Here is a 57,671-nt window from a genome sequence, read left to right as displayed (position 1 = left end):
GCGTGCACCGCACCGGCCACCGCGACGTCCTCCCCGGTGATCAGCTCGACGAGCCGGCGGGTGGACCACTGGTCCAGGTCGGTGAGATCGGGACGGGAGCGCTCGGTGGCGAGCGCGCCCAGGTTCTCGGCCGGCAGATCCTCGGCCGGCGGGTCCGCGGCCGGCAGGTCCCCGGTCGGCAGCTCCCCGGTCACCGGGCGTCTCCGGTCGTCTGCACGAGCAGGGCGTGGTGCGGCACGGTCGGGTCCTCCAGGATCAGACGGGCACCGTCGAGGGCGTCACCGAGCGGGCGGGTACGGGACAGCGAACGGGCGGCGAGCGCCGTGTCGAGGTGCCCGGTCAGGGCCCCACCGGCGGCGAGGAGGCCGCCACCGCACGCGACCGCGCAGGTACCGGCGCCGGGGGTGCCGCGGTGCCGGTCCCGGCGCGGTCCGCCGGAGGGTGCAGCGCCGCTCGGGCTCCGGGTGGGCGCCCCGCCGACCCGCGCCTCCTCCGATCCGCCGGTCCGGTCCCCCGCGAGCCGGTCCCGCGCTGCGGCTGCGGCGTCGGCGAGGGCCGTGGCGGCCCGGGCGACGATCGTCGTGGCGACCGGGTTGCCGTCGTCGGCGGCCGCCAGGACGTCGGGGGCGAAGGCCGCGATCTCCCGGGGCGGGTTGTCCGAGCCGTGGACGCGGCCGGGCAGCCCCTCCGGATCGCCGTAGCGTTCGCGCAGCAGCGCGAGCAGCGCCGCGGATCCGCCGGGCCGCCCGTCGTGCGACCGCAGCGCCGCAGCCAGGCCGGCCCGGCCGATGGCGTAGCCGCCGCCGTCGTCGCCGAGCAGGTGGCCCCAGCCGTCCACCCGGGCGCACCGACCGCCGTCGTCGATCCCCAGCGCCACCGTCCCGGTGCCCGCGGCCAGCACCACACCGGGCGCACCGCCCAGCGCGCCCGCGTGCCAGGTCGTCATGTCGCTGGTCAGCAGCACCCGCACGGCCGGGCCGAACCGGGCGCGCAGGCCGTCGGCCAGCGCGGAGGCCCGCTGCGGGGCGGACGCCAGCCCGGCCAGTCCCGCACCGACGGCGTCCGGTGCGGGCCAGCCGCCGGTGGCACCGGCGACGGCGGTGAGGGCGCGGGCGACCCCGTCGCGGTCGGCCACCCCGGCCGCCCCGGCCCACGCGCCGGTCGCGACCCGCACACCGTGCTCCACCAGCGCCGCGCGGCAGCCGGTCTTGCCGACGTCGAGCGTCAGCAGCCGGGTCACGGCGTCACCGCCGGGACCGCGACCGGCGCGATCTCGGTCTCGATGCGGTAGCGGTCGCCGCGGTAGACCGCCCGGACGAACTCGAGCACCCGTCCGCCGCTGTCCCGGGTGACCCGTTCGAACAGCAGCGCGGGGCTGTGCACCGGCACCCCGAGCAGCGTGGACTCGGGCCCGTCGGTGACGGTCGGCTCGATGGACTGCCGGCCGCCCGCCACGGCGTGGCCGTGCCGGGCCAGCAACTCGTAGTACGACGACGCGGCCAGCGCCTCCTCGTCCAGCCCGGGCACGAGGTCGGCCGGGACGTGCAGGGTCTCCAGGGCCATCGGCTCGGCATCGGCGAGGCGCAGGCGCAGCGCCCGGACGACGGTCGCGTCCGGCGAGACCTCCAGCCTGCGCCCCAGCCGGGGACCGGCCGGACCACTCTCGAACTCCACGATCCGGGTGGCCGGCTCCAGGCCGCGGGCCCGCATGTCGGCGGAGAACGACGTGGCGGTGAGCGCGTGCGCGATCCGCGGCCCGACGGCGAACACGCCCGCGCCCTGCCTGCGACGCAGGCGACCGGCCGCGACCAGCTCGTCGACGGCCCGGCGCAGCGTGGTGCGCGAGACGCCGACCTCGCGGGCGAGCTCGCGCTCGGGCGGCAGGGGCTCACCCGCCGCCATCGCGTCCACCCGCTCGCGCAGCTCGTCGTGCAGCCGCCGGTACTTCATCGTCCCTCCCAAAAGATGGACCAGTGGTACAGTTTTGCCCGGCGAAATGCAAGGGTGGCGCCGGACCACTGGTCCGCTGCCGGACGCACCGACTGGTCCGGTCCACCTGCGGTGCCCGCCCGACGACGGCCGTCCGACCGCGAGGAGTCCTGTGTCCGACAGCCCCGGCTGCCTGATGGCCGCCGAGATCGCCGAGCAACCCGCGGTCTGGGACGCGCTGCTGGCCGCCACCGGCCCCGACGGAGGGTCCGGTGTGGACCGTGCCGCGGCGCTGGTCCGCGCCCGCCGGCCACGGTTCGTGCTGTTCGCCGCGCGCGGGTCCAGCAGCCACGCCGCGCTGTACGCCAAGTACCTGACCGAGATCCGGCTCGGCGTGCCGGTCGGCACGGTGTCGCCCTCGACGGTCACGGCGTACGCCGCGCGCCCGGACCTGCGGGACGTGGTGCTGGTCGCGGTCAGCCAGTCAGGTGGGTCCCCGGACCTGCGGCGCTGCGTCGAGGTCGCCGGCTCGCAGGGCGCGCTGACGATCGCGGTCACCAACGACGCCGGCTCCCCGCTGGCCGGCGCTGCGGACGCGCACGTCGACGTCCTCGCCGGGCCGGAGCGGTCGGTGGCCGCGACCAAGACCTACACCGCTCAGCTCCTGGCGCTGTACCTGCTGATCACGGCGGTGCCGGGTGACGACCCCGCCCCGGCCCGGGCGCTGCCCGGCCTGGGGGCCGAGGTGCTCGCCGGCGCGGACGCGGTCACCGAGCTCGCCACGCGCTACCGGTTCGCCCAGCGGATGGTCACCACGGGACGGGGCTACTCGTACCCGACGGCCCGCGAGGCCGCGTTGAAGCTGATGGAGACCGCGTACGTCTCGGCCCAGTCGTTCTCCGGGGCGGACCTGCTGCACGGGCCACTCGCGCTGGTCGACGCGCTCGTGCCGGTGCTCGCGGTGGTCTCCCCCGGCGCCGGCGGCGCGGCGATGGCGCCGGTACTGGACGCGCTCGCCGCCCGGCACGCCGACGTCCTGCAGATCGGGGGTGACGGCCCGGGGATCACGCTCCCGGCGGCCCCCGCCGAGGAGTTCGGACCGCTGCTGGAGATCCTTCCGCTGCAGCTGCTGGCCCGGGAGATGGCGGTGGCCCGCAGCATCGACCCGGACGCGCCGCGGGGGCTGCACAAGATCACGGAGACGCTGTGAACGGGCTGGTCGCCGCCGACCTCGTCGTGACCGGCACCGGCACACCGGCCGGGCCGGGCTGGGTCGAGTTCGCCGGCGGCCGGGTCACCGGCACCGGCACCGGGAACCCGCCGCGCGAGCCGGACCGGCTGGCTGCCGTCGTCGTGCCCGGGTTCGTGGACGTCCACTGTCACGGCGGGGGCGGCGCCTCGTTCGGCGCCGCCCCCGACGCCTCGGCCCGGGCCGCCGCGTTCCACGCCGCACACGGCAGCACGACGGTGCTCGCCTCCCTGGTCACCCGCTCGCCGGACGACCTGGCCGGCGCAGTGCGGGCGCTGGGTCCGCTGGTCGACGACGGGGTGGTCGCCGGGGTGCATCTGGAGGGGCCGTGGCTGGCCGCGTCGCGGTGCGGCGCCCACGACCCCGGGCTGCTCCGCGATCCGGACCCGGCCGAGATCGACCCGCTGCTCCGGACCGGGACGATCGCCATGGTGACGCTCGCGCCGGAACTGCCGGGCGGGCTCGACGCGATCAGCCGGGTCGCCGCGTCCGGCGCGGTCGCCGCGGTCGGCCACACCGCTGCCGGGTACGACCTCACCCGCCGCGCGCTCGACGCCGGCGCCCGCGCAGGCACCCACCTGTTCAACGCGATGGGCCCGGTGCACCACCGCGACCCCGGCCCGGTCGCGGCGCTGCTCGCGGACCCGCGGACCGTCGTCGAGCTGATCACCGACGGCGTGCACGTGCACCCGGCGCTGTGGGACATCGTCGGCCGGGCCGCGGCGGACCGGGTCGCGGCGGTCACCGATGCGATGGCGGCGGCCGGGATGCCGGACGGCGGCTACCGGCTCGGTGATCTCGATGTGCAGGTGACCGACGGTGTCGCCCGGCTGCCCGACGGGACGATCGCCGGGTCCACCGCCACGGCCGACGTCCTGTTCCGCAACGTGATCGCCGCCCACCCGGGCTCGCGTCCGGAGGCGCTCGACCGGGCCGTGGCCTGGACCTCGACGACCCCGGCGGCGCTGCTGGGCCGGGAGGACATCGGCCGGCTGCAGCCCGGCTCCCGAGCCGATGTGGTGCTGCTCGACGCCGACCTCGGGATCGAGACCGTCCTGCGCGCCGGGGTCGTCGTACCTCCCGGCGGCCCGGCATCCGGTTGACCAGTGTGGACGTGCCGACATCGGGGCGGCCGGAACCTCGTCCGGGTCCGACCGCGGACGCGGGGTCGTCGCCGGTGTCGATGAGGCTCACCTCGGCGGGCGTCGGCTCGGCGGCGGGCCTCCTGCCGCGGGGTGCTCTCCCGCACGGGACCGGCACGCACCGTTGATCACTACTCCTGCCGGGGAGCACAGCCGGGCAGCCCCTCTCGTTCCTAAGCGTTCCGAACTGGCCCCGGGACACACCTCGGAGGCCAGCCCGGGTCGCCGTCGCGGTACGCGACCGGGCCGTCGGTGACGGGGCCGCAGTTCGTCGGGGTCAGAACGGAGGCGGGTCCTCATCCAGGCCGTTACCGGCCGCGGCCTCGGTGTCCGGCACACCGTTCTTCTTCAGCACACCGTTGCGGCGTGTGCCTTCGGAGGGCAGTGCGTCGTCGCGTTCGGGCGGGCCGCGGTCCGGAGGGTGCAGGTCGGGCTGTTCGCCCTCGGCGTAGACCGGCCCCGGTGCAGGCTCGTCGAAGCGCGGGTCGTCCGCGCGTGGCACCGGTGTGATCGGTGGCGGCAGGATCGGCTCCGGCTCGACCCGGTACCGGCGCTTCAACGGGCTGGTCCAGACGAACCGCCCCGGCTCCGGCTGTTCGAGGCGCCAGTGGCCCTCGGTCTTCAACAGGTGGTCGTGGCGGCACAGCGGCCCCAACCCGGCCCGCACGGTCGGGCCGCCGTGGTGGTGGTCGATCGTGTGGTCCTGGTCGCAGCGCCGCGACGACGTCCGGCAGCCCGGTCCGACACAGGTGCGATCACGCACCTCGGTATGGCGACGCAGCGCCGCGTGCGGGAACCGGGCATCGGGGCGGTTGTCGAGGGCGGCGTCGGGGTCGTTCTGTGCGGTGTGGTGCCGGTACTGCTCGGCGATGTCGGTGATCACTTTCGCCCACCCGCCGTGCTCGGCGGCCTCGGCAGCCAGGGTAGCGAGTTGATCTTTCGGGATGTGGAGTTCGACGATCCCGCCGGGTGGCCCGTTGCGGTTGCGCGGGACGGGGCGGTGTCGGGTGATGCCTTCGGCGAGCAGGTGACCGTGGTCGTCGACGACGACCCAGCGCCATTGGGCGCGGTGCTGGCGGGCGACGAGGCGTCGCGCGGCGCTGGCGGGGACCGGTCCCCAGCCGGGGAGTTCGCCGGCGCGCTGGTCGAGGCCGAGCAGGGTGCTCAAGGGGACGCGGACCTCGGTCCCGACACCAGCGGGCCTCCCGACACCGGCGGTCTTCCCGGCCCCGGCGCGGTTGCTGCGTGGTGGCGGGACGGTGATCGGTGTTGCGGGGTCGGGTCCCGGGGGTGGTGTGGGTGCGCCACCGCCGTTCGGGCCGCCGAGCCTGGGGCCGGAGGGGCCCGGTCCCGGTCCCGGTCCCGGTCCGGGGCCGCCGGGTCCGGGGCCGCCCGGTCCCTGGTCATCGGAGTCAGGATCCTCCGAGTCCGAGTCCGAGTCCGAGTCGGAGTCCCGGGCCGAGTCCGGGTTCGACTCGGAGCCGGCGCCGCTCGAGCCCGAGTTCGCGCCGGAGCCATCGGAGCCGGAAGTTTCGGGTCCGCGGCCGCCGGGTCCCGGGCCACCGGTATCGGGGCTGCCTGCGCCGGGCTCACCGGATCCGGGGCCACCCGAGTCAGGGGCATCCGCGTTCGGCGTGGCGGGCTCGACACCGTCAGCAACGGGGCTGTGCGTGCCGGAGTCGCCCGGGGCGGGGGCATCCGAGTCGCGGGTGGCGGGTGCACCGGTAGCGGCGCTGTCGCACGCCGAGCCGTTCGGTGTGAGCCCACCTGTGTCGGGGCCGCCGGGCGCGGGTCCGTCCGGCGTCGGTGTAGCCGGGGCAGGTGCATCGGGCTCGGGAGCGCCGGGCGCCGGGCGGTCGGTTGTGGAGCCGCCGGGGGCGGCGCTGTCGGCGGCGGGACTGCCGGAGCCGGTGCCGCAGGGGGTGGCGCTGTCGGCGGCGGCGCTGCCGGCGGCCGGGCTACCGGCCGCGGGCTTGTCGACCTCGCTGCCCGCAGTGGGCCCGTCGGCGTGCCCGGCGAAACGCGCCATCAACGCCCGCAGGATCCCCGCCCGATCCAGGCCGTGCAGCGACCCGTCGAGCAGACCGAGGACGAGGTCGGCGCGGATCTGGTCGATCGATCCCGGATGCCCGTCCCGTCGGGCCGCCTTCGCCAGCGCGTCGAGGCGTTCCCACGCGGCGGCCGCCTCCTCAGCAGGCAAGCCCTCGGCGGAGATGACGGCGGTGCCGGTCTCGGTCAGATACGCCACCACCAGCCGATCCCGGATCGCCTTGCGGTAACGCCGCTCGTAGTAGGCCGGATCGAGTTCCAGGATCAGCCGCTTGATCCGCTCCCCGATCTGCCCGGTCGTCAACTTCGGTGCCTGCGGCAACACGGCCTCACAGATCGCGGCGCGCTGCGCCTCCGGGAGGTCGGCGAGGTGCTGGGCGAACACCCGCGCCTTCGTCCGATCGATCCGGCCCTGACACAGGGAGGCCTGCACCTGCGGAAGATCAGACACCAGGGTGACCGCGAGGCCCATCTCGTACTCGGCAGCACGACGGTTCCACGCCAGCGCGAACCGGATCTCATCCGACCCGTACTGGTCGGGGAGCGCCCCGCGGCGGATCTCCATATTCCCGGCGAAGGGGCGGCGGTGCACGACCTCGGAGATCGCGGCGAACATGTGCGCCTGCTGATGCGACAGCTGCCGGGAGTGGGCGAGCATCACCTCGTCGATGTCGTCGTTGCACACCCGCGCCAGATCGATCCCGGCCAGGACAGCGCCCAGGCCGGGGCCCGGCGGCATCGCCGCCAGCCCCTCCGGGATCGCCTGCCCCAACTCCATAGTTCGAACATACGCTCGACCCCCGACAATGTCGGTGCCCCGACCGGCCAGGAGCGACCGAAAGACACTTCAGTGCGCCCGACGAGCGTGAAATCACCCGTTCGGCCGCAACCCTGAGCAGGTACGGCAGCGCGAACAACAACGACACCGCGACCCGGAAGACGCGCCCAGCGGGCCGCCGGGCATAGGAACGGGAGCCGGCCGGTGACCACGACCCCGCTGCGAACCGAGCCCCGGAGCCGAACCGGAACTCCCGGCGCGAAGACTGACAGCCAGGGCAGCTCGAACGCGGCGTCCCCCGCTGGCTCCCGAGACCCTCAGGCCCGCTTGTAGCCAGGATGTACCCCCGGCGTCATCCCCTGCCGCTCCGCGATCCGACCGAGCAACGACTGCAGGACCCCTCGCTCGGCGTCGTCGAGTCCCTCCAGCAGGTCGTTCTCGTGCGCCCGGGCCGCCTCCGCGATCCGGCCGTACATCTCCTCCCCCGTCGCCGTGAGGTGCAGGGCGTGCAACCTGCGGTCGTCGGGATTGCGGCGTCGTTCCAGCAGTCCCCGCTCGGCCAGTCCGTCGACCAGGGCGACCAACCTGCTGGCGGGCATCCCGAGACGCCCGGCGAGCGCCTGCTGCGAGCGCCCTGGCTCCGTCGCGACGGCACGCAGCAGCCCGGTCTGCGGCAGGGTCAGGTCGAGCTCGGCGACCCGCTCCCCGAACCGGGTCGCAGCGTGCGCACCGAGCTGGGCCAGCAGGAACGCGGATCCGCCCCGCGAAGTCGAGATCACCACGGAACCGTATCACTTGACAAACGGTGTACACAGATAATCGTTCAGTTTTGTAATGAATTGAGGAGGGCACGATGTCTGTCACCGTCGACGTCCGGGGCGGGCCGCCGCTGGTGGTCCCCGCCGCCGCATTCGCCCTGCTCACCGTCGCCGGCGCGGTCCTTGGCCGGGCCGGACCGCGCCCGGACACCGCGCCGGCCGCGGTGCTCGCCTACGACCTCGCCCATCCGCTCGCCCTCGGGATCGGCGCCGCGTTGCTGTTCGGGTCGGCGTTCCCACTCGTCGTGTACGCGGCCACGGCCGTCCGCCGGATCGAGCTGCTCGGGATCGGCGCGCCGGGGCCGCTGATGGGATTCGCCGGCGCGGTCCTTGCCGGGACGGCGCTGTCGGTCAGCGCCCTCGCCTCCTGGACGGCCGCGCAGACCGCACCACTCGGTGACGCCGGGCTGGCCCGGATGCTGGCGTGGGTCTGGTTCGGCGCCGGTGGTGTCGGGTTCGTGGCACCGCTCGGGCTCCTGGTCCTGGGGATCTCCGTGCCCGCGCTGGTCGGGCGGCTGGTCCCCCGGTGGCTCGCGGTCGCCGGGCTCGTGATCGGCGTCCTGGCCCTGCTCAGCACGTTCGCCCTGGCCACCGACCTGCTGTACCCGCTGATCCCGGTCGGGCGTTTCGGCGGCCTGCTGACGCTGCTGGCCTTCGCCGTCGCCCTGCCGACGGGCCGGGACGCGCGGGTGGACCGGTGAGCCGGCCGTTCCGGTTCGGCGTGGTCGCGGCGGCCCACGGTCCCGGGGACGCCTGGACCGCCCGGGCGCGACGGGTGACCGAGCTCGGCTACTCGACCCTGCTGACCCCGGACAACCTGCACACCCACGCACCGCTGCATGCGCTGGCCGTCGCCGCCACCGCCGTTCCGGATCTGCGGGTCTGCCCGTTCGTCCTGGCCGGACCGCTGCGGTCGCCGCAGACCACGGCGTGGGAGGCGCACTCGCTCGCCGTGCTCACCGGTGGGCGGTTCGAGCTGGGTATCGGGACCGGGCGCCCGGACGCCCGTGCTGAGGCGGCGGCGCTCGGCATGCCGTGGGGCACCGCAGCCGACCGGCTGGCCGGGATCCGGGCGGCGATCGCCGCGCTGCGCGAGCGCGACGGCGACGGGCCGGCGACCCCGGTCGTCATGGCGGCGTCCGGACCTCGGGCGCTCGCCGTCGCGGCCGCAGACGCCGACACGGTGTTCCTGGCCGCCCGCCCGACGGCCGGTCGCTCCGAGGCCGCCCGGATGACCGCCGACCTGCGATCGGCCGGCCGGGAACCGGAGGTCGGGATGAACCTGTTCGTCGTCGGGGACGAGATCCCACCGGATGCTCTGCGCTGGGCGGGGCCGGACGCCGCAGCGACGATGGACGAACCGGACACCCTCGCTCGCCTGCGCGGGACGCCCGCGCAGATGGCCGCGGAGCTGTGTCGTCGCCGCGACGAGTTCGGGATCAGCTACTTCGCGGTCGCCGAGAACTTCGCCGAGACCCTGGCCCCGGTCGTCGAACGGCTGAGCGGGCAGTGAGCCGGCGTCACCACCATTCGACGTCCAACTTGGACTCGATGTCGCGGACGTGCAGGCGTGCGCACCCGGGGCACAGCCATCCGTCCCGGCCGCGCTCGTCCCGCTCGGCCACCCAGCCGGCCACACACGCCGCACCCGGGCTCGGCGGGCGCGGCGTCCCACAGAGCCGGCAGGCCGGGGTCCCCTCGGTCACCTCCGTGATGGTGCCCCGCCGCGGCGGGCCCGTCGAGACCATGGGGAACACGTCGCCGACGGCACACTTCCCGGCGTCCCAGCGGTCGCCTAGGGTCCCCGACCGTGCACCGTCAACGGGGGTTGCTGTACGCCGTTCTGCTCATCGTGGCTCTGCTGGCCGGGTGTAGCACACAGGACCAGGAGGCGTCACCCACGCTGGCGCGAATAGCAGAGTCCGGGGAGCTCCGGGTGTGCTCGACGGGCGACTACCGGCCCCTGACCTACCGGGAGCCGGACGGCGGCTGGTCCGGCATCGACGTCGACATGGCCGGTGATCTGGCGGGCGAGCTGGGTGCACGCCCGACGATGGTGGAGACGACCTGGTCCGGACTGCTCGACGACGTCGTCGCCGGGAAGTGCGACATCGCCGTCGGCGGCGTGTCGATCACCGAGGACCGGGCGCAGCGGGCGGCGTTCACGATCCCGTACCTGCGCGACGGCAAGACGCCGGTGGTCCGCTGTCCGGACGTCGAGCGGTACCGGACCGTCGCCGACATCGACCGCCCGGGTGTCCGGGCCGTGGTGAACCCCGGCGGGACCAACGAGCGGTTCGTCCGGGAGCACCTGCACGAGGCGACGATCGTGCCGCACCCGGACAACAACACGATCTTCGACGTGGTCGCCGACGGTGGTGCCGACCTCATGGTCACCGACGCGATCGAGACCCGCTGGCAGGCGGCCCAGCGGCCCGGGGAGCTCTGCTCGGTGCACCCGGAGGATCCGTTCACCGACTCCGAGAAGGCCTACCTGACCCAGGCCGGGGACCCGGCCTTCACCGAGCGGGTGAACACCTGGCTCCGGACGGCGCGGACCGACGGCACCTGGGATGGGTTCGCGGAGCCCTGGCTCGGCTGATCCCACCGGCGGGAGCCGCTCCGGGAACCGGTTCTTGTCGGTGGCCCGTGCCACGGTTGCGGCATGCGGATCGTGGTGACGACACCGACCGGCAACGTCGGCTCCCGGGTGCTGCGCCTGCTGGTGCAGGCCGGGGTGCGCCCGGTCGCCCTGCTGCGCGACCCGGCACGGCTGCCGCCCGACCTGTCCGGCCTGGTGGAGACGGTGCGGGCCGACCAGACCGACGACGACGCGGTGCTGCGTGCGACCGCCGGAGCCGACCGGCTGTACTGGGTGAACCCGCCAGCGCCGTCCGGGGCGGACCCGCTCGCCCACCAGGCGGTGTGCGCCCGGGTGGTGTCCGGCGCGGTGCGCGCGAACGACATCGCCGCGACCGTGTTCCAGAGCAGCGGCGGCGCCGAGAAGCGCGGTGGGGCCGGCGACATCGACGGCCTGGCCGCGACCGAGACGGCGCTCGACGCGACCGGCGCGGCGGTGCTGCACCTGCGCTGCGGCTATTTCATGACGAACCTGCTGATGTCGGCCGACGACGTGCGCGGCGGGAGCCTTCCCACGCCGTGGCCGCTGGAGCACCCGCTGCCCTGGGTGGATCCGCGTGACATCGGCGACGTGGCCGCGGCCAGGTTGCTCGGCCCGGCCTGGGACGGGCGCGCCGTGCAGGCGGTGCACGGCCCGGAGGACCTGACGTTCACGCAGGTCGCGGCGGTACTGGGCGAGCTCGCCGACCGGCCGGTGCGCGCGGTGCACGTGCCCGACGCGGACTTCCGTGCGGCCCTGGCCGGCGCCGGGCTGAGCCCGCCCGAGGTCGACGCGATCGCCGGGATGGCGGCCGGGCTGACCGACGGCCACGTCCCCGAACAGCCCCGGGACGCGACGACCACCACCCCGACCACCCTCCGGTCCTGGGCGGCCGAACACCTGTACCGGTCACCGGGCCCGCACCGATGAGCCCCGGCACCGGCGGCTCAGCCGTGGCGCTTGCGCAGGTAGTCCGACACGACCTCGGCGCCCAGGCCGTCCAGGTCGGGGTGCACCACGCGACCGCCCGCGCGGCGGGCCAACCGGTCGGTGAACGCGGCCAGCCCGGGATCGTCGCCGAGCACGAAGAACGTGAACCGCGCGTCCATCCCGATCAACCGGTCCAGCCCGTCGACGGTCGCACGGAGCGTGTGCGGGCTGGGCGGGTAGTCGAAGAACGCCTCGCCGTCGCGTTCCAGGTGCGCGGTCGGTTCGCCGTCGGTCACGACGAGCACGACCGGGGTCGCATCCGGCTGCCGGGCCAGCCGCTCGCGGGCCAGCAGCAGGGCGTGGTGCAGGTTGGTGCCCTGCATGTACACGCCCTCCATCCCGACGAGCTCGCCGAGCTCCACGGTCTGCGCGTGCCGGCCGAACGTGATCAGCGACAGGTCGTCGCCCCGGAACCGGGTCGAGATCAGCTGGTGCAGGGCCAGCGCGGTGCGCTTCATCGGCACCCACCGGCCCTCGGCGACCATCGACCAGGAGGTGTCGACCAGCAGCGCGACCGCGGCCCGGGTGCGCTGCTCGGTCTCGACGATCTCGACGTCGGACACGTCCAGGGAACGCTCGTCACCACCCGCCCGGCGCAGCTGCGCGTTCAGCAGCGTGCGGGGCACCGACCAGGCCTCGGTGTCGCCGAACGCCCAGGGCCGGGTCGCCCCGGTCGCCTCCCCCGCCGCACCGGCCCGGCGGGTCTCGCGCTGTCCCTGCCGACCGGCGACCCGGTCGGCGACGTCGCGCAGTACCGACTGCCCCAGCGTGCGCAGAGCCTTCGGCGAGAGCAGCAGCGACCCGTCCGGGGCACGCCGGAACAGGTCCTGGCGCTGCAGCTCGCGTTCGAGCTCGGCGAGGGTGCGGGCGTCGGCGGCGGCCTCGGGACCGAGTGCCTCGGTGAGCGCGTCGAGGTCGATGTCCTCCATCCGCGCACCCGGGTAGCCCTGCGAGAGCTGCTCGGCGAGCGCGTCGAGCCGGCCCAGCTCCTCCAGCGCGCGCGTCGCCTCGCCCATCCCCATCGGGTTGTCACCGCTGAACCGGCCCTGCCCGGTCCAGTCCTCCCCCGGTCGCAGCCCCTGCAGCTGCGCGTCCAGCCGGGACAGCGACTGCGCCAGGCGCGGGTCGCCGAACGCCTGCTGGGCCAGCTCGGCGAGCTCGGCACGCTGCTCGGCCGACATCGAGTTCAGCATCCGCTGGGCGGCCGCGGACCGGGCGGCCAGCGCATCGATCAGCTCCTCGGTGTTCTGCGGGTTCTCCGGGAAGTGGTCGCCGTGGCGGCGCATGAACTCGGCGAACCGCTCGGTCGTGTCCTCGCCGCGGGCGTGGTGGTCCAGGAGGTCGTTGAGGTCGTCGAGCATCTGGTTGATCCGCTCGACGTCCTCCGGCGTGGCGCCCTCCATGGCCTGTTTCATGCCCTGGAACCGCTGGTCGAGCAGTTCCCGGCCGAGCAGGTCGCGGATCTCGTCGTAGGCCTCGCGGGCGTCGGACGAGCGCCAGTCGTACTCCCCCAGCTCCCGCACGGCGCCGCCGGTGTCGTCCGGCAGCGCGTCGAGCTGCATCTCCCGGAACCGGGCGTCGTCGGAGTCCTCGTTGCCCAGCGACTGCCGCTCGGCGTCGAGCGCACGCTGCAGCAGCTCGCGGACCTGCTGCAACGTCCCGTCGATCCGGTTGTCGCGCTGCAGCTCGCGCCGGCGCTCCCAGACCCGGCGGGTCAGGTCGTCGAGCCCTCGGCGGCCGTCGAGGCCCTGCCGCATCAGTTCCTGCAGCGCCTGCCGGGGCGAGGAGCCCTCCATGACGTCGCGCCCGATCCGGTCCATTGCGGAGCGGATGTCGTACGGCGGGGCGAGCGGGTCGGGCCCACCGCTGTAGGGCCCGTACGCGTAGCGCCGCCGGCGGTAGTGCCCGCGCCCGGCCCGGCCCTCAGCCATAGGACACCGTGTCCCCGTCGTCGGACTCGTCCTTGGCGAGCTTGCGGGTCAGGAACAGGTATTCCAGGGCCAGCTCCGCCGCCGATGCCATCGGGCCCGGGTCCTCGGTCCCGGCGGCACCCAGCTTGTCCGCGATCGCGGTCAGCGCCGCCACCTGCGGCAGGGCCGCGACGACGTCGCGGGCCGCGATCCGCTCACCGGTGCGGACCGGCCGGGTGGAGACCTCGGAGGCCATCTCGTCCAGGTCGACCCCGCGCAGCGCGAACCGGGCGGTGTCGGCGGTGGCCCGGCGCAGCAGGTGCTCCAGCACGTCGTCCTCGCGGCCCTCCTCGCCCGCGGCGAACTCCAGCTTCCCGCGCAGCACCGTGGGAACCGACTCGAGGTCGACCGGGCGGGCGTAGGCGCGGTCCTCGCCGACCAGCGCCGCCCGGCGGAGCGCCGCCGCGGCGACGGTCTCCGCCGCGGCGACCGAGAACCGGGCCGAGACCCCGGAGCCCTGGTCGATCGCCGAGGACTCCCGCAGGTGACGGGTGAACCGGGCGACGACCTCCAGCAGGTGCCGCGGGACCTCGGCGGCGAGCTCGGCCTCCTGCCCGATCAGATCGATCTCGGCGGCGAGCTCGAGCGGGTAGTGGGTGCGGACCTCGGCACCGAACCGGTCCTTGAGCGGGGTGATGATCCGCCCGCGGTTGGTGTAGTCCTCCGGGTTGGCGCTGGCGACCAGCAGGACGTCGAGCGGGAGCCGCAGCGTGTAGCCGCGGACCTGGATGTCGCGCTCCTCCATCACGTTGAGCAGCGCGACCTGGATCCGCTCGGCCAGGTCGGGCAGCTCGTTGATCGCGACGATCCCGCGGTGCGCCCGCGGGACCAGACCGAAGTGGATGGTCTCCGGGTCGCCCAGGGACCGGCCCTCGGCGACCTTGACCGGGTCGACGTCACCGATGAGGTCGGCGACCGCCGTGTCCGGCGTGGCGAGCTTCTCGGTGTAGCGCAGCGAGCGGTGCACCCAGGTCACGGGCAGGTCGTCGCCGAGCTCGGCGGCGCGCCGGACCGAGGCAGGCGCGATCGGCTCGTAGGGGTGCTCACCGATCTCGGAGCCCTCGATGACGGGCGCCCACTCGTCGAGCAGCCCGGCCAGCGCGCGGAGCAGCCGGGTCTTGCCCTGGCCGCGCTCGCCGAGCAGGACCACGTCGTGGCCGGCGATCAGGGCCCGCTCGAGCTGCGGGATCACGGTGTCGGAGAAGCCGAGGATCCCGGGCCAGGGATCACGGCCCTCGCGCAGCGCGGCGAGCAGGTTGTCACGGATCTCGTGCTTCACGCCCCGGAGCTCGTGGCCCGATGCCCGGAGCGCGCCGACGGTACGGGGAAGGTCAGGTGTGACGGGCACGATCCCCACGCTACGCCCGGTCGCCGCTCGCGGCCCAAGATCACGGATGCGGGCCGACCCGGCGGCAGCGGTGACGACGGCCACGCTGCGGCCGGCGACCGCTCAACTTACTGTTTGGCTGTACAGATAGTTTGTGGAGGAGCCGATGGGGAGCACCCGCGACGGACGCCGGCAACGCGGCGCCGACACCCGGCGGACGCTGGTGCAGGCGGCCGTCGACGTCGTCACCACCAGTGGCTTCGACCGGCTGACCCTGCGCGAGGTGGCGGGGCGGGCCGGGGTGTCGCCCGCCTCGGCGACCTATCACTTCGGCACCGTGGCCGACCTGCTCGCCGCCGTCGTCGAGGAGCTCGAGCTGCGGTCGACCCAGCGGCTGACCGACCTGACACGGCGCAGCCGGGCGGGCGAGCTCAGCCTGCTCGACGCCTGCACCACCTACCTGGTCGACCTGCTCGGGCCGGGGCGGCGGGCGTATCTGACGATGCTCGAACTCCGGATCCGGGCCGCGCGCGACCCGGATCGGGTCGCACCGCCCGCCGGGCAGGACGCCGTCGTCGTCGACCTCATCCAGGACCACGTCGGCAACCGGGAGCGGGCCGCGGAGCTGTTCTCCGCGGTCGTCGGCCTGGCCACCCTCGGCGCACTCGACCCGGCCCCGCCGGACCCGGCGCGGATCCGGGCCCGGATGGCCCGCCTGCTCGCCGGGTTCGGCCTGCCCACCGAGCCGGCAGAGCGCAGCACCGGCGAGGCCGCAGACGCCACAGAACGCGGGACGACCGCAGGAGGAGAACACCCGTGAGCACTTCCTGGCCCACCGGCCGCGTCGCCGCCGCCGACCTCGCCGCCCGGTTCGGCACCGAGACGGCCGAGCTGGCCGGGCGGGCCCTGCGCACCGGCGACCCGCTCGCCGACGCCGTCGTCGCCGAGATCCGCTCGGGCGGGCGCGAGGTCCGGGCCCGGCTCGACCTCGGCATCCGCCACGGGCTGGCCTCGCTCGACGACCCGCCGCCCGCGGTCGCGGCCCTGCTGTCCTCCGCCGAGTCGCTGCCCGCGGGCACCGACCCGGCCCTGCTCGACTCCGGCGCCCGGCCGACGTTCACCTCACCGACACCGGTGCACACGCTCTCGCTCTCGGCCGGTGCGCTGCTGCGCACCTACGTGTCCCCCTCGATCGCGGTGCTGCTCGGTACCACCGGCCGGCTCGTCGAGGGTGCGGAACGGCGGCTCACCGACACCGGCCGATGGCTGCTGTCCGCGACCCTGCCCGGCGGGCTGCGCCCCGGTGGCCCCGGCTACATCGCCACGCTGCAGGTCCGGATGCTGCACGCACACATGCGCGAGCTCGCCCGCACCCGCGGCTACGACGAGGCGGTGCACGGTGTCGCGATCAACCAGATCGACCTGGCCCGCACCTGGCTGGACTTCACGCTCGTGTCGATGCGGGCCGAGGAGACGATCGGGTTCGGCCTGACCCCGGCCGAGGTCGGCGAGGTCTACGCCTACTGGCACGTGCTGGCCCACCAGCTCGGGATCGATCCGGAGCTGGTCGGCGGGGTCACCGGGCACGCCGCCGCCGAGCGGCTCGACGCCCTGGTCACCGCCGTCACCGGGCCGCTGGCACCCGAGTCCCGCCGGCTCGCCGCGGCGCAGGTCGACGCGATCGCCGCACTGCTCGTCGAGTCGCTGCGGCTCCCGCGCCCGGCGGGGCGGGTGCTGCTGCAGGTACTGGGGCGGCGCTTCCACGGCCCGGCGACCGGCGACGCGCTGGGACTGCGCCGGTGCGCACCGCTCGACGCCGGCATCGGAGCCGCCGCGCACGTGATCCGGTGGCGCCGGGCCCGGATGCGGCGCGACCCGGACGCGCTCGAGGCGGCCCGGGTCCGCAACGTCGCCGCCACCCGGGCGCTGCTCGCCGACGACGCCGACGGCCCGGCCCTGTTCCAGAGCCACCGGCCGGACACGCCGGACCCGGTTCACCGCTGACCGGCTCGGGCTGCGCTCCCCGGCCGGTCAGTGGACGAGGAGCAGCGCCAGCGGCACGACGACGAGGGCGAGCGCGACCAGCCGGACCAGCCAGCGCACCACGACCGGCAGCGGCGCCGGCGGTGCGGTGATCCGGTCGATCCGGGCCTCGAGGGCGTCGGTGAACGACGACAGCGCCGCCGCCGGTGCCGACCCGCCGACCTCCTTGAGCGCGGTGGCCAGCTCGGTCGGGTCGCAGAGCTTGCGGGCGACGTCGTCGGCCCGCATCTCGATCAGCCGGGCGACGGCCAGCTGGGCGCAGACCATCCCCCGCACGAACGGCGCCGTCGCGCCCCACGCGACGAACGGGAGCACGACGAGGTCGTGCCGCTCGCGCAGGTGGGCCCGCTCGTGGGCGAGGACGGCGACGACCCCGGCGGTGTCGAGCGTGTCCAGCACCCCGGCCGAGACCACCAGCCGCGAGCTGCGCCCCGGCAGGCAGTAGGCCACCGGCACCGGATGGTCGAGCACCCGGGTTCCGGACGCGTGTGGCCACGGGGTCGCGAGCACGTCGAGCAGGTCGCGGTGCCGGCGGCGGGCACGCAGCGTCCGCATCGTGGTGATCACCAGGACCGACAGCAGCCGGATCAGCACGCCCAGCGCGATCAGCAGCGCGCCCACGTGCAGCGGGTCCATCACCGGCGGCCAGACGCCGTTCGCGACCGAGACCGCGAACGCCGCGGTCGCGGACGGGAGGCTGTCGCCCATCGGGGACAGCCCGTAGGCCAGGCCGGCGCCGAACAGCGAGATGCCGCCGCCGAGCCCGACGGCCTGCCACAGCAACAGGGCGACGACCGGGTCGCGTCCCGGCCAGCGGGCCGCGGCGAGCATGCGACTGGCCGGCTCGGCGAGTGCCACACCGAGCAGCCCGAGTCCCAGCGCGGTCAGCTCCATCGCTTCACATCGTGGCCGAACCGGCCCGGCGTCGCCGCACGACCCCTCCAATCCACCCGTGCGCGGCTATCGCGGTCAGAGCCGCGGTAACCACTCACGGGTCAGCCGAGCAGGTCGCGCAGCCGGGAGCGTTCCTCGTCGGACATGGTGCCCAGGAAGCGGGCCAGGGCCGCACCGCGGTCGGAGGCGTCGTCGAGGGCGTCGCTCATGAGCTCCGCGACGTGGTCCTCGCGGCTGGCGACCGGGCGGTAGTGGTGGGCGCGACCGTCGCGGATGCGGTGCACCAGCTGCTTGCGCTCCAACCGGCCCAGTACGGTCAGCACCGTCGTCGTTGCCAGGTCGCGGTCGGCGAGCTGGTCCTGCACCTCGCGCGCGGTCATGTCCCGGTCGGTCTCCCACAGGACGTTCATGACCGCCCGCTCCAGCTCCCCCAGACTCGTCACGCCGCTCATCCTACGCGATCCTTTCTACAAAACGTAGAAGCCTCGCGGGAGAAGCGTCACAGAACCTGCACCTGGTCGCCGACCTGCAGGGTGTCGAACCAGAGCTTGGCGTTCGCCTCGTCCAGTTTGACGCAGCCCGCGGACGGCGTGTCCATCGCCCCCTGGTGGAAGGCGACGCCCCCGGCGGCGAAGAACACCGAGTAGGGCATCTGGGTGTAGCTCTCCCGGCTGGTCCACTGCTCGGCCTTCCACTGCACCCCGAACACCCCACGCGGGGTGGGGTCGGAGGGGGCGCCGGGGCTCATCGGCACCGGCCCGGCGACGACCCGGCCGTTCTCGAGCAGCCAGGTCCGGCTGGTGGCCAGGTCGACGCAGGCGCGCGCGGACGACGTGCACGGGGTGCCCTCGACGAGGGGGCCGCTCGCGACCTGCGGGGCGGTGGTCCCCGACGGCGGTTCGCCCTGCTCGGGAGGTTGTGCGACCGCGACACCCGCGGTGACCGCACCGACCAGGGCCAGCGCACCGGCCAGCATCCCGACCCGTCGCGTTGCTCGCCGCATCGACCCACCTCCCTACCCACCGCGGTCGCCCGCACCCGGACAGTAGCTGAAGCCGATCTTGAACCGGTCGGAGGGTGAGCCGGAGGACGGTGCCCGACGGGAAGGTCCCGGCGGGCCGGGAGGATCAGTGGGCCGGGAGGATCAGCGGCCCTGGAAGACCGGGGTGCGCTTCTCCGCACGGGCCGCGCGGCCCTCCGCGATGTCCTCGGCGCGCCAGCAGGCGGCGAACTCCTCCTGCAACGCACCGACGACGTCGTCGCCGGTGTGCCCACCGCGGCCGTAGGTGTTCGCGGCGCGCTTGTTGTAGGCCAGGGTCAGCGGCGCCATCGTCGCGATGTCGGTGGCCAGGGCGACGGCGGCGTCACGGTCCCCGAGGGTGTCGGCGAGCCCGCGGGCGTGCGCGGTCGGTGCGTCGACCGTGGCGCACGCCAGCAACAGGCTCCGCGCGGTGCCGCCACCGGCGATCTGGACCAGCCGCTCGATCGTCCACGGGTCGACGGCGAGCCCGAGCCGCGCGGTCGGCAGCCCGAACACCGCCTCCGGTGCGGCGACCCGCAGGTCACAGGCCAGCGACAGCTGCAGGCCGGCGCCGATCGCCGGGCCGGTGACCGCCGCGACCACCGGCATCGGCAGATCGGCGACCGCGTGCAGGGCGGTGTAGAGCGCGTCGAGGAAGTCCGCGCCGTAGACCTCGCCGAAGTCGGCCCCGGAGCAGAACGCCGGACCGTTGCCGGCCACGACCACGGCCCGGGCCCCGTCGGCCCGGACGGACGCGGCGGCCTCCACCAACTCCCGGCAGGTGGCGATGTCGAGGGCGTTGCGGCGCTCGGGACGGTTCAGCTCGATCAGACCGACCCCGTCGGTGGTGCTCACGGTGATCACCGTCGGAGCCTAACCCCCGTCGCGGACGGCCTTCTGGGCCCCGGCCCGGCGCTCGGACTCGGGCTGCTCGTTCCAGGTCCCGCCGCAGAGCTCGCGGGCCAGGCCGACGGCGAGCTGGTCGACCCGGCGCAGCAGCCGCGCGGCCGCCAGCCGCCGCAGCCGGTGCCCGGGCGGTGTCCCCGCGGCGGCGTTGCGCACCGACGGGTGGGTCGGCGCCGGCCAGCCCGCGGTGTCGGTGACGCCGGCGTCCGGGGGCCCGGCGACCGGGCCGGGCCGGACGCCCGTTCCCCGGCCCGCGGGAGCAGCCGGGCCTGCGTGATCGGCCCCGTTCGCGCGGGCCGGGCGGTCGGCAGGAGCGGTCCGGTCTGCGGGAGCAGCCGGGTCCGCGGGAACGGCCCCGTCCGACCGGTCGGCCGCAGCGCCCCGGCCTGCGAGAGCGGCCCCGTTCGCGCGGGCCGCCCGGTCGGCATCAGCGGCGCGGCCTGCGGGAGCGGCCCGACCTGCGGGATCGGCACCGTCCGCGCGGCCCGGCCGGTCGGCAGCAGCTCCCTCCGCGAGCGCAGCCCGATCGGCAGGAGCGCTCCGGTCGGCGGCCGATGCCCCCTGGTCCCACGCCTGCTCCCCCGGCTGCGCCGCGGCGTCGGTCTCGGCGGCGTCGATCAGGTCCTCGGCCGAGGCGACGCCGTAGTCGGCGGGCACGGCACCGGGTCCGTGCTCGCGCCGCTCCGCGGGCCCCCAGCCGTCGTTGAGGATCCGGCGCAGGCCCTCGACGTTCTCCCGCACCCGCACCGACGCCGGGTCCAGGGTCCCCGCCCAGCCGGGGACGTGGGCCACGGCCGCCTGCGCGGCCAGCAGCCGGGTGTAGTGGTCCAGCGCGCCGACGACCCGGACCGTGTGGTGCACCCCGCGCCGCATCGGGCGGCGGGCGATCGGGTGCTCCAGCGGCCGGGCCCGCTGCCGGACCGTCGCGACCTTCTCGCCCACCTCGCGGGCCTTTTCCAGCGGGTCCTCGATGCCCGTCCGGCCCAGCGCGGCGTCGACCGAGGTATGCAGCGAGACGTCGACCGCGACGAGCGCCTCGTCGAGGGCGTCGGCGAAGGCGGTGCGCGAGCGGGTCGGCAGGATCAGGTAGGCGGCGAGCATGCCGAGCGCCCCGCCGGCGATGGTCTCCTCCACCCGCAGCAGCATCGTCTCGAAGCTGAACTGCCCGATCACCCCGTAGAGCAGCGCGAGCACCGCGGTGATCCAGAACGCCATCATCGTCTGCGAGATCCGCACCAGGTACAGCGCGAGGAACACGCACACGAACAGCAGCACCAGGCTGGCGAGCACGTTCCCCGCGACCAGCACCGCGAGCAGCATCCCGGCGATCACCCCGCCCGCGGTACCGACGGCCCGGGCCCAGCCACGGCTGAGCACGTCACCGCGGCTGGCGGTGCCGGCGAACACGACGAACGCCGCGATCACCGCCCAGTACCAGCGGTCCGGCGAGATCATCTCCCCGACGACGATCGCGAGGCTGCTCGCGACACCCACCTGCACCGCCTGGCGGGTGTGCAGCTTCAGGCCCTCCTGCTTGTCCTCCTCGGGCCGGTCGGGTCCGGCCTCGGCCGGTTCCTCGTCGGCCTCGCGGCGCTCGGCGATCCGCCGGTGGGCCTCCTCGACGGTGGTCTGCATCGCGTCGGCCAGCCGGAGCACGGCGAACCCGATCCGCTGCTCCCGGGCGTCGGCGCCGCGACCTCCGGACCGGGCGACGATGTCGGCGACCGCGTCGCGCGCCGACTGGTAGAGACCGGCCGCGATCGCACCCGGGGTGCCCACCGCGGTCGCCGCGGCCAGCGCCCGGATGCCCGCGCCGAGCGCGTCCCGGTCGTCGGGGGTGATCGTGTCGTGGTGCTCGACCGACCGGCGCACCGACATCGCGACGCGTTCGGCGGCCAGCTCCGAGTCGACGATCCACTGCCGCAGGCCGGCGATCTCGCTCTCCGCCTCCTCCGGCCCGCCCGGGCGCAGACCCCCGGGCAGCACGGCGGGCCGGCGGGTCGCCGGGTCGTCGTCGGCGTCGTCGAGGCGGTCGGCCACCAGCAGTGCCGTCTCGTTCAGCCGGGCCTGCGCCCGCAGCAGCGGGCCCAGGTCCGGCGTCGCGGGCCCGCCGTGCGCGTCCACCACGTCCGACGCGGCGAGCAGCACGGCGTGCAGCCGGGCCTGGAACGCGCGCACCAGCATCTCCAGCACCGTCTCGACCCGGCGCACGAGGACCACGCAGCGCAGCACGAACGTGCTCCCGATGCCGATCACCACCGCGGCCAGCAGCAGCGGCAGCAGCGCCGGACCGGCCTGCAGGAACTGCACGAGGAAGTACGGCGAGAACGCGGCCATGCCCAGGGCGCTGCCCCGCGGGCCGAACCGCCGCACCGCCACGGCCACCACCATGACCAGCACGAACACGGCGTCCGCGGCGATCCGGTGCCCGGACAGCAGCGAGCTCAGGGTCGCCGACCCGGCCGCGGGCAGCAGCATGAGCGCGGTGGTGATCCGGCGACGGGACAGCTGGGGCTCGTTGACGGCCAGGTTGCTGATCATCGCCAGGACGACGGAGAACAGCACGATCGTGACCGGGGCGCCGGTCAGCGCGCGCAGCCCGGTGGCCAGCAGGGCCGCCGACATCATCGCGGCGGTCGCGACCGTGGCCATGTGCAGCCGGATGCGTCCCGGGTCCACCGCGGCGGCCCGCGACCGCACCTCGGCCCACCAGCCGGTCACTCGCTCCCCCACCACGCCGGTCACGGCCGCGAGTCTGGCACGCACGCCACGTTGCGGGCCCGGGCCCGCAACGGGCGCGGGGCGTGTCGGCGGGGGGTCAGTTGCCTGCCGGCGCGGCCTCGGCCCGGGCCGGCTGCGACGACGGCGCCGCCACCGGCACCCCGAGCACCGCGCCGGTGGCCGCGGCCATGGCGCGCATGCCCTGCGCGTTCGGGTGCACCGGCGCGGCCGGCGCCGTCGGGACCAGGCCCTCGACCCACTTCTGCCCGGGCAGCGTGCAGATGTCGTGGCCGATGGTCGGCGTGTAGGTGTCGACGTAGTCCACACCGGCCTCGGCCGCCTCGGCGGCGAGCATCCCGTTCAGCTGCTTCTCGACCTCGCGCAGGTACGCGGTGTCCCCAGCGCTGAACGGCGCGACCGGGTAGCAGCCCGGGCCCTCGTCGGGCAGGATCGTCGGGTACCCGACGACGGCCACCCGCGCGGCCGGCGACCGGTCCCGGATCGCGGAGAGCGTGTCGGCCACCTTCGACGAGGCGTCCTCGATCCGCTCGGTCAGCTCGTCGTCGCCGCCGTCGGTGTAGAAGTCCCGGCAGGCCGCACCCAGCAGGTCGGCCGAGGACCGGGTCGCGCACTCCTGGATGATCTCGCCGAACCCGATGTCGTTGCCGCCGATGGTGACCGTGACCAGCGACTCCGTCCCGTCGAGGGCGTCGAGCTGGGGCGCGTTCGGCCCGAGGTCGACCTGCTGCGGCGCGGTCATGTCCTCGGTCGTCGCACCGCTGCAGGAGACGTCGGTGAAGTCGCCGAACCCGGCCGAGCGGGCGAGCACCGCCGGGTAGTTGTCGTTCGACCGCAGGCAGCCGGCCGGGAGCCCGGTCTGCAGCGGCACCAGCGGTCCGGCCGCGTAGGAGTCGCCGAGCGCGACGTAGCGCCCGGCCGCGGTGGTGTCGAGGTTGCGCGCCGACAGTGTGGTCCCGGTGAACGTGGTCGGCGCCTCCGCCTGTGCGGGCGCGAGCGCGCCCATACCCGCCGAGGTCAGAACGGTCATGGTGGCCACGGCCAGCCAGCGGGAGGGGCGGGGACGGCGCACGGGCTCTGGGACCTCCGGTCGGGGCGGCCGGTGACCAGCTCACCGGCCCTGCCCCGCCCAACGATCATCATCACCCGCGGTTACGCCCCGGTTCAGCCGGTTAGCCGGCGCAGCGACAGCGGCGCCACCAGCCGGTGCCGCAGGGACACCTCGTCCCACATCTGCGGCCGGTGCGGCATCGCGGCCAGCCGGGAGGCGGCGACCTCACCGGGGTCGTCCATCGGCTCGCGGACCCCGGCCAGGAACGCCCACTCGTGCTCCTCGCACCCGATGTAGACACCGCGGCCACCGGTCTCGCCGAACACCGAGGTGAACCGCTGCCAGGCCGCCTTGAGCGTCGCGTCGCGCCACACCGCGGGGCTGCCCGCCTGGAACACCAGCACGCCGCCCTCGGTGAGCCGGTCGGCGCAGGACCGGACGAAGTCCTCCTCGTAGAGCCGGTTGATCTGGGCCTCCGGCTCGTCGGGGCGCTCGTCGGGCAGGTCGACGATGATCAGGTCCCAGTGCTCGGTGCTGTCCAGCACGTACTGCCCGCCGTCGGCGTAGTGCAGCCTCACCGGGCCGTCCCCGCGCTCGGCCGCCGCGAGGCTCTGCGGGGTGTAGCCGTAGGGCAGGTACTCGGCGCAGATCCGCACGGCCTCGGTGTCGATGTCGACGTGGTCGACGTGCGTCGCGCCGGCGGCGACCGCCATCTCCGAGGCGACGCCCTCCGAGGACCCGACGATCAGGACCCGCTCCAGCCGGCGGGCCAGCAGCGCGCCCGGCCAGACCAGCGCCTCGTGGTAGGTGAGCTGGGTGTGCTCGGTGGACTGACGCTCGTCGTCGCAGAACAGGGTGACGCCGTGCGCGGTGTCGGCGACGACCACCTTCTGGAACCCGGTGTGGGCCACGTGGTGCACGCGGCCGAGCCGCCAGCGCCGGCTCAGGTCCTCCGAGATCGGCTCGGTGACCGTACGCGGGGCGCCACCGCGGTCGACGACCTGCAGGGCGGTGTCGGTGGCCCCGACCCGCTCGGCGAGGTTGCGCACGGCCGCGACCGGGTCCGCGCTGTCCCCGCAGGTGAACACGTCGACGTGCATGCCACCGTGCTCCGGCCAGGTGTGGATCGAGGCGTGCGACTCGGCCAGCACCGCGACCACCGTCGCGCCCTGCGGCTCGAACCGCTCGGTGACGACCTGCCGGACCTGCGCACCGGACTCGGTCAGCGCCGCGGCCAGGTCGGTCCGCAACCGTTGGTCGTCGTCCAGGATGGCGGCGTCGATGCCGCCGAGCTCGGCGAGGACGTGCCTGCCGACCGGGGAGGACGTGCTCGGCAGCGCCGGCGAGTCCGGCCCGGTGAGCCCGAAGCCCGGATGGAGCTCCCCGGCGCCCTCGGACGGCACGGGCGGGTTCAGCGAGGTGGAGGATGACACGTCCGGACACGGTAAACGTCCCGTGAGGTGCTTGTCGTGCCGCATACCCGACGTCGTGGCGCGCCTCATGCCGGGTCGGCGACGACGACGTCCAGCGGGCCGAAGCCGTTGAACCCGACCGAGGCGTAGCTCGAGGTGTAGGCGCCGGTGTGGAGCAGGTCGAGCACGTCGCCCGCGGCGAGGTCGCACGGCAGGGCGACGGGCGTCCGCCGGTAGATCACGTCGTCGCCGTCGCAGGTCGGCCCGGCCAGCACGACGGGCGCCGGCGCGCCGGTGCGGCCGGGGGCCCGGACGGGGTAGCCGATCGCCTCCCCCTCGGTCTCGGCGAGACCCTGGTAGCGGCCGACGTCGAGGTAGACCCAGCGGCGGTGGTCGATCCCGGGGCGCCGCGACACCCGCAGCACCCCCGTCCGCAGCACCCCGGCCGGCCCGGCCAGCGCGCGTCCGGGCTCGAGCAGCAGGTCGGCACCGTCGACGTGCCCGGCCGCCACCGCACCGGCGACGGCGTCGCGGACGGCCGCGGCGAACTCCCCGGGCCCGGCGACCGCGGACCGGTAGGCCACCGGCCAGCCCCCGCCCAGGTCCAGCTCCGGCCGGGCGAGCCCGGCGCGCCCGGCCACCCGCAGGGCGACGGCGACCGCCGCGGCGTAGGTCTGCGGCCGGGTCTGCTGGGACCCGGCGTGGAAGGTGACGCCCGCCGGGTCCAGGCCGTGGCACGCCGCCCGGCGCAGCAGGGACACCGCCACCTCCGGCAGGGCCCCGAACTTGCCGTGGAACGGGGTGGCGGAACCGGTGTCGTCGACCGAGAGCCGCACCTGCACCCGCGCGCCGGGGACCTCGGCGGCCAGCGCGTCGACGTCCTCGGCGCTGTCGGTGACGAACCGGCGCACCCCGGCCGCGGCCGCCCGCGCCGCCGCCCCGGGCCCGCGCACCGGGTTGCCGTGCTGCAGCGACGCCGGATCGGCCCCGGCGGCCAGGCACAGGGTGATCTCCTGCTGGGAGGCGACGTCGAACCCGGCGCCCTCCTCGACCAGGGCGCGCAGCACCGCCTGCTCCGGGCACGCCTTGACCGCGTAGAGGATCCGCGCGTCACCGAACGCGGCGGCCAGTTCCCGGTAGCGCTCCCGCACGACCTGCGGGTCCAGTGCGAGGAAGGGTGTCGGGCGGTCCTCGGCGAGGACCTTCTCCAGTCCGGGTGAGAGCACACACCGATGCTCCCCCATGATCCTGATCTACGGTGGGGCGGTGACCGCACCGAAGCCGCAACGCCGCGCCCGGAAGATCGCGATGACCCCGGAGGAGGTCGCCGCGTTCCTGGACGCGGAGCGCACCTGCCGGGTCGCCACCAACGGCACGAACGGCCCGCACGCGACCCCGCTCTGGTACCTCTGGGAACCCTCGGGGGACACCGGGGCGCTCTGGCTGACCTCGTTGTCGCGCTCGCAGCGCTGGGCCGACCTGGAACGCGACCCCCGGATCGCGGTCGTCGTGGACGCCGGTCACGACTACGGCGAGCTGCGCGGCGTGGAGCTGCGCGGCTCGGTCGAGATCGTCGGCGAGGTGCCGCGCACCGGGGAACCGCACCCCGAGCTGGAGCGCGTCGAGCAGGCGTTCGCCGACCGCTACAGCGGCGGGCACGTGCTGATCGACGGGCGGCACGCCTGGCTGCGGCTGCGCCCGGAGAAGATCACCAGCTGGGACTTCCGCAAGATCGCCCAGGGCTGAGCCCCGGACCGCAGGCCCCGCGCCCCGGGCGTTGATCAGCGGCTCGTGGCGGTCCGGTGCCGGATCCGGCACCGGACCGCCACGAAGCCCCGATCACAGGTGACCGGCGGCTCAGGGCCGGCCGGTCACCAGCGGCCAGAGCCCGTCCGGGCCGGCGTCGAGGGCCGCGGCCCCGACCCGGTCGTTCCAGTGGGCGTCGTTGCCGTCCTCGTCGCGCCAGGCCCACAGCCGGGTGGTCACCAGCCGCAGGTCGTGCTCGCGGGTGAACCCGATCGCGCCGTGCACCTGGTGTGCGATCCGGGCGACCGCGGTGGCGGCCTCCCCGCAGCGGGCCTTGGCCGCCGCGACCGCGAACGCCGTCTCCGCCGCGGCGAACCCGGCACCCTGCGCGGTGCGCGCGGCGGCAGCGGACGCGGCCGCCGCGGCGGCGACCTCCGAGCCCGCCTCGGCGAGCATCTGCTGCACGGCCTGGAACTTCCCGATCGGCCGGCCGAACTGCACCCGCTCGCCCGCGTAGCCGATCGAGCGGGCCAGCGCGCCGCGGGCGGCCCCGGCGAGCAGCAGCGAGCGGGCCAGCGCGGCACGCAACCCCAGCTCGGCGGCCGCCCCGGCCGGTGCGGTACCGGTGGCGAGCGGCGTCGCCCCGGCGAACGTCAGGTCGTCGCGCGGTTCCTCGGCCACGTTGGCGGCCTCGGTGACCGTCGCGGTCGCGGCGTCGAGCACGAGCACCCGCTCCCCGTCAGGGCCGCCCTCCTCCACGACGACCACCGCGGCGAGCGAGCGGCCCCACGGGACCCGGGTGAGCGTCCCCGAGACCGCAGTGCCCGCAGTGGTCAGCGTCCCGCCGGGCGAGCCCGCTGCGACCCCGGGGCCGAGCGCGACCGCGGCCAGCGGGCCGGCCGGTACCTCGACCCCGGCGGCCCGGGCCAGCCAGCCCGCCAGCAGGTCGGTCTCGGCCAGCGGCACCCGCGCGGCCCAGGCGCCCGCCGCCTCCAGCAGCACACCGGCGTCGTCCAGCGTCCCGCCGGTGTCCGGCGCGGTCAGCGCGGTCAGGCCGGACTCCTCGCACGCCTTCCACGCCGCCCGGTCCAGGCCGGTGGCGTCCCGGTCGTAGGTGTCGCCGAAGATCGACTCGGCCAGCTCGGCCAGCTCCGTGTTGCGCCCCATCAGCGCAGCCCCATCCCCCGCGCGACGATGCCGCGCAGAACCTCGTTCGTACCGCCCCGCAGCGTGAACCCGGGCGCGTGCAGCACCGCGTCGGCCAGCAGCCGGGCGAACCCGCCCTCGGCGCCGGGGTCCGGCGGGATCTCGACCAGCAGCCGGGCGGCGTCGACGATCTCGTTCTCGTACCGGGTGCCCAGGTCCTTCACCAGCGCGGCGGCCAGCTCCGGCGCCTGCCCGGACTCCAGCGCCCCGGCGACGGCCAGCGACATGGTCCGCAGCGTCCAGACCCGCGAGACCAGCGAGCCGATCCGCCGGCGGGTCCCGGCGTCGACCCCGCCGGAGCCCGTCGCCCGGAGCTCCCCGACCAGGGCCGCGAGCAGCGGGTAGGTCGACAGGAAGCGCTCCGGACCGGACCGCTCGAACGCGAGCTCGCCGGTGACCTGGGCCCAGCCGTTGCCGAGCTCGCCGAAGACCCGCTCGTCGGGGATGAAGACCCGGTCGAACCGGACCTCGTTGAAGTGGTGGGCACCGGTGAGCAGCGGGATCGGGCGGATCTCGACGCCGGGCCGGTCCAGCTCGACCAGGAACTGGGACAGTCCGGCGTGCCGGTGGGCGTCGTCCTTGGGGGCGGTGCGCACGAGCGCGAAGAACGCGTGTGCGTGGTGCGCCCCGGACGTCCACACCTTCGTGCCGGACAGCTCCCAGCCGCCGTCCACCCGCTCGGCCCGGGTCCGCACCGACGCCAGGTCCGACCCGGAGTCCGGTTCGGACATCCCGATGCCGAAGTAGACCTCGCCGCGGGCGATCCCGGGCAGGAACGCGCGGCGCTGCTCCTCGGTGCCGTGGCGCAGCAGCGACGGCCCGATCTGCCGGTCGGCGACCCAGTGCGCGGCCACCGGTGCCCCGGCGGCGAGCAGCTCCTCGGTCACCACGTAGCGCTCCAGCGCGCCGCGGCCGTGCCCGCCGTACTCGACCGGGATGGTCATGCCCAGCCAGCCGCGCTCCGCGAGCCGCCGGGAGAAACCCTCGTCCCAGCCGGACAGCCACACGTCGGCCCGCGGCGTCCACGCCCCGGACGCGCGTTCGGCGTCCAGGAAGGCGCGGACCTCGGCACGCAGTGCGGCCAGGTGTCCGGGTAGCTCCACGGGTTCGGGGACGAGCTCCGGCAGTCCGGTCAGCGTCGTTGATGCTCCTGCCACGGTCGTCATCATGGCGGGTCACCCGATCGCCCGCTCCTGTCTATGGGGTGACTCACCACGGTACGTTGCGCCCATGAGCACCAATGCTGACGAGCGCAGGGTCCTGGAGGCCGTCCCGACCGGGCTGTTCATCGGTGGGCAGTGGCGTGCCGCCGCGAACGGCGCCACCGCCAAGGTCGAGGATCCGGCCACCGGCGAGGTGCTGACCGAGGTCGCGGACGCGTCCCCGGCCGACGGGATGGACGCGCTGGCCGCCGCGCACACCGCGCAGCCCACGATCGCCGCGCTGCCGCCGCGGGAGCGCAGCGAGATCCTCTACCGGGCCTACCAGCTGCTGCACGAGCGGGCCGACGACCTGGCCCTGCTGATGACGCTGGAGATGGGCAAGCCGGTCGCCGAGGCCCGCGGCGAGGTCGTCTACGCGAGCGAGTTCCTGCGCTGGTTCGCCGAGGAGGCCGTCCGGATCGACGGCGGCTACCAGGTCGCGCCCAACGGCCAGACCCGGTTCCTGACGATCCGCCAGCCCGTCGGGGTCTGCGTGTTCGTGACGCCGTGGAACTTCCCCCTCGCGATGGGCACCCGCAAGATCGCGCCGGCGATCGCGGCCGGGTGCGCGTCGCTGATCAAGCCGGCACCCCAGACGCCGCTGACGATGCTGGCCTTCGCGCAGGTCCTCGCGGACGCCGGGCTGCCCGACGGCGGCCTCAACGTCATCAACGCGACCGACGCGGGCGCCGTCATGGAGCCGATCATCCGCGACGGCCGGGCCCGCAAGATCTCCTTCACCGGGTCCACCCCGGTCGGCAAGAAGCTGCTGGAACAGGCCTCGGACAAGGTGCTGCGCAGCTCGCTGGAACTGGGCGGGAACGCCTCGTTCATCGTGCTCGACGACGCCGACGTCGACGCCGCGGTGGAGGGCGCGATGGTCGCCAAGATGCGCAACATGGGCGAGGCCTGCACCGCGGCGAACCGGTTCTACGTGCAGCGCGGCGTCGTCGAGGAGTTCACCCGCAAGCTCGCCGAGCGGATGGGTGCGCTCAAGGTCGGGCGCGGCACCGAGGACGGCGTGAACGTCGGCCCGCTGATCGACGCCAAGGGCCTGGGCAAGGTCACCGACCTGGTCGCGGACGCCGTCGCCAACGGCGCGAGCGTCGCGATCGGCGGGCAGGCCCAGGACGGGCCGGGCTACTTCTACCCGCCGACCGTGCTCACCGACGTCCCGGCGAACTCGCGGCTCAACCACGAGGAGATCTTCGGGCCGGTCGCACCGATCACCGTCGTCGACTCCGAGCAGGAGGCGCTCGACGCGGCCAACGCGACCGAGTTCGGCCTGGTCAACTACGTCTACACCCGGGAGATCAACCGGGCGCTGCGGATCGCGGAGAACCTGGAGAGCGGCATGATCGGGCTCAACACCGGTCTGGTGTCGAACCCGGCCGCCCCGTTCGGCGGGGTCAAGGAGTCCGGCCTGGGCCGCGAGGGCGGCAACGTCGGGATCGACGAGTTCCTCGAGACCAAGTACGTCGCCATCGGCTTCGCCGGCTGAGCGCGCCCCTCGGGCACGCCCCGCGTCGCACAGGTCCGGACCCCGCCGCACAGGTCCGGGCGGCCTGTGCGGCGGGCCGCGACCCTGTGCGGGTTCCCCGGAACCTGTGCGGCGGGACCTGGGCGGAGAGCGGCGGTCAGTTCGCCGGGTCGGCGGGCGGCGGTGCCGGGGCGGGCGGGGCCTCGCCGGGCTGCTGCCCGCCGGTCGCCGCCTGGTCGGACGGCGCCGTCACCGTGGCCTCGCCGTTGATCAGCAGGTCGACCAGCTCGATCCCGCCGTTGGCGGTCAGCATCACGACCAGCAGCACGACCGAGCCGACGGCCGCGACGGTCAGGCCGCGCTGGGCCGATCCGGCCGTCGACAGCCGGCCGCGGTTGGTCTCCACCACCCAGGCCCGGGCCGCGAACACGGCCAGGACCAGCAGGAACACGATCCAGGTCAGCGCGAATCCGGTCACGGGGTCCCTCCCTGGGCCGGAGCGTCCGGTGCCGGAGCCGCGGGAGCTGCGCCCTCAGGAGCCACGGCGTCGGGGGCTGCGGCGTCCGGAGCCGGGACGCCGGGCTGCGGGAGCGGCTCGTTGCGCACCAGCACGGCGTTGAAGCCGTTCTCGTAGGTCGCCCGGTACTGACCGGAAGCGATGAGCTGCTCGCGGATCGCCACCGTCCAGCCCGGCTGCTCGCCGTTCAGCACGACCCCCTGCTTCTCCATCGACTTGTAGAACAGCAGCGTCTGCGGCTGGACCAGGTCGATGCAGCGGAACGGGTCGCTCGCGAGGATCCCGCAGCCGTCGCCGCCGGAGGCCATGTTGTTGTGGTCGCCCACGCCCTCGAGCGCGTACGGGCCGACCGTCGCCAGCGGCTGGACGGTCGCCCCCGGCGGGGCCTGGTCGTAGGCCTGCCGGGTCATCTGCACGTCCTCGGTGGTGACGTCGAGATAGGCGTCGTTGCCGCCGCGGATCACGATCAGCAGCAGGAACAGCACCACCATCGCGCCCGCCATCAGGCGTTCGCGCTTGCGGTCGACCCGGACGAACGCCCGCAACGCGTCGACCGCCAGGATCGTCAGGATGGGCAGGCCGAACAGCAGCACCCGCAGCAGCAGCTCGCCGCCGTAGCTCTGGACCACGGCCATCCCCATCGGGATGCCGGCCAGCGCGATCGGCACCAGGTCGCGGCGCCGCTTCCAGTACACCCAGGCACCGGCGATGGCCAGCAGCCAGGTCAGGCCGGGCATGAGCACCCGCAGCAGCTTCACCACGAGCTGGCCGGTGTCGCCCTCGAGCCGGTCGAAGAACCCGGCCTCGATCGCGCCGCCCTCGTCGGACCCACCGGTGATCATGCTGATCTGGGTCATCCAGAAGTCCCGGGCGCCGATCAGGATGAACACCACGACCGTGAGCGTCGCGACGATCACCAGGCCGCGACCGCGGAACCGGCCCACGATCGCCAGCACGACGAGCTGGCCGATGATCGCGAACGGGGTCAGCTGGTGGGTCGGGGCGAGCGCGATCAGGCACAGCGCCGCGCAGAAGTAGATCAGCAGCAGCTGCCGGGCGGGCAGCGTCGGCTGGTTCGGCGGGGTCAGGGCACTGATCAGCCAGCGGCGCCAGCGCGGCAACGGTGGTGCGCCGCGGTGCGGCCGTGGCCAGCCGGGGACGCCGGCGTTGTCCACCCGGCGGGTGGCCAGCGGGCCGAGCGCGAAGGTCAGCACGGTCAGCAGCAGCACGATCGCCGTCGCCTGCGGCGAGAAGTAGTCCTGCTCGATCCAGTTCAGCCCGACGAACAGCCACGCCGCGACCCACGGGGCCCGGGTGCCGCCCAGCATCGAGCGGGCCAGGGCGTAGACGCCGATCGCCCACACCGCGACGACCGCCGGCGGGTACCAGCGCAGGATCGTATCCAGCTGGTCGGCCCCGGCGGCGTCGCGGAACCAGGCCCACTGGGCGAAGAAGCCGGGCCAGTAGAACCGGGCGTCCACGCCGGTGGGCGGCACGCCGTTGCCGGCGACCGCGTCGACGAAGCCGGAGATCAGCCAGGCGGTGGTGAACCGGGCCTGCGGCTGGACCACCGACGGCATCCCCGTCGAGCAGAGGATCAGGACGGTGGTGGCGGCGCCCAGCATCGGGATGCGCGGGCGCGGTGACCACAGCTCCACCACGCAGCAGGCGATGGCCAGCGCCAGCGCGACCCAGGCGAGCGGGCTCAGCGCGGGCGCCAGGCCCCAGCCACCCATGTCGGACAGGTCCGAGGTCGCGGCGGCCAGCGGCAGCAGCAGCACCGCCAGCACGGCGAGCACCGGCGCGCCCCAGACCCACAGCGGGGACAGCGGCGCGGGTGGTCCCGGGGGTGGCGGCGGGGGCCCGTCCGGCCCGGCCGGGCGCGGGACGGGTCCGCGGACCGCGGACGTCGGCGAGTCCGGTCCGGGAGGCTGCATGTACTGCGTCCGTTCGCCGGCACCGGCCTCCACCGGGTCGGGTCCGCCCGTCCGGCGGGTCTCCGACGTCACGACTTCACCTCCGTGGGGGTCCGGCGCTTCCAGGCCGGGACGAACTTGAGCGCCAGGGCGCAGAGCAGCTGCGCACCGACGTACGCGAGGACCATCGGCAGCATGACCATGCTGACGGACGTGGTCGCCGGGTCCGGCAGCGGGATCAGCCCGGCGAGGAGCACGACGAGGCCGGTGTTCGCGAGCTGGATCTTGGCGTAGCCCATCCCGTCGCCGTCTGCCTGGCGCCGGGCCAGCTCGAACACCACGATCAGCCGGAACAGCAGGCCGACCATCAGGACCGCGAGCGCCGGGGCGCCCTCGGAGTACCCCTCGCCGAGCAGCGACAGCACCGGGTAGCCGAGCAGGGCGCCGAGCCCGAGCACGGGCACGAACAGGATGAGCATCCGGCGCCGCGCGAGCCGGGCCAGCTCCTCGGCCCGGTGCGGCTCCCGGGCGGTCTGCACGGCCAGCGAGTTCGTGAAGAACGTCGCGGCCATGTCGACGACGGTCACGGCCTGCCAGCAGATGAAGAAGACCGCGCCGACCTCGTTGCCCATCCGCAGGTTCGCGAACAGCGGCACCTGGTTGTAGAGCAGCGCGTTACCGGCCTGGGCCAGCGCCGTCGGGGCCAGGAACGCGGCGGCCTCGGCGCGGCTGGGAAGGGTCCCCTCCCCGCCGCGGGCGGCGAAGCGCCGCGTCATGTACCAGAGCATCGCGGTACCCGCGGCCACCCACAGCACGACCGGGATCGCCCAGGACAGCACCAGCGCCTCGGAGGCCAGCGACCCGCCGAGCGCCAGCAGGAGCACGATCCGGACGACCGCGAACGTCCCGTTCCGCCACACCGCCGTCCACGGGCGCCCGATGGCGACCATGACGAAGTCGTGCACCACGAACACGCCCCAGCCGGCGCAGGTCAGCACGAGCAGCAGCAGGCCGAGCCCGTAGGACCGGTCCCCGCCCGCGGTCTCGGCGATGCTGGGCACGAGGACGCCGTAGACCAGGCCGATCAGCCCGGACAGCGGCATGATCAGCAGCAGCGAGGCGAACACCAGCCGGACCGACTTCCGGCCCGCCCCGGGCAGCCAGCGCATGAGGCCGACGCCGAGGTTGAGCTGGGCGATCCCGCCGATCAGCATGAACGCCGACTGGAACTCCGAGGCCCGGCCGACCTCGGCCTGCGGCATGATCCGCGCCGCGATCAGCACCCCGAGCAGGCCGGCGACCGAGCCGAACGCCGAGCACAGCGACAGGGCCAGGCCGTCGCCGATCCCGCCGTTGCCGGGGTGCCGCTCGGGCTCCTCCGCCGCGTCCCCCGCGTGGTCGTCCCGGGGTGGTGGGGGCGGGTTCTCCCCCGGCCCGCGCAGGCCGATCGCCGGCAGGTACTCGGTCCGCTGCTCGGCGTTCACGCGCGAACGGGCCCGGGCGCGGGCGACCTCGAGCCGTTCGGTCGGTGCGTCGGCGTCGTTCACGGAGGCAGCGTTGTTCACGGGGACCGGGTGGGGTGTGCCGGAGACCGGGCCGGGACCGGGGCCACCCGCGTCACGCGGGGGATGCGCCGGCCCGACCGGACTCACTGTGCGACCACCGCGTGCCGCAGCAGGAACGGGATGCTCAGCAGGGTGACGACGAACAGGGCCACGCTCGGGTACCAGAGCCCGAGGCTGACCATGATCTGCCCGCCGATCAGGGTCACGGCGGTCCCGACGCCGAGGGTCAGCAGCCACACGTGTGCGGCGGGGGCGCGGCGCAGGAAGCCCGCGGCCGCCCAGCCGGGTCCGAGCAGCAGGAAGCCGATCGTCACGAGGAGGCGGAACTCGCCGAGCGCGCCCCCGGTGACGTTCGCGAGGTTGAGCCCGCAGGCCACGACGCCCGCGACCACGAGCAGGATCGCCACGTAACGACGCGCGGTCCTCGCCCGGGTCAGCTCTGCTGCGGAGGGCACGCTCACCGCGGCACTCACCTTCCTCCGATCACCGGCGCCCGTCCGATCGGACGGGCGCCGGTGGTGTCGTCGTGGGCCCGCGCGTTCACGGGCCGTCGGGCTGCGTCCGTCAGGACGCCTCCTCCCGCCATGCGTACCGCACGCGGGTCTGCTCGGGCCGTCCGGTCCCCTCGTGTGCCGCGCCGGCCGCGGCCCGGCCGGCGGTACCGGCGACCCCGGCCCCCTGGACGTCGTCGACGTCCTGACCACGGCGATCCCGCAGCGCGGGCTGCGGCGCGGGCCGGCCGCGGTGCGCCGGCAGGGTCGGCGCGTCGACGCCGGCGGGGCGCGGGGCGGGCCGCCGGTGCTCCGACGGAACGACGGGCGGCACGCCCACCGCGGCGGGCGGCGCCGGGTTCGCGGCCTTCGCCCGGTCCGCAGCGGGTGCCTGGTCCTCGCGGGCGGCGCGGCGGCGCTCGGACGCCAGCGTGCGCAGCACCCGGGTGCCGTCGGCGAAGGTGCGCAGGTTCGTCTCGCCGAACATGCGCTCCTTCTCCACCGAGGGCACCTCGCTGATGGTGAGCCCGGCCGCGGCGACCCGGCAGTTGAGGACGGTCTCGATCTCGAACCCGTCGCCCCAGTACATTCCCTCGTCCGGGTGCGGCGGCAGGTCGACCGGCGGCAGCTCGAGCAGCGGCAGGATGTCCGCCCAGAACGCGTTGTAGCCGTAGCACAGGTCGGTGTAACGGGTGCCGAACAGCGTGTTCGCGACCAGGTTCAGCCCGGCGTTGCCGCTCTTGCGCAGCAACGTGATGTCGTCGCTGCCACCCCCCTTGGTGAAGCGGCTGCCCTTGGCGAAGTCCGCGCCGTCGATCAGCGCCTGGACGAACCGCGGGATCTCGGCCGGGTCGGCCGACCCGTCGGCGTCGAACATGACCAGCACGTCGCCGGTCGCGGCGGCGAAACCGCAGGCCATCGCGTTGCCCTTGCCCTTGCGGGTCTGGCGCACGATCCGCACGCCCGGCAGGACGCGGCGGGCGGTCTCGACGGTGCCGTCCTTCGAGTCGCCGTCGACGACGACGACCTCGTGCACGGCGGGGCGGACGGCGGCGACGGCCGGGAGGACGACCTCCAGGTTCCGTGCCTCGTTGCGGGTCGGCACGATCACCGACACCCTCGGTTCACTCGGTCGGTGCGGTCCGTGGTCAGGGCGCTGATTCACCGGTCTCTCCCCCGAATCGATCGGTCTGGGCGCGCGCTGGCGGCGAGCTGGCTGTGTCCGGTGGCGACGACGACGCTCTGCGCCGACGAGGACGCGTACGACGCCGACACCACCGGGTGGATCTCCCCCACAACGGGGGGCATACGGCTTATCTCCGCCGTCGTCGCTCGCGTTACGTGACCCGTACCGCTCCGAGTGCCACCCGATCGGCCCATTCCCCCCGGGACGACGGCTGCCCCGGGGCGTACCGACCACGCGGACACAGCGCCGCAGTCTACGGACGGTGCGCCGTTCGGTGGCGTCCGGGACCGTCCGCACGGCCTTCGATGAGGCGTCGTGCACCGAATGACCGACGAGCGGCCAGCCGGTCACGACGAACGGACGGTCACCCGTCGACCTTCGGAGTGTTCCGGTCGACCTTCGTCGAGCGAGTCGTCGACCACGGTCGTGTGCACGGTCGCGGCTGCCGGTGTTGCACCGCCGTGCCGTCCGGGCCCGGGACGCCGAGGGGTAGCGTCAGGCGCCGCCAGCCCGTTCCCGACCCCGCGAGGTACCCGATGAGGCCCGGCGGCTTCCTGCCCAGCGTGTCCGTCTGCATCCCGGTCTACAACGGCGAGACCTATCTCGCGGAGACCATCCGCAGCGTCCTGGCGCAGAGCTGGCGCGACTTCGAGCTGGTCATCCTCGAGAACAACAGCTCGGATGCCAGCTGGCAGATCGCGACCTCGTTCCGCGACCCGCGGATCCGGCTCGAGCGCAACCGGGAGACCCTGCCGCAGGGCGACAACTGGAACCGGGCCGTGCAGCTGTGCCGGGCGCCGCTGGTCAAGCTGGTGTGCGCCGACGACCTGCTGCATCCGCGCTGCCTCGAGCTGCAGGTGCCGCCGATGCGCGACGACCCCGCGCTCGCCCTGGTCGCCTCGCGCCGGCACATGATCGACGAGCAGAGCCGGGTGCTGGTGCCCCGGCGCGGGCTGGGCGGCGGGCTGGTCGGGCTGCACTCGGGCAGCGAGGTCGCGCGGCGGGTGATCCGCAACGGCGCCAACCCGATCGGCGAGCCGGGCAACGTGCTGTTCCGCCAGGAGCAGTTCGTCACCGCGGGCGGCTGGCGCCCGGAGCGCCGGTTCATCATGGACCTCGACCTGTGGATGCGCCTGCTGCAGTACGGCGACTTCCTCGGTGTCCCGGAGACGCTGGCCGCGTTCCGGATCGCCCGTGGCTCGGTCTCCTCGGAGTACGAGCAGCAGATCTCCGACGAGCAGCAGCTGCTGCTCGACGAGCTCGGCGGGTCCGGGGTGTTCGACGTGCGGCCGCTGGACGTCCGCATCGGGCGGGTGGCCATGCCGCTGGGCAGGGCCCGGCGCCGGGCCCTGTTCAAGGTCTCGCGCCTCGCCGCCCGCAAGGACGAGAAGGTCATCGCGGAGCAGCAGGAGGCGGCCTCCGGGTGACCGGGCGGCCCTGAGCCCCTCTCCGAACGACCCTGAACGTCTCTGAACAACCCTGAACGGCGAGGAGCTGTGGTCCGGACCGGACCACAGCTCCTCGGGTCGTGCGCGCGGGTGCGCGGTCAGCCGCGCGGCTGCTCCTGGGTGCCGTTCGGGTGGGTCACCCCGCCCGGGACCTCGGGCGAGGCCTCGAGCTGCGCCGGGGACACCCCGCCGCCGTTGCCCGCGGCCGGGGTCCGGTCCCCCACCGGCGGCACCTCCGCCTGCGCGGCGGCGGTCGCCTCGGCGACCTGACGGGCGATCTCCGGGTCGGTGGAGGTGTCGAACCAGTCCTCGACCGCCTCCTCGTCCTGGGCCGGCTTGGAGACGGTGCCGTCGTCCGGGCTGGGGGTGTAGCGGAACACGCCGTCCTCACCCGGGGCGCCGAGCATCCGGGTGAAGCCCTCGAGGGCCTTGCCGAAGTCGGACGGGACGACCCACAGCTTGCTGGCCTCGCCCTGCGCCATCTCGGGCAGCGTCTGCAGGTACTGGTAGGCGAGCAGCTCCGGGGTCGGCTTGCCGGCCTTGATCGCGGCGAACCGCTTCTCGATGGCCTTCGCCTCACCCTGGGCCTCGAGGTACTGGGCGGCGCGGCGACCCTGGGCCCGCAGGATCTCGCCCTGCCGGTCCGCCTCGGCCTGCAGGACGGCCGCCTGCTTGGCGCCCTCCGCGGTGAGGATCTGGGACTGCTTCTGCCCCTCCGCGCTGCGGATGGCCGACTCCCGCTGGCCCTCCGCGGTGAGGATCATGGCCCGCTTCTCGCGGTCGGCCTTCATCTGCTGTTCCATCGAGTTCTGGATGGACGGCGGCGGGTCGATCGCCTTGATCTCGACCCGGGCGACCCGGATGCCCCAGCGCTCGGTGGCCTCGTCGAGCTCGCCGCGCAGCGCGGTGTTGATCCGGTCCCGCGAGGTCAGGGTCTGCTCCAGCGTCATGCCACCGACGACGTTGCGCAGCGTCGTGGTCGTGATCTGCTCGACGCCCGCGACGAAGTTGGCGATCTCGTAGACCGCGGCCTTGGCGTCGTTGACCTTGAAGTAGACGACCGTGTCGATGTTGACGGTCAGGTTGTCCTGCGTGATGACCGGCTGCGGCGGGAAGGACACGACCTGCTCACGCAGGTCGACCCGCTCGCGCGTGCGGTCCACGAACGGCACCAGGATGGCGGGGCCGCCCTCCCGGGTGCTGTGGTAGCGGCCGAGCCGCTCGATGATGTACGCCCACTCCTGCGGGACGATGACGATCGACTTGGCGACGATCGTCACCACCAGCACCAGCAGGACCAGTGCGATGATCACACCGGCATCCATCCGGTCTCCCCTCGATGCGCGCCGGTGGTCCCGGCGCTCACGTCCACCCCGGAGGCCCCGGGGCTGGTGGCCGCGCCCCTCAGGACGACGGCAGTTCCCCCCGGCCGGTGACGAGCACGGACGCGCCGGTCACCTGCAGAACCGTGGCGGTGGAGCCCTGTTCGAGGACCTCCTGGCCGTCCATCGACCGCGCCGACCACAGCTCCCGGCCGATCCGCACCTGGCCCCCGCTGCCGTCCACCCGCTCGACGACCTCGGCGGCGGCACCGACGAACTTGTCCTGGTGCCGCTCCAGCGAGCCCATCCGTTCCTGCAGTTTCCGTTTCGCGGCCGGCCGCGCGGCCAGCAGCAACAGCACGGACACGATCGCGAACAGCCCCGCGCTCGGCAGCATGCCGAGTCCGAGCGCGGCACCGCCGGCCGCGGCGAGCGCGCCTCCGCCGAGCATCACCAGGAACAGCTCGCCGGACACGAACTCGGCGCCGATCAGCACCACCCCGATCAGGAGCCAGATCAGTGCCGGTGTCATGGCCCCAGACTGCCAGAATCGGACAATCCTCTGACGGCGATTCGCCGGGAACTTCCCGCCTGGTGGCCTGATCGTTATTGCACGCGAGGGGTTTCAGGCACCGCCGTCCGGTTCCTCCAGCGCCGTCACGAAGTCGATCAACCGCTCGACCGCGCCGATCATGGGCGCCTCCAGGTCGCGGTAGTTGCGCACCGCGCCGAGCACCCGCCGCGCGCCGTCGGCGGGCTCGCCCCAGCCGAGCGCGTCGCAGATGCCGGTCTTCCAGTCGGTCCCGCGCGGGATCGACGGCCAGGCCTCGATGCCGACCACCGACGGCTTCACCGCCTGCCACACGTCGACGTAGGGATGGCCGGTGACCAGCACGTGGTGCTGGGCCTGCCGGGTGGCGCGGTAGGCCTCGCGGGCCTGGCGGGTCTCCTTGGTGCCGTCGACGAGGTGGTCGACCAGGATGCCGAGCCGGCGGTGCGGGCCCGGGTCGAACTCGCGCACGGCCGCGGCCAGGTCGTCGACGCCGTGCAGCGGTTCGACGACGACGCCCTCCACCCGCAGGTCGTGGCCCCACACCCGCTCGAGCAGGGCGGCGTCGTGCAGGCCCTCCACCCAGATCCGCGCGGCGCGCGCCGTGCGGGCCCGCTGGTTCGCCACCTGCACCGAACCGGACGCGGAGAAGGTCCGCCCGGCCGGCTTCGCCTGCGGCCGGACCAGCGTGGCCGGCGCGCCCTCGTACAGGAACGCGGCGGGGCGCAGCGGGAAGATCCGCCGTCCGCCGAACCGGTCCTCGAGGGTCACCTCGGAGCCGGTGACCGCCACGACCGCGCCGCAGAACCCGCTCGCGGGGTCCTCCGCGACGAGCCCCGGCTCGGCCGGGACCTCGCGCACCGCCGAGGGGCGTGCGGCCCGGGTGCCGCCTGCGTCGAACATGCCCCGGTAGTCGTGGGTCCGGCTCATGGTTCCCGAGTATCGCCCCGGGCGCCCGCGGTGACCGGGGCACGACACGCCCACCCGGTCGTGGTCACACGCCGCTGACCGCTGCGTACGCAGCGTCACCCACGTGCGGGGTGTGCGCGGCCCGACCGGTCGTTAGCCTGTCCGCCGTGTCCAGTGCCTCCGCGACGCTCGCCGTGTGGGCCTCGGCCTGGCTGGCCGGGGTCGCCGCCCCCGACGACGTGCTCGATGCGCTCGCGCCGTGGTCGGAGGCGCACGACGTGCTGGCCGACGACGACGGGACCGCCGCGCTCACCGAGCTGCCCGGACCCGGGTCCGCGCCGACCTCGACGGCGATGCTGCTGGCCGCCGTGCGCCGCGCCGCGCCCCGCGGACACGCCCGGGTGGTGCTGCCGGCGGCCGGGGACGTCCGCGGGCTGCCCGGCCCGGGCCGGTTCTCCCGGGAGGCGACGACGGCCGGTGAGGGCGTGCTCTTCCCCGAGGCCGGGTTCGGTGTCGTGCCGTCCCCGATCGCCGACGGCGTCGTCCGCTGGACCGTGCACGCCGTGCCCGAGCCCGGCCCGGTGCCCGAGTACGTGCCGCTGAACGACGCCGAGCGGGAGCTGCGGGCGCAGGTGCGCAACGCCGCCGCGGCCCTGACGGACCTGAACGTGGCCCGGCACCGGCCCGGGGTGCGCGAGGAGATCGCCGCCTCGCTGCGCAGCCGGCCGCGGGCGCTGTGGCCGGACGGCATGCCGCCGCAGGCACTGCGGGTGCTGCAGCAGGCCGACGAGGTCGACGCGATCCTGGCCGCCGCGGCCGGGGACGAGCCGGGCGGCGCGCTGTCGGCGTCGGCCGCGGTGGCCCGCTCGGACGCGTTGCGCCCGATCGCCACCGCGGTGCGGGTGGCCCGGCGGGCGGCGGTCGCCGAGGCGGTGCGGGTGCTGGTGTCGGTGCGCAGCGAACACCGGAACTAGACGGACGGCTGCTACCGGGCGTCCGGCAGGAGCCGTTCCAGCAGTGCCCGGGCGGCCGGCCCGCCGGGGCCGCCGGAGCGCCACACCAGGTGCAGCCGGGTCCGCACCGGCGGGTCCAGCGGGACCGCGACCGGCGGCCGGTCGAGCGTTTGCACCGCCGGGGCGGACAACGCGGGTTCGGGGACCACGGCCACGCCGGCACCGCGGGCGGCCAGGCGCAGCAGCAGGTTCATCGCGCCGCTCTCGAACGCCACCCGGGCGGTCAGGCCGTGCGCGGCGAGGGCGGTGTCCAGCGCGGCCCGCAGCCCGTGCCCGCGGGGCAGGCAGATCAGCGGCCGCCGGACCAGCTCGGCCGGGGCGAGCGCGGCCCGCCCGGCCAGCTCGTCGTCGGCGGCGACGGCCGCGACCAGCGGCGACTCGAGCAGCACCCGGCCGTCGAGCCCGTCGGGCGGGGCATCGGGGAACCCGGCGACGGCGAGGTCGAGCCGGCCGGCACGCAGCCGGGCGACCAGCTCGTCGGCCGTGCCCTCCCCCAGCTCGACATCGACGCCCGGGTGCGCGGCGGCGAAGTCCCCGACCGGGTCGGCGAGCACCGTGTCCGGCAGCGACGTGGACATCCCGACCGCGACCCGCCCGCGCAACAGCCCGGCGAGCTCGGCGACGACGTCACGGACGTCCTGCACCGCGGCGAGGGCCGCACGGGCGGAGGGCAGCACCGCCCGTCCCGCCTCGGTGGGCACGACCGCCCGGGGCCCCCGCTCGAGCAGCGGGACCCCCAGCTCGCGCTCCAGCTGCCGCAGCTGCGCGCTCACGCCGGGCTGCGCGACGTGCAGCTTCTCGGCGGCCGCGGTGATCGTGCCCTCGTCGACCACGGTCACGAGGTAGCGCAGGTGTCGCAGTTCCATAACCACGGATGCTAGCGATCAGATGATCCAGCTCTTCGACTTCTGGACGGGCTCGGCGCAGGCTCGGTGTCATGACAACGACACAGCACACCAGCACGACCGACAGTCCCCTGCTCCGCGCGCTCACGGCCCGGGTCCCGGTGGCCGGCGACGGTCCGGCGGCGAGCTTCCAGACCGGCCTGACCCACACGCCCGACGCGACCGTCGTCCCGGGCGGTGTCGCCGACGTCGTCGCCGCCGTGGAGATCGCCGCCCGGCACGACGCCCCGCTGACCGTGCACGCCACCGGGCACGGTCTGAGCGTCCCCGCCGCGGGCGGTGTCCTGCTGGACCTGGCGGGGCTCGCCGGTGTCGAGATCGACGCCGGGTCGCGCACGGCCCGGGTCGGGGCGGGCGCGAGCTGGGCCCGCGTCATCGCGGCGGCGGCACCGCACGGGCTGCGCCCGCCGAGCGGCAGCGCCCCCTCGGTCGGTGTCGCCGGGTACCTGTTCGGTGGTGGGCTCGGGCTCGCCGTCCGGTCCGACGGCTGGGCGGCCGACCACGTGCGCTCGTTCGAGCTGGTCGACGCCGACGGCACGGTGCGGACCGTCGACGCGAGCACCGACGGGGCACGGTTCGCCCGGCTGCGGGGCACCGGGCCGGAGCCGGGCGAGGTCGTCACCGCGGTGACGATCGGCCTGCTCCCGGCCGGTCCGCTCACCGGCGGCGGGCTGGTGCGGGTGCTGGGCCCGGCCGACGAGCCGGGCGATCCGGCGCCGCTGCACGAGTGGGTGTCCTGGACCGCGGACCTGCCGACCGAGATCACCTCGGGGATGTCCGTGGTGCCCTACCCCGACCTGCCGTTCCTGCCGCCGCACCTGCGTGGGCGGCGCGTGCTGCGGGTCGGCGTCACGGTCACCGGGACACCCGAGCGGGCCGATGCACTGCTGGCGCCGCTGCGTACCGCCGTCCGGTGGGACGACGACACCGTCGCGCCCCTCGACCCGCGCGACACGGCCCGGGTGTACGCCGAACCGGAGATGCCGCACGCCTACCTGGGCAACGGCGTGCTCGTCGACACCCCGGCACCGGCCGGGCTGGACCGGGTCGCGACCCGGACCGGGCCGATGACCGTCACCGGGTTCCGGCACCTCGGCGGCGCGGCCGGGCGGGCGGGATCGGTGCCCGACACCGTCCGCGGCCGCGACGCCGGCTACCTGGTGAGCGCGCTGGCACCGTTCGGCGCCGACACGGTGCCCGCCGGTGACGCCCGGCGCGAGGTCGACCACGTCCTCGACGGCCTCGCACCCCGGGTCGCGGCGCAGCGGTCGCACCCGGCCTTCCGCTTCGGCCCCGCCCGCGGCTGACGCGACCCGTCACGTGCACCGATGAGTCCGGCCGCTCCGCCCGGTCGGCCCCGGCAGAGGTCCGTGCGCGGCGGGCCGGGAGGAGGGCGGACTCGTGCCGACGGGCGAGCGCGTGATCAGGATCAATGGGGCGGCGAGCTGCGTGGCGGTGCAGGGCGGCACCGACGACGCGGCCGTGCTGCTGGTCGGGTCGTCGATGCCGAGCTGGCCCGAGGAGCTGTGCGAGCGCCTCGTGGCCGGTGGACGCCGGGTGATCCGGTACGACGCCCGCGACACCGGCCGCTCGGAGTCGTACCCGCCGGGCGAGCCCGGGTACTCCCTCGCCGACCTCGTCGATGACGCCGTCGGCGTGCTCGACGCGACCGGGACCGGCTCGGCGCACGTCGTCGGGATGTCGGTCGGCGGCTGGATCGCCCAGCTGCTCGCCCTCGACCATCCGGACCGGGTCGCGACGCTGACGCTCGTCGCCGCCCGGCCGAACACCCCCGGCCCGGTCGACGCCGACCTCCCCGAACACGACGAGGCGCTCATGCAGGTGCTCCGGACGACCCCGGACCCGGACTGGTCCGACCCGCGGGCCGTCATCGAGTACCTCGTGCTGCTGGCCAGGACGTTCGCCGGGGCGGGCACGTTCGACGAGGCCGCCGCCCGTCGGCACGCCGAGGCCGAGGTCGACCGCACCGCCGACGTGCGGTGCGCGACGAGCAACATCGCCTTCGCCGACCACGGCCCGCGCCGCCGCGAGCAGCTCGGGCAGATCAGCGCCCCCACGCTCGTGGTGCACGGGGTGCAGGACCCGTTCTTCCCGATCGGCAACGGCGAGGCGCTCGCCGCCGAGATCCCGGGCGCCCGCCTCGTGCGGCTCGACGGCGTCGGGCACCGGCTCCCGGCCCACGCCGTCCCCATCGTCGCCGACGAGCTCCTCGCCCACACCGCGCCGAGACTCAGTCCCCCGTCGGGCCGGTCGGCTGCAGTCCGATGAGGCGGCGCGCGTACCCGGCGGCCGGCGCCGCGGTGCGGCCCTCCGCCGGGGACCGGGTCGCGCCGTTGAGGGTGGCGAACAGGACCTCGAGGTGGGCCTGCCAGGCGGCGAGCGCGGTCGCGCACAGCCCGCCGAGGCCGGCGGGCACGGTCTGGGTGAGGACCAGGCGGCAGCCGATCGGCTCCTGCTCGCGCAGCGCGAACCGGACCGTGCCCACGGGCACGCCGTCGTGGCACCAGCCGTAGGCGAGGGCGTGCGGCGGCTCGACGGCGGTGATCGCGCCCGCCTCCAGGTGCTCGTGCGTGCAGCTCCCCGGCACCCGTTCGGCCCGGGGGCCGGCGTCGCCGGTCAGGCAGGACCACACCTGCGGCACGGACTGGATCAGGTCGCGCTCGAACCGCAGGAGGTACCCGTCGGCCGTGGTCGTCGCCGTGCCCTCACCGAGGCCGAACCGGTCGACGTAGTGCTCGGCGTGGGCGAGGAACCAGGCCGGTGTCGGCTGCGGCACCGGCTGCCCGTCCAACCTCGCGGTGAGCGCGTCGAGGCACCCGTCCCAGCCCGGTGCGTTGCGGGCCACCGACGGCAGGTCACCCACGGTCCCGGTTCCGCTCAGGGTCACGGTGAACACGAGCAGGCAGCCCGCGCCGCGCGGGAGCAGCTCCAGCCGGTAGAGCTCGTCGGTCCACCGGAACGCGTAGACCCGCGGCGGATCGAGCTCGAGGATCTCCCCGTCGGCGTAGGGCGCGGCATCGGGCCCCTCCGCGACATCGGGCCCCTCCACGCCACCGGCAGCGGCCTCGCCGGCGGGGGGCTCACCGAAGTCGAACCGCATCCGGGCCCCGATCCGCAGCTCGGTGCTGACCGCGGCCGGGAACCAGTGCGACATCTCGCCGGGGTCGGTCACGGCGTGCCACACCTTCTGCGGCGGGTGGGCCAGTTCCCGCTCGAACCGGAGCACCGGCCGGCCGTCGACGATGTCCAGATCCGCGTTCATACCGGTCTCCTGTTCATGCCGTGCTCCTTATTCATGCGGTGCTGCCGGCTCATGCGGTGCTGCTCGGTCATGCGGTGCTGCTCGGTCATCCGGGGTCCCGCCCGGGCGGTGCGTCCGGCATCGCGTCGAGGCGTCGTTCCAGGGCGTCCAGCCGCGACTCCCAGAACCAGCGGTAGGGCGCGAGCCAGGCGGCCACCTCGGCCAGCGGTGCGGCGTGCAGCCGGTACCAGCGGCGCTGGGCGTCCCGCCGCACCTGCACCAGTCCCGCCTCGCGCAGCACCCTGAGGTGCTTCGACACGGTCGGCTGGGCCAGCCCCAGCTCGTCGACCAGCTCCCCGACCTGGCGCTCCCGCGCACGCAGGAGATCGAGGATCTCCCGGCGCCGGGGTTCGGCCAGCACCTCGAACGTAGATGCCACGGCGGGAATATAGCTGGTGGGGAATGTAGCTGTCGAGGCCGGCGACCGGTTCGCGCCGCCGGTCAGGGCGCGAAGGCGCGGAGGGTGAGATCCACGAGCGCGTCGGCGTAGTCGTCGGTCAGCGGCCCGGAACGGCGCAGCCAGCGCTGCTGCAGCGGCGCGTAGAGCACCTCCAGCACCAGGTCGAGATCGGCGTCGGGACGCAGCTGCCCGGCCCGCTGCGCACTGCGCAGCCGCTCCTTCTTGGCCTCGTCGACCGGCCCCGCCAGGCGCTCGCGGTACATCGCGGCGAGGTCGGGGTCGGCGGCGATCTCGATCGTCAGCGCCCGCAACGGCGCCTCGAACACCGGATCGGCGAACTCGGCCACGGTCGCCCGCATCACGGCCCGGAGATCGGCGGCGAGCTCGCCGGTGTCGGGCAGCCGCACCCCCTGCTCCCCCTCGCTCAGCGCGAGGATCGAGTCGAGGATGACCGCTCCCTTGGACGGCCACCAGCGGTAGATCGTCTGCTTGCCGACGCCGGCCCGGGCGGCGATGGCCTCGATCGTCACCCTGGCGTAGCCGAGCTCGGGGACGAGCTCGCGCGCGGCGGTGAGGACGGCCTGCCGGGAACGTTCGCTGCGCCGGGCGGCGTTCGGCTTCGCGGTGCGGGACACGCCCGCCAGCCTAAACGAGACGAGACGCATCGTCTTGACAGTGTCGCGTCGGCAGTGAACACTCGTCGTCAACGAGACGGTCCGTCTCGTCTCTACCCCGAAGGAGCGCGCATGACGACCGCCCGCGTCTGGTTCATCACCGGTGCCTCGCGAGGCCTGGGCCGGGCCTTCGCCGAGGCGGCACTCGGCACCGGGGACCGGGTGGTGGCGGCCGCCCGCGACCTCGGCCCGCTCGACGACCTGGCCGCGGCCCACCCCGACGACCTCGTCCGGCTGGAGCTGGACGTGACCGACCGCGCGGCCGTGCAGGTCGTCGTGGACCGGGCCGCGGCCGCGTTCGGCCGGCTCGACATCGTGGTCAACAACGCCGGCACGATGCTGCTCGGCATGGTCGAGGAGGCGACCGAGGAGCAGATCCGCGCCCAGTTCGACGTCAACTTCTTCGGCGCCGTATGGGTGTCCCAGGCCGTCGTGCCGCACCTGCGGGCGCAGGGGCACGGGCACATCCTGCAGGTCACCACGATGGGCACCGGTGGTGGCGTCGCCTCCACCGGGTTCTACGCGGCAAGCAAGAGCGCGCTCGACTCCGTGAGCCAGGCACTGGCGATGGAGATGGCGCCGTTCGGCATCGCGGTGACCATCGTGCAGCCCGGCGGCTACGACACCGACCTGTTCACCCGCGGCATCACGACCACGGCGCCGCTCCCGGAGTACGAGCCGCTGCGCACCCGGATGGCCGAGATGTGGGGCGACGACGCAGGGCCCGACCCGAGCACCGCCGCCCCGGTGGTGCTGGAGCTGACCCGCCTGACCGAGCCACCGCTGCGGCTGATCGTCGGCGGCGCCTCCTACGACCTGGTCCAGCAGATGGATCAGGCCCGCACCGAGGAGTACCGGACGTGGGAGCACCTGAGCCGCCAGGCCCCGGGCTGACCGGCCGCACGTCCGGAGCAGCGGGCACGCAGTCGGCGCATGCGCCGGCTGCGTGCGGGTCCTACTCTCGTGTTCCCCACATCGACCCTGACGCGCTGTCCGGGCGTCACCCGACCCGGGAGGGCGCATGGACACGCAGTCGGGGTGGCCACCGAACCGGACCGGCGAGCTGGCCGAGGTCTTCGTCGAGTGCGCCGACACCCTGGTGGCCGGATTCGACCTGGTGGAGTTCCTGCTCCGGCTCTGCGACCGCTGCGTGCGACTGCTGGAGGTCGACGCGGTGGGGCTGCTGCTGGCCGACCCGCAGGGCCGGCTGCAGGTGATGGCGGCCAGCACCCACGAGGCCCGCCAGCTCGAGCTGTACCAGCTACAGGCCGGGGAGGGCCCCTGCCTGGAGTGCCACCGCTCCGGCACCATGATGCTGATCGACGACGTGGCCGAGCACGTCGACCGGTGGCCCCGGTTCAGCCCGGCGTGCCGGCAGGCCGGGTTCGCCGCGGTCCACGCGTTGCCGATGCGCTACGGCGACCGCGCGATCGGGGCGATGAACCTGCTCGGGCGGAGCCCGGGGCGACTCGGACCGGACTCGGCACGGATCGCCCAGGCGTTGACCGACGTCGCCACGATCGGGCTCCTGCAGCACCGCGAACGCCTCGGCCAGGCCACAGTGATCGAACAGCTGCAGACCGCACTGGGCAGCCGGGTGGTCATCGAACAGGCCAAGGGGATCGTCGTGGAACGGTTCGGGCTCGACCCGGAGCGGGCGTTCCGGCTGCTGCGCGGGCACGCCCGCGACCACAACCACCGCCTCACCGAGCTCGCCCGTGCCGTGGTCGCCGGCCGTGACGACCTGCCCCGCCCCTGACGGCCCGACCGCCGGCTCCCGACACCGCTCGTCCCGATCCGCCCGCGGACCGCGACACCGAGCGGTCGGCGCGGCGACACCACCCGCGAAACGGTCAGGAACGGACGGTCCGGGCGAAATCCTCCCCCGGATCGGGACGAGCACATCAGCAAACGACGAGTTCGGTCCGGACAACGACTGCGCGATTCGGATGTGCAGACCACCGGAGAATGTCACGAACGCCCGCGCACCACACCCCTCCGCCCACTACGGAGCGATTTCGGATCTCCGCACCCGACCGGTCGACAATCCTCAGAACGGACGACGACGACAGCGGCGACCGGCCCGGGTCGACAGGTATGATCCTGCGCCGCAAGATGTTCGCCACCACAGGTCATTCAGGACATACCGCCCTGTTAACCGCCCCCTGGCTTTACTGCTGATCATTTTACCGTCCCCTTGCCCGACGCGTGCGGATTTCCCGTAACACGCCGGAATCCCCGCACGAGTTCGGTGCCGCCCCCGTGAATTCAGAGTGAAATGGTCGCGATCCCAGGAGGTCCGGTCGTGGACACAGCGAATCCGACAAACAGAACATGCGCTCCACCCGCCGGTTCTCCCCTGACGATGTGGCCACAGCCCAGTACGACGACCGGTGCCGCCCGCGCCGGGGACGATGACGTGGCCGCAGGCCCCGGCCCGGAGCCACCCGCCTCCGGTCGTGTCCTGATCGACCACCGCGTGTCGCAGGGCCGACGTGCCCGCGCGGCCGAGCGGCTGGAGTCGCTGTTCGAGGCACAGTGCGACCGGCTGGTCCGGTTCGGCGGCGCCGACCACCCGGCCGTGGACTCGGCGGACGGAGTCCTGTCCTATCCGGAGCTGGATGCCGCGGCGAACCGGCTGGCCCGCGTCCTCCGGCTGCACCACGCCGGGTCCGGGCACCGGGTCGCACTCCTGCTCGACCGTCCGGCCGATCTCTGTACCGCGATGCTCGCGGTGGCCAAGATCGGTGCCACCTACGTTCCGCTGGACGTCCGCCTCGCGCCCGAGCAGGTGCGCGCCGTCGTCGACGATGCGGGCGCCACCCTGGTGCTCACCACCTCGTCGATCGCGGGTGACTTCCCGGGGCTCGACTCCCGGGCCGGGACGGCCGTGCTCGCACTCGATCTCGCCGCCCGGACGGTCGCCGAGCAGAGTCCGCGACGGCTGCCGGCCGTCGAGCACGGGGCGCCGGGCGCGGTCGCCTACATCGTGTACCTCGTGGACGACGACGGGCGGCCGTGCGGGGTCGCGATCGACCACGGTGCCGTCTGCAACGTCGCCCGTGTCACGGTCGAGATGTACGGCATCGGACCTCGGGACCGGGTGTACCAGGGACAGTCACCGGCGTCGGACCTGCTGGTCGAGCAGACCTGGGTGCCCTGGGTGGCCGGGGCGACGGTGGTCGCACCGCCGGACGCGGCGGCCCTGGACGACGCGGCCCTGGGCGGCTTCCTGCGCGAACGGGGTGTCACCGTGCTGCGCAGCGACCCCGCGACCCTGGCCGTGCTCGACGAGCGACATCTCCCCGTCCGGTTGGTGTTGTCCGCGGCATCGTGCCCCGCCGACGTGATCGAGCGATGGCACCGTCCCGGGCGGCGGCTGATCGGGACCTACGGTGCACCCGAGGCGACCGTCATCACCACCTGGACCGAACTGGACCCCGGACGACCGTCGTCGCTGGGGGTCCCGTTGCCGACCGCCGGCATCGTCGTCCTGGACCTCGGGGACCCGTCGACGGTCCTGCCGCGCGGTGAGACCGGTGAGATCGGCATCGTCGGGGCCGGACTGGCCCGCGGCTATCTCGGCCGCGACGACCTGGAGCAGGAGGCGTTCGTCCCGGCTCCGCCGGGCCTTCCCGCGAACCCGTCGAACCGGATCTTCCGCACCGGTGACCTGGGCCGGATCACGCCCGACGGGAGTGTCGAGTACCGGGGCAGGATCCAGGACGGGGCGACCTCCGCCGCGCCGACGACCGTGATCCCGGTGCCGGACGACGGTGCGGGGCGGCAGGCGCAGGACGTGCTCGAGGAACGATTCACCGAGGTCCTGGCCGAGGTGCTCGGGCTCGACGGCGTCCCGGCGCAGGCGAACGTGTTCGAGCTCGGTGCGGACTCGCTGACGATGGCGAAGTTCTGTGCACGGGTCCGCACCGACCCGGTGCTCCCGACCCTGTCGATCCCACAGATCTACCGGCATCCGACCCTGGCGGGCCTGGCGGCGGCGGTGGCCCCCGCGCCCGACCGGTCCGCGCCGACGACGACCGGGCTGCTGGAACGGCTGCGGACGGTCCTGGCCGCGGTGGTCGAGCAGGAGGTCGCGGACGAGGCGCACTTCTTCGACGACCTGGGCGCCGATTCCCTCACCATGGCGAAGTTCTGCGCCCGCCTGCGCACGGACCCGGCGCTGCCGACCCCGGCGATCCAGGACCTCTACGCCCATCCGACCCTCGCGCTCCTGGCCTCCGCGCTGGCGCCCACCGGTCCCCCGACGACAGGCGGCCCGCCGGAGGAACCCGCCGTCGTCGTCGAGCGCCGTGGGCCGCCGGTCCGCCGGGTGGGCACCGCCGGCTACGTGCTGTGCGGGCTGCTCCAGGTCGGCTTCGTGCTGGGCTGGACCTACCTGATGGCCCTGCCGCTGTTCTGGGGGTACGAGTGGATGGTCGTGTCGGCGACCCTGCTCGAGCTCTACGACCGGGCCGTGATCGTCGGTGCGGGCGTGTTCGTGTTCCTGTGTCTGTTCCCGATCGTGGTGAAGTGGCTGTTGATCGGCCGGTGGACGCCCCGCTCCATCCGGGTCTGGAGCATCGGCTACGTCCGGTTCTGGATCGTCCGCACGATCGTGGGCCTGAGCCCGCTGGTGCTGTTCCGCGGCTCGCCGCTGTACCTGTTCCACCTGCGCGCGCTCGGCGCCCGGATCGGTCGTGACTCGGTGGTGTTCACCCGGTCCGTTCCGGTGTGTACCGACCTGCTGTCCATCGGTGAGCGCTCGGTCGTCCGCAAGGATGCGATGCTGACCGGCTACCGGGCCCGGGACGGGCTCATCGACATCGGGCCGGTCACCCTGGGGGACGACGTGTTCGTCGGGGAGGCCACGATCCTCGATCTCGACACCCGCATCGGCGACGGCGGCCAGCTCGGACACAGTTCCGCGCTGCTCAGCGGGCAGGCCGTCCCGGCAGGCGAGCGCTGGCACGGTTCTCCCGCCCGGCCCGCCGCGGCGGACTACTGCACCGTCCCACCCGCCCGCTGCGGTCGTGCCCGGAAGATCCTCTATTCGATGTGGCAGCTGGCGCTGCTGCTGGGGATCGGCGCCCCGCTCTCGTTCGGCGGCCTCACCCTGCTCCTGCGCGAGGTCCCGCAGCTGCGGGCGCTGCTGTTCCCCGGACCACTGGCGTTCGTGCACTGGTACTTCTACGCCGAGATCGCCGGGCTCGCCCTCGTCCTGATCGCCGGCTTCCTGCTCCTGGCCTTCGTCCTCATCGCGACCGTCCCGCGGTTGCTCGCCCGCGCGGTGCGCCCGGGCCGGGTCCACCCGCTCTACGGTGTGCACTACTTCCTCCACGGAACCGTCGCGGCGATGACCAACAACGCGGCGTTCATCCGCTTGTTCGGTGACAGCTCGGCGATCCCGCACTACCTGCGGGCGGTGGGCTACGACCTGACACCGTTGGTGCAGACGGGCAACAACTTCGGCCTGGGCGTCAAGCACGAGAACCCGTACCTGGCCGCGGTCGGTTCGGGCACCGTCGTCGCCGACGAGCTGTCGATCGTCAACGCGGAGTTCTCCCACACCTCGTTCCGCGTGACGCCGGCCCGGATCGGGGAACGCAACTTCCTCGGCAACCGGATCACCTACCCGTCACAGGGCAGGACCGGGGACAACTGCCTGCTCGGTACCAAGGTCATGGTCCCCGTCGACGGACCGGTCCGAGCGGACACCGGCCTGCTCGGCTCACCGAGCTTCGAGATCCCCCGCACCGTCGCCCGCGACACCCGACTGGCGTTCGGCAGCGACGCCCTGCACCGGGCCCTGCGCGGCAAGAACCGGCACAACCTGCTCACCATGCTCCTGCACCTGGGGGTTCGCTGGCTCTACCTGAGCGGGGTCATGATGCTGATCCCGGCGATGGCGGTCTTCGAGGTGACGCTGGGCGCGTTGGAGATCGCCATCGTGCAGGTTCTGATCATCGTCTTCACCGTGCTGTGGTTCGCTCTGGTGGACAAGGCCGTTCGACCCCTGCAGCTCCGGGTCCCGAGCGGATGCTCGATCTACGAACCGGAGTTCTGGGGGCACGAGCGGTTCTGGAAGGTGCCCGCACCGGCACACATGGCGCTGTTCAACGGGACCCCGCTCAAGGGCCCGGTCTACCGGCTCAACGGGGTCCGGGTCGGGGCCCGGCTCTACGACGGCGGCTGCGTCATCGTCGAGCGGTCGTTCGTGTCCCTCGGCGACGACTGCATGCTCAACGAGCGCAGCATCATCCAGAGCCACTCCCAGGAGGACAGCGTCTTCAAGTCCGACGACATCGTCATCGGATCCAGGGTCAGCGTCGGCACCGGGGCGTTCGTGTTCTACGGCATCACCGTCGGCGACGACGCCGCGATCGAAGCCGACTCGTTCGTCATGAAGGGCGAGGAGGTCCCCGAAGGCGCGACGTGGGGCGGCAACCCCGCGCGGGACCTGCCCGTCAGGTCCGTCCCGGCCCCGGCATGAGCACCCTGGAACGCCACGCCGGTGCCCCGGCGCTGCTCCGCGTCGATCCCGAGGACCCGTTGCGCTGGGCCCACGAAGAACGGCGGACCGTGCGGACGGCGGCGGTCGGGTACGGGGCGGTACTGGTCCGTGGCCTGGGCCTGTACGACCCGATCCTGGCCGGCGACGTCATCCGGATGCTCGCCGACGAGCTGATGCCCGAGCGGGAGGCCTTCGCCCCACGGGGGTCCTACACCGACCGTGTCTACTCCGCCACCCGCTGGCCCCCGGGGCTGCCCCTGTGCCCGCACCACGAGTTGTCCTACCGCGACCGGTTCCCCGGCCTGATGATGTTCGTCTGTCTGACCCCACCCGTCCTCGGCGGGGCCACGGTGCTCGTCGACTCCTCGACCGTGCTCGAGGCGCTGCCGGCGAGCCTGGTGTCACGGTGCGCGCGGGACGGATGGCTCCTGGTGCGGACCTACAACGGTGACATCGGCCCGTCCTGGTCGGACGCCTTCGGCACCGGCGACCGGCACGGTGTCGAGGACTACTGCCGCGCACACGCCATCGACGTCGAGTGGTGCCCCGGCGGCCGGCTCCGCACCCGGCAACGCCGCCGGGCCGTGGTCCGCCACCCGACGACAGGTGCCCGCTGCTGGTTCAACGAGATCGCGCACTACAGCGAATGGAGCCTGGGCCCCGAGGCGCACGCCGAGCTGTGCGACATGCTGGGGCCCGAGGGGCTCCCCGTCACCACGTGTTTCGGCGACGGCACCCCCATCGGGTGGGATCTCGTGTCCCGGATCCGGCAGGCGTACGCCGACAACACCATCCGTGAGCCCTGGCAGAGCGGGGACCTGCTCGTCGTCGACAACATTCGCACGGCCCACGGCCGCGACCCCTATGAGGGGCCGCGCGAGGTGCTCGTCGCCCTGGCCGACCCGACGCGGGCCTGATGCCCTGCCCGCTCCGACCGCCCCACCGGCGGCGGGAGCGCAGGCACGGCGGCTCTCAGCCCGGGAGACCACCGAGGCCGAGGACGGTGAGCACGGCCAGAACGATCAGCCCCGGCTCGACGACCCATCCGAAGCTCTCGATCAGGACCGGGTACGAGGGCGGCAGCTCTTGCATCGACACACCGGCGTCCTCGCCGGAACAGTGCCCAGGGTTACGTCCCGCCGGCCCCACGACTGCCCGTCCCCGGTGGTGTGTGGCCGTCACGGCCGGTGGCCGGTGGCGACCGCCCCGGCCTCGGCGAGCCGGTGACGGCCGCACCTCTCTCGCCCGCACGCGGGGCCTCGGCCGTCACGTCGAGCAGGGCGGCCGGGGTGGGCACGGATGCGGGAGCGATGCTGCCCGGCCCGGCACCCTCCGCGGCGGCGGCGTCCGGAACGGCGTAGTCCGAGGCGGGCCCGTCCGCGGCGGCGTAGTCCGGGACGGCGTAGTCCGAGGCGGGCCCGTCCGAGGCCGTGTCGTCCGGGGCGATGGCGGCCGGGGCCAGACCACGGACCTGCAGCATTCCGCGCCGGACCGCGAGTCGGCGCTGGGTGCCTCCGAGCAGGCCCGGCAGGGCGGGATGGAAGCGTTGCACCGCCCGCGCGTCGAGCACCAGATGGCGGGTGGTCCCCGCCAGGAACGCGTCGATGTGCTCGCGCAGGCGATCGACCGCGGCGGCATCGAGCTCGCCGCGCAGCACGATCAGCCCCTCTCCCGGAGTATCGAGGATCGAGCCGATGAAGCAGGTGGTCCGCTCGCCCACCTGTCCCGATGCTCCCGTGAACCGGTTGTCCATCCGGCAGGCCTCCCCGGCATGTGCGCCAACAGTGATCGTGGGTCACCGGGGACTGGAGTGACATCCGAGCAGCACCAGGCTAAGTGATCCACATCACCGGCGTCGAGCCCTCGGGCGATCCCGATCCGGCCGACCGGTCGGCGTGACCGGCGTACGGCCGGAGGCGATCAGGTCGCGCCACCTGGTGGATCACCGACGGCATGGTCCGTTCGGCGGTCGACGGAGCCGCACCCGGGTGTGTACCAGTGTGGGACCGCTCCAGACCCCGGCGGGCGTCGATTCCTGTCACTCGATGCCCGGGGTCCGGCTTCAGCGGGCGCCCCGGGTGGGGAGGGGACGTTCGTGTCCCGAGCACCTGTACCGGCAGTGCCCCGACCCCGGAGCCACCGACCTCGGAGCCGGCGTCCTCGGAGCAATCGTCCTCGAGACCGCTCCACCCGATGCAGTGCCGGCCCGGCCCTCCCCGGAGCGCGCCCGGCTGTCGCGCAGCGTCGCCGCGCGTCGGTGGACCGCTCCCCCGATCGTCATCCCGTGTCACCTACGCAGATGCCGGAGGATCCCCGTTGACCCCATCTGTCCGCGACCACACCGCCGGTCACCTCGAGGACATCTCGATCCAGATCAGCGTGGTCCTCGACCCGCTCGCGGTCCGCTGCGCCGGATGGCCGGTCGAGCAGATCCGGCCGCTGATCGCACACGCCTGGCGCCGCGAGTTCGGGTCCGAGCTCAGCGAGACGGCCGTGTCCGACACCGCACTCGCACTGCGTGACCGGCGGCCGTGGTGCGAAGCGTTGTGGACGACCGGCTGGTGAGAGGCCGACGTGCCCGACCACCGGACCCGATTCCGCCCCGCCGCGCCTGCGGTCCACCTGCGGGCCGCACACACCGCTCCACCACCGACGTCGGGCACCGGCCGTGCACCCGACCGGCCGGCCCGTGCCCGCGGAGAGGTCCCGCCGCCCGTGCGGCGGGCTGCCGCGCCGATCCGGGTCGTCGATGACCACCAGCTGGTGGCCTCCTCACTGGCGGCCGGCCTGCGCGCGGCCGGTTACCACGACACCCGCCATCTCCCGATCCGTTCGATCCCGGAACTGCTCGCCACCATCGGATGGATCGTCCGGACCGGACTGGTGCTGCTCGATCTCGAACTCGGCCACGATCACACGGGTGGCCGGATCGACGGTGTCGCACTGGTGGCGCCGCTGCGGGACGCCGGTTGGCGCGTGCTGGCGTTGAGCGACAACACCGCACCCGAGCGGATCGGCGCCGCCCTGGCCGCCGGCGCCGCCGGCGCGGTCCCCAAAGCCGCCCCCTTCGCCACTCTGCTGACCGCCCTGCGCAATACCCTCGCCGACCGACCGGTCGTTCCCGAGGCGCAACGCCGAGAGCTGATCGAACACCACCGGCGTCACCGGCGCGACCACCGCGACCTGCACGAAGCCGTCGCCGCTCTCACCGTCCGGGAACGCGAGATCCTCGAACACATGGCCGCCGGCCGCCGCGCACAGGCCATCGCCGAGACCTATGTCGTGTCGGTGGCCACCGTGCGCACCCAGATCCGGGGCGTGCTCACCAAGCTCGGGGTGAACTCCCAGCTCGAGGCCGTCGCCCTCTACTCCCGGCAGCACCGTTCCGGGCCGTGATCGTCACGCTCTACGGTGACGACGGGCTGGTGGCTCGCACGAGGGAGGTGTCCCCCGGTGGGTCGGGCGGGCGTCTGCTCCGAACTCGTCTCCTGGCACGAACCCCGGACAAGGGTCGGACGCCGCTCGGTGGACGGGCGGCGTCCGACAGCTCGAGCCCGCGGTGACCATGCGTGCGCAGGTCGCCATGTAGACCGGTCTCGGCCTCGGCAACCGCGGTTCGGCCGTCGAGGCAGACCCATGGCAGACAGCCTCGTCGCGGCGTGCGCCGCGTGGGTGCCGTGACTCGGGCTGGGGTCCGCTGCACGGGAGGCGGGATCTTCTCCTCCGATCCGGCCCTGGCCGGGCACCGGGCCCGTGGCAATGGTTCTACTCCGCCCGTCTGCGCCTGACAACACTTCCGGTGGGCTCCGTAGTGGGCGGGTGGGCTCAGATCTGCGGGAGCTCACGAGGTTCCGGACGTTCGCTGTGGAGCGAACGCTCGGCAGCGGCGAACTGCTCGGCCCGCTCGGCCGAGTGTGTGAACCCATCGGCAAGTCCCCACAGACGCTCGCGCTCGGCACCGCATCGTTGGCCTGCCAGCGACCGGAACGTGTCGGCCGCCCGCCGGCGTGCCGCCGCTACACCGGTCATCGTCGCCGCGATCGTGCCGGCCTGGTCCACTGCTCTGGCCGACGCGACGATCGCCGAGTTCACTGCACTACCTAACCATCGCATGCTCAGACCCACTCACGACCGCGTCCGCGACGCTCCCGCCACACCAGTTCCTCGGCTGCCCGGCCGTGTCGAGGACACACCTTCGGCGCGAAGGCGCCTCCGGATCCTCGCCGCGGTCCGGACGCCGACTGCGACCTACGCCCTACCAGTTCGCGGAGTGAGCAATGCTTGAGACCTGTGGATGACCGGGGAGGGGTCGTACCCTCCCGGTGATCTTGACGGTCCTCAAGCAAGGCCGGCGCGCCAACGCCGGC

General features: G+C 74.3%; 53 protein-coding genes (1 of these 53 running past the window's edge). 20 read left to right on the top strand and 33 right to left on the bottom strand.

Going from position 1 to position 57,671, the window contains the following annotated elements:
- The 3 genes in view from BM093_RS24400 to BM093_RS24390 are tightly spaced (each overlapping or abutting the next) and all read right to left on the bottom strand, a layout consistent with a single transcriptional unit that may run on beyond the window.
- Positions 1-194: the 5' end (the start) of an N-acetylmuramic acid 6-phosphate etherase gene (locus BM093_RS24400; RefSeq protein WP_245773770.1), read on the bottom strand. Its footprint begins 784 nt before the window's first position; the window shows 194 of its 978 coding nt (coding positions 1-194); it begins with the start codon at positions 192-194; its stop codon lies off the left edge, out of view.
- Positions 191-1,240, bottom strand: coding sequence for a BadF/BadG/BcrA/BcrD ATPase family protein (locus BM093_RS24395; protein WP_093350153.1), 1,050 nt, complete (start codon positions 1,238-1,240; stop codon positions 191-193). Before BM093_RS24395 ends, BM093_RS24400 begins: the two co-directional genes overlap by 4 nt.
- A complete protein-coding gene (locus BM093_RS24390; RefSeq protein WP_093350148.1) occupies positions 1,237-1,950 on the bottom strand; it encodes a GntR family transcriptional regulator in 714 nt (237 codons plus the stop codon). The genes BM093_RS24395 and BM093_RS24390 overlap by 4 nt, the downstream gene beginning before the upstream one ends.
- Before the next feature lie 175 nt (positions 1,951-2,125).
- Between BM093_RS24390 and BM093_RS24385 the strand changes: the two genes are divergently transcribed.
- Entirely contained in the window at positions 2,126-3,139 is a 1,014-nt protein-coding gene (locus BM093_RS24385) for an SIS domain-containing protein (protein ID WP_177238682.1), read from the top strand.
- Positions 3,136-4,281, top strand: coding sequence for an N-acetylglucosamine-6-phosphate deacetylase (locus BM093_RS24380; protein ID WP_093350141.1), 1,146 nt, complete (start codon positions 3,136-3,138; stop codon positions 4,279-4,281). Before BM093_RS24385 ends, BM093_RS24380 begins: the two co-directional genes overlap by 4 nt.
- Positions 4,282-4,597: 316 nt before the next feature.
- Here the strand turns inward: BM093_RS24380 and BM093_RS37990 are convergent, their stop codons facing one another.
- Entirely contained in the window at positions 4,598-7,147 is a 2,550-nt protein-coding gene (locus BM093_RS37990; RefSeq protein ID WP_093350138.1) for an HNH endonuclease signature motif containing protein, read from the bottom strand.
- A gap of 317 nt (positions 7,148-7,464) precedes the next feature.
- Positions 7,465-7,926 (bottom strand): MarR family winged helix-turn-helix transcriptional regulator, encoded by a 462-nt coding sequence (locus tag BM093_RS24370; RefSeq protein ID WP_177238679.1) that lies wholly within the window; start codon positions 7,924-7,926, stop codon positions 7,465-7,467.
- A 74-nt stretch (positions 7,927-8,000) separates the two neighbouring features.
- On the opposite strand from BM093_RS24370, the gene BM093_RS24365 reads away from it, so the two are divergent.
- Both BM093_RS24365 and BM093_RS24360 read left to right on the top strand, forming a co-directional pair.
- Entirely contained in the window at positions 8,001-8,666 is a 666-nt protein-coding gene (locus tag BM093_RS24365; protein ID WP_093350132.1) for a hypothetical protein, read from the top strand.
- Entirely contained in the window at positions 8,663-9,478 is an 816-nt protein-coding gene (locus BM093_RS24360; RefSeq protein ID WP_093350129.1) for an LLM class flavin-dependent oxidoreductase, read from the top strand. The genes BM093_RS24365 and BM093_RS24360 overlap by 4 nt, the downstream gene beginning before the upstream one ends.
- 7 nt (positions 9,479-9,485) lie before the next feature.
- Here BM093_RS24360 and BM093_RS24355 read toward each other — a convergent pair whose 3' ends face one another.
- Positions 9,486-9,671 carry a hypothetical protein gene (locus tag BM093_RS24355; RefSeq protein WP_245773769.1) on the bottom strand — a complete coding sequence of 62 codons (186 nt, stop codon included), beginning with the start codon at positions 9,669-9,671 and terminating at the stop codon, positions 9,486-9,488.
- Between the two features lie 230 nt (positions 9,672-9,901).
- Between BM093_RS24355 and BM093_RS24350 the strand changes: the two genes are divergently transcribed.
- Together BM093_RS24350 and BM093_RS24345 are read left to right on the top strand one after the other, a co-directional pair.
- A complete protein-coding gene (locus BM093_RS24350; RefSeq protein ID WP_245773768.1) occupies positions 9,902-10,567 on the top strand; it encodes a transporter substrate-binding domain-containing protein in 666 nt (221 codons plus the stop codon).
- A 63-nt stretch (positions 10,568-10,630) separates the two neighbouring features.
- On the top strand, positions 10,631-11,515 hold the full coding sequence (locus BM093_RS24345; protein ID WP_093350119.1) for an NmrA family NAD(P)-binding protein: 885 nt from the start codon (positions 10,631-10,633) through the stop codon (positions 11,513-11,515).
- A gap of 17 nt (positions 11,516-11,532) precedes the next feature.
- Here the strand turns inward: BM093_RS24345 and BM093_RS24340 are convergent, their stop codons facing one another.
- Both BM093_RS24340 and BM093_RS24335 read right to left on the bottom strand, forming a co-directional pair.
- Positions 11,533-13,506: a vWA domain-containing protein gene (locus tag BM093_RS24340; RefSeq protein ID WP_093350116.1), complete on the bottom strand. Its 1,974-nt coding sequence runs from the start codon at positions 13,504-13,506 to the stop codon at positions 11,533-11,535.
- Entirely contained in the window at positions 13,499-14,893 is a 1,395-nt protein-coding gene (locus tag BM093_RS24335) for an ATP-binding protein (protein ID WP_093350229.1), read from the bottom strand. Before BM093_RS24335 ends, BM093_RS24340 begins: the two co-directional genes overlap by 8 nt.
- A gap of 145 nt (positions 14,894-15,038) precedes the next feature.
- Between BM093_RS24335 and BM093_RS24330 the strand changes: the two genes are divergently transcribed.
- Together BM093_RS24330 and BM093_RS24325 are read left to right on the top strand one after the other, a co-directional pair.
- The gene (locus tag BM093_RS24330) at positions 15,039-15,692 is read left to right on the top strand and encodes a TetR/AcrR family transcriptional regulator (RefSeq protein ID WP_093350113.1); all 654 of its coding nucleotides are present in this window, start codon (positions 15,039-15,041) and stop codon (positions 15,690-15,692) included.
- Positions 15,689-16,876, top strand: coding sequence for an oxygenase MpaB family protein (locus BM093_RS24325; protein ID WP_177238678.1), 1,188 nt, complete (start codon positions 15,689-15,691; stop codon positions 16,874-16,876). Before BM093_RS24330 ends, BM093_RS24325 begins: the two co-directional genes overlap by 4 nt.
- Before the next feature lie 27 nt (positions 16,877-16,903).
- Here BM093_RS24325 and BM093_RS24320 read toward each other — a convergent pair whose 3' ends face one another.
- The 8 genes from BM093_RS24320 to BM093_RS24285 form a co-directional block, all read right to left on the bottom strand.
- Complete coding sequence (locus tag BM093_RS24320) at positions 16,904-17,809, bottom strand: M56 family metallopeptidase (RefSeq protein ID WP_093350110.1); 906 nt, start codon at positions 17,807-17,809, stop codon at positions 16,904-16,906.
- A gap of 101 nt (positions 17,810-17,910) precedes the next feature.
- Positions 17,911-18,252: a BlaI/MecI/CopY family transcriptional regulator gene (locus BM093_RS24315; RefSeq protein WP_093350225.1), complete on the bottom strand. Its 342-nt coding sequence runs from the start codon at positions 18,250-18,252 to the stop codon at positions 17,911-17,913.
- 56 nt (positions 18,253-18,308) lie between these two features.
- Positions 18,309-18,812: a L,D-transpeptidase gene (locus BM093_RS24310; RefSeq protein WP_245773766.1), complete on the bottom strand. Its 504-nt coding sequence runs from the start codon at positions 18,810-18,812 to the stop codon at positions 18,309-18,311.
- A 141-nt stretch (positions 18,813-18,953) separates the two neighbouring features.
- Positions 18,954-19,685 (bottom strand): enoyl-CoA hydratase, encoded by a 732-nt coding sequence (locus tag BM093_RS24305; protein ID WP_245773765.1) that lies wholly within the window; start codon positions 19,683-19,685, stop codon positions 18,954-18,956.
- Between the two features lie 18 nt (positions 19,686-19,703).
- Positions 19,704-22,481 carry an FUSC family protein gene (locus BM093_RS24300; protein ID WP_093350101.1) on the bottom strand — a complete coding sequence of 926 codons (2,778 nt, stop codon included), beginning with the start codon at positions 22,479-22,481 and terminating at the stop codon, positions 19,704-19,706.
- 73 nt (positions 22,482-22,554) lie between these two features.
- Positions 22,555-23,505, bottom strand: a complete 951-nt coding sequence (locus tag BM093_RS24295) for an SGNH/GDSL hydrolase family protein (protein WP_245773764.1) — start codon at positions 23,503-23,505, stop codon at positions 22,555-22,557.
- A gap of 134 nt (positions 23,506-23,639) precedes the next feature.
- Positions 23,640-24,959 (bottom strand): adenosylmethionine decarboxylase, encoded by a 1,320-nt coding sequence (gene speD / locus BM093_RS24290; protein WP_245773763.1) that lies wholly within the window; start codon positions 24,957-24,959, stop codon positions 23,640-23,642.
- A 65-nt stretch (positions 24,960-25,024) separates the two neighbouring features.
- Entirely contained in the window at positions 25,025-26,164 is a 1,140-nt protein-coding gene (locus BM093_RS24285; protein ID WP_245773762.1) for an alanine racemase, read from the bottom strand.
- A 40-nt stretch (positions 26,165-26,204) separates the two neighbouring features.
- On the opposite strand from BM093_RS24285, the gene BM093_RS24280 reads away from it, so the two are divergent.
- On the top strand, positions 26,205-26,684 hold the full coding sequence (locus BM093_RS24280) for a pyridoxamine 5'-phosphate oxidase family protein (RefSeq protein WP_245773761.1): 480 nt from the start codon (positions 26,205-26,207) through the stop codon (positions 26,682-26,684).
- A 111-nt stretch (positions 26,685-26,795) separates the two neighbouring features.
- Here BM093_RS24280 and BM093_RS24275 read toward each other — a convergent pair whose 3' ends face one another.
- Positions 26,796-27,851, bottom strand: coding sequence for an acyl-CoA dehydrogenase family protein (locus BM093_RS24275; protein WP_093350085.1), 1,056 nt, complete (start codon positions 27,849-27,851; stop codon positions 26,796-26,798).
- Positions 27,851-29,056: an acyl-CoA dehydrogenase family protein gene (locus tag BM093_RS24270; RefSeq protein WP_342743038.1), complete on the bottom strand. Its 1,206-nt coding sequence runs from the start codon at positions 29,054-29,056 to the stop codon at positions 27,851-27,853. Before BM093_RS24270 ends, BM093_RS24275 begins: the two co-directional genes overlap by 1 nt.
- A 64-nt stretch (positions 29,057-29,120) precedes the next feature.
- Between BM093_RS24270 and BM093_RS24265 the strand changes: the two genes are divergently transcribed.
- The gene (locus BM093_RS24265; protein WP_093350077.1) at positions 29,121-30,593 is read left to right on the top strand and encodes an NAD-dependent succinate-semialdehyde dehydrogenase; all 1,473 of its coding nucleotides are present in this window, start codon (positions 29,121-29,123) and stop codon (positions 30,591-30,593) included.
- Positions 30,594-30,729: 136 nt separating this feature from the next.
- Here BM093_RS24265 and BM093_RS24260 read toward each other — a convergent pair whose 3' ends face one another.
- From BM093_RS24260 to BM093_RS24235, 5 genes are all read right to left on the bottom strand, one after another.
- A complete protein-coding gene (locus BM093_RS24260) occupies positions 30,730-31,050 on the bottom strand; it encodes a hypothetical protein (RefSeq protein ID WP_093350071.1) in 321 nt (106 codons plus the stop codon).
- A complete protein-coding gene (locus BM093_RS24255; RefSeq protein WP_177238677.1) occupies positions 31,047-33,098 on the bottom strand; it encodes a hypothetical protein in 2,052 nt (683 codons plus the stop codon). The genes BM093_RS24260 and BM093_RS24255 overlap by 4 nt, the downstream gene beginning before the upstream one ends.
- A complete protein-coding gene (locus BM093_RS24245) occupies positions 33,095-34,552 on the bottom strand; it encodes a lipopolysaccharide biosynthesis protein (RefSeq protein ID WP_143105504.1) in 1,458 nt (485 codons plus the stop codon). Before BM093_RS24245 ends, BM093_RS24255 begins: the two co-directional genes overlap by 4 nt.
- Positions 34,553-34,653: 101 nt before the next feature.
- On the bottom strand, positions 34,654-35,031 hold the full coding sequence (locus BM093_RS24240) for a hypothetical protein (RefSeq protein WP_143105503.1): 378 nt from the start codon (positions 35,029-35,031) through the stop codon (positions 34,654-34,656).
- Positions 35,032-35,134: 103 nt separating this feature from the next.
- Positions 35,135-36,172 (bottom strand): glycosyltransferase family 2 protein, encoded by a 1,038-nt coding sequence (locus tag BM093_RS24235; RefSeq protein ID WP_245773759.1) that lies wholly within the window; start codon positions 36,170-36,172, stop codon positions 35,135-35,137.
- Between the two features lie 611 nt (positions 36,173-36,783).
- Between BM093_RS24235 and BM093_RS24230 the strand changes: the two genes are divergently transcribed.
- Positions 36,784-37,674 carry a glycosyltransferase family 2 protein gene (locus BM093_RS24230; RefSeq protein WP_177238676.1) on the top strand — a complete coding sequence of 297 codons (891 nt, stop codon included), beginning with the start codon at positions 36,784-36,786 and terminating at the stop codon, positions 37,672-37,674.
- Positions 37,675-37,793: 119 nt separating this feature from the next.
- Here the strand turns inward: BM093_RS24230 and BM093_RS24225 are convergent, their stop codons facing one another.
- From BM093_RS24225 to BM093_RS24215, 3 genes are all read right to left on the bottom strand, one after another.
- Positions 37,794-39,020: an SPFH domain-containing protein gene (locus tag BM093_RS24225; protein WP_093350043.1), complete on the bottom strand. Its 1,227-nt coding sequence runs from the start codon at positions 39,018-39,020 to the stop codon at positions 37,794-37,796.
- A gap of 79 nt (positions 39,021-39,099) precedes the next feature.
- Entirely contained in the window at positions 39,100-39,549 is a 450-nt protein-coding gene (locus tag BM093_RS24220; RefSeq protein WP_093350037.1) for an NfeD family protein, read from the bottom strand.
- 93 nt (positions 39,550-39,642) lie between these two features.
- On the bottom strand, positions 39,643-40,497 hold the full coding sequence (locus tag BM093_RS24215; protein ID WP_425439198.1) for a DUF3097 family protein: 855 nt from the start codon (positions 40,495-40,497) through the stop codon (positions 39,643-39,645).
- A gap of 146 nt (positions 40,498-40,643) precedes the next feature.
- On the opposite strand from BM093_RS24215, the gene BM093_RS24210 reads away from it, so the two are divergent.
- Positions 40,644-41,450, top strand: coding sequence for a hypothetical protein (locus BM093_RS24210; RefSeq protein ID WP_093350033.1), 807 nt, complete (start codon positions 40,644-40,646; stop codon positions 41,448-41,450).
- Between the two features lie 11 nt (positions 41,451-41,461).
- Here BM093_RS24210 and BM093_RS24205 read toward each other — a convergent pair whose 3' ends face one another.
- On the bottom strand, positions 41,462-42,355 hold the full coding sequence (locus BM093_RS24205) for a LysR family transcriptional regulator (protein WP_093350029.1): 894 nt from the start codon (positions 42,353-42,355) through the stop codon (positions 41,462-41,464).
- A gap of 71 nt (positions 42,356-42,426) precedes the next feature.
- On the opposite strand from BM093_RS24205, the gene BM093_RS24200 reads away from it, so the two are divergent.
- Both BM093_RS24200 and BM093_RS24195 read left to right on the top strand, forming a co-directional pair.
- Positions 42,427-43,701, top strand: coding sequence for an FAD-binding oxidoreductase (locus BM093_RS24200; protein ID WP_093350024.1), 1,275 nt, complete (start codon positions 42,427-42,429; stop codon positions 43,699-43,701).
- Positions 43,702-43,795: 94 nt separating this feature from the next.
- Positions 43,796-44,683, top strand: a complete 888-nt coding sequence (locus BM093_RS24195) for an alpha/beta fold hydrolase (protein ID WP_218162912.1) — start codon at positions 43,796-43,798, stop codon at positions 44,681-44,683.
- On the opposite strand, the gene BM093_RS24190 is transcribed toward BM093_RS24195, so the two are convergent.
- From BM093_RS24190 to BM093_RS24180, 3 genes are all read right to left on the bottom strand, one after another.
- Positions 44,646-45,677: an SRPBCC family protein gene (locus BM093_RS24190; RefSeq protein ID WP_093350020.1), complete on the bottom strand. Its 1,032-nt coding sequence runs from the start codon at positions 45,675-45,677 to the stop codon at positions 44,646-44,648. The two genes, BM093_RS24195 and BM093_RS24190, sit on opposite strands and share 38 nt — an antisense overlap.
- A gap of 85 nt (positions 45,678-45,762) precedes the next feature.
- Positions 45,763-46,095 carry an ArsR/SmtB family transcription factor gene (locus BM093_RS24185; RefSeq protein WP_093350015.1) on the bottom strand — a complete coding sequence of 111 codons (333 nt, stop codon included), beginning with the start codon at positions 46,093-46,095 and terminating at the stop codon, positions 45,763-45,765.
- Between the two features lie 62 nt (positions 46,096-46,157).
- Positions 46,158-46,751: a TetR/AcrR family transcriptional regulator gene (locus BM093_RS24180; protein ID WP_245773758.1), complete on the bottom strand. Its 594-nt coding sequence runs from the start codon at positions 46,749-46,751 to the stop codon at positions 46,158-46,160.
- A gap of 111 nt (positions 46,752-46,862) precedes the next feature.
- Here BM093_RS24180 and BM093_RS24175 point away from each other — a divergent pair, with 111 nt between their 5' ends.
- From BM093_RS24175 to BM093_RS24160, 4 genes are all read left to right on the top strand, one after another.
- Positions 46,863-47,684 carry an SDR family NAD(P)-dependent oxidoreductase gene (locus BM093_RS24175; RefSeq protein WP_093350006.1) on the top strand — a complete coding sequence of 274 codons (822 nt, stop codon included), beginning with the start codon at positions 46,863-46,865 and terminating at the stop codon, positions 47,682-47,684.
- Positions 47,685-47,811: 127 nt separating this feature from the next.
- Positions 47,812-48,549 carry a GAF and ANTAR domain-containing protein gene (locus tag BM093_RS24170; protein ID WP_093350001.1) on the top strand — a complete coding sequence of 246 codons (738 nt, stop codon included), beginning with the start codon at positions 47,812-47,814 and terminating at the stop codon, positions 48,547-48,549.
- A 660-nt stretch (positions 48,550-49,209) separates the two neighbouring features.
- Positions 49,210-53,283: a Pls/PosA family non-ribosomal peptide synthetase gene (locus BM093_RS24165; protein WP_177238675.1), complete on the top strand. Its 4,074-nt coding sequence runs from the start codon at positions 49,210-49,212 to the stop codon at positions 53,281-53,283.
- Positions 53,280-54,221: a TauD/TfdA family dioxygenase gene (locus BM093_RS24160; RefSeq protein WP_093349991.1), complete on the top strand. Its 942-nt coding sequence runs from the start codon at positions 53,280-53,282 to the stop codon at positions 54,219-54,221. Before BM093_RS24165 ends, BM093_RS24160 begins: the two co-directional genes overlap by 4 nt.
- A 55-nt stretch (positions 54,222-54,276) precedes the next feature.
- On the opposite strand, the gene BM093_RS37985 is transcribed toward BM093_RS24160, so the two are convergent.
- Positions 54,277-54,402: a hypothetical protein gene (locus tag BM093_RS37985; protein ID WP_281248727.1), complete on the bottom strand. Its 126-nt coding sequence runs from the start codon at positions 54,400-54,402 to the stop codon at positions 54,277-54,279.
- Between the two features lie 31 nt (positions 54,403-54,433).
- On the bottom strand, positions 54,434-55,024 hold the full coding sequence (locus tag BM093_RS36140; RefSeq protein ID WP_177238674.1) for an STAS domain-containing protein: 591 nt from the start codon (positions 55,022-55,024) through the stop codon (positions 54,434-54,436).
- Positions 55,025-55,620: 596 nt separating this feature from the next.
- Between BM093_RS36140 and BM093_RS24150 the strand changes: the two genes are divergently transcribed.
- Both BM093_RS24150 and BM093_RS24145 read left to right on the top strand, forming a co-directional pair.
- Complete coding sequence (locus tag BM093_RS24150; RefSeq protein ID WP_093349983.1) at positions 55,621-55,869, top strand: hypothetical protein; 249 nt, start codon at positions 55,621-55,623, stop codon at positions 55,867-55,869.
- 150 nt (positions 55,870-56,019) lie between these two features.
- Positions 56,020-56,700: a helix-turn-helix transcriptional regulator gene (locus BM093_RS24145; RefSeq protein WP_093350217.1), complete on the top strand. Its 681-nt coding sequence runs from the start codon at positions 56,020-56,022 to the stop codon at positions 56,698-56,700.
- Positions 56,701-57,129: 429 nt separating this feature from the next.
- Here BM093_RS24145 and BM093_RS36135 read toward each other — a convergent pair whose 3' ends face one another.
- Positions 57,130-57,429 (bottom strand): hypothetical protein, encoded by a 300-nt coding sequence (locus tag BM093_RS36135; RefSeq protein WP_177238673.1) that lies wholly within the window; start codon positions 57,427-57,429, stop codon positions 57,130-57,132.
- Between the last annotated feature and the right edge of the window lie 242 nt (positions 57,430-57,671).

This window comes from Pseudonocardia ammonioxydans (assembly GCF_900115005.1).
Taxonomy (GTDB): Bacteria; Actinomycetota; Actinomycetes; order Mycobacteriales; family Pseudonocardiaceae; genus Pseudonocardia; species Pseudonocardia ammonioxydans.
The sequence above is the reverse complement of the archived record's forward strand: the minus strand, read 5'-3'. Positions and strand labels throughout refer to the sequence as shown.

Bases quoted from the DNA above. Each gene is read 5' to 3' on its own strand.
- BM093_RS24310 (WP_245773766.1), bottom strand. From the start codon at position 18,812: ATGCGGCGAGCAACGCGACGGGTCGGGATGCTGGCCGGTGCGCTGGCC.
- BM093_RS24225 (WP_093350043.1), bottom strand. From the start codon at position 39,020: ATGGATGCCGGTGTGATCATCGCACTGGTCCTGCTGGTGCTGGTGGTG.
- BM093_RS24275 (WP_093350085.1), bottom strand. From the start codon at position 27,851: ATGGGGCGCAACACGGAGCTGGCCGAGCTGGCCGAGTCGATCTTCGGC.
- BM093_RS24205 (WP_093350029.1), bottom strand. From the start codon at position 42,355: ATGGAACTGCGACACCTGCGCTACCTCGTGACCGTGGTCGACGAGGGC.
- BM093_RS24390 (WP_093350148.1), bottom strand. From the start codon at position 1,950: ATGAAGTACCGGCGGCTGCACGACGAGCTGCGCGAGCGGGTGGACGCG.
- BM093_RS24345 (WP_093350119.1), top strand. From the start codon at position 10,631: ATGCGGATCGTGGTGACGACACCGACCGGCAACGTCGGCTCCCGGGTG.
- BM093_RS24270 (WP_342743038.1), bottom strand. From the start codon at position 29,056: ATGACGACCGTGGCAGGAGCATCAACGACGCTGACCGGACTGCCGGAG.
- BM093_RS24215 (WP_425439198.1), bottom strand. From the start codon at position 40,497: ATGAGCCGGACCCACGACTACCGGGGCATGTTCGACGCAGGCGGCACC.
- BM093_RS24190 (WP_093350020.1), bottom strand. From the start codon at position 45,677: ATGAACGCGGATCTGGACATCGTCGACGGCCGGCCGGTGCTCCGGTTC.
- BM093_RS24385 (WP_177238682.1), top strand. From the start codon at position 2,126: ATGGCCGCCGAGATCGCCGAGCAACCCGCGGTCTGGGACGCGCTGCTG.
- BM093_RS24320 (WP_093350110.1), bottom strand. From the start codon at position 17,809: ATGGAGCTGACCGCGCTGGGACTCGGGCTGCTCGGTGTGGCACTCGCC.
- BM093_RS24170 (WP_093350001.1), top strand. From the start codon at position 47,812: ATGGACACGCAGTCGGGGTGGCCACCGAACCGGACCGGCGAGCTGGCC.
- BM093_RS24295 (WP_245773764.1), bottom strand. From the start codon at position 23,505: ATGACCGTTCTGACCTCGGCGGGTATGGGCGCGCTCGCGCCCGCACAG.
- BM093_RS24230 (WP_177238676.1), top strand. From the start codon at position 36,784: ATGAGGCCCGGCGGCTTCCTGCCCAGCGTGTCCGTCTGCATCCCGGTC.
- BM093_RS24340 (WP_093350116.1), bottom strand. From the start codon at position 13,506: ATGGCTGAGGGCCGGGCCGGGCGCGGGCACTACCGCCGGCGGCGCTAC.
- BM093_RS24265 (WP_093350077.1), top strand. From the start codon at position 29,121: ATGAGCACCAATGCTGACGAGCGCAGGGTCCTGGAGGCCGTCCCGACC.
- BM093_RS37990 (WP_093350138.1), bottom strand. From the start codon at position 7,147: ATGGAGTTGGGGCAGGCGATCCCGGAGGGGCTGGCGGCGATGCCGCCG.
- BM093_RS24330 (WP_093350113.1), top strand. From the start codon at position 15,039: ATGGGGAGCACCCGCGACGGACGCCGGCAACGCGGCGCCGACACCCGG.
- BM093_RS24365 (WP_093350132.1), top strand. From the start codon at position 8,001: ATGTCTGTCACCGTCGACGTCCGGGGCGGGCCGCCGCTGGTGGTCCCC.
- BM093_RS24160 (WP_093349991.1), top strand. From the start codon at position 53,280: ATGAGCACCCTGGAACGCCACGCCGGTGCCCCGGCGCTGCTCCGCGTC.
- BM093_RS24175 (WP_093350006.1), top strand. From the start codon at position 46,863: ATGACGACCGCCCGCGTCTGGTTCATCACCGGTGCCTCGCGAGGCCTG.
- BM093_RS24220 (WP_093350037.1), bottom strand. From the start codon at position 39,549: ATGACACCGGCACTGATCTGGCTCCTGATCGGGGTGGTGCTGATCGGC.
- BM093_RS24200 (WP_093350024.1), top strand. From the start codon at position 42,427: ATGACAACGACACAGCACACCAGCACGACCGACAGTCCCCTGCTCCGC.